This window comes from uncultured Microbacterium sp. (assembly GCF_945952435.1).
In the GTDB taxonomy this organism is placed as follows: Bacteria; Actinomycetota; Actinomycetes; order Actinomycetales; family Microbacteriaceae; genus Microbacterium.
Genome location: NZ_CAMFHZ010000004.1, coordinates 1 through 53,883, shown reverse-complemented (window position 1 = coordinate 53,883; position 53,883 = coordinate 1). Strand labels below are relative to the sequence as shown.

At 70.2% G+C, this 53,883-nt stretch carries 58 protein-coding genes, 1 tRNA gene and 1 other RNA gene (1 of these 60 only partly in view); 19 read left to right on the top strand and 41 right to left on the bottom strand.

The annotated features are described in order from the left end of the window. The 7 genes from gltX to Q0P88_RS02920 all read right to left on the bottom strand — a co-directional run. A protein-coding gene (gene gltX / locus Q0P88_RS02950; RefSeq protein ID WP_295010908.1) for a glutamate--tRNA ligase crosses the window boundary here: on the bottom strand, positions 1-1,069 show its 5' portion. The gene continues 440 nt to the left of window position 1, outside the view; the window shows 1,069 of its 1,509 coding nt (coding positions 1-1,069); its start codon is at positions 1,067-1,069; its stop codon lies off the left edge, out of view. A 41-nt stretch (positions 1,070-1,110) separates the two neighbouring features. After that, the gene (locus tag Q0P88_RS02945) at positions 1,111-2,370 is read right to left on the bottom strand and encodes an MFS transporter (RefSeq protein WP_295011090.1); all 1,260 of its coding nucleotides are present in this window, start codon (positions 2,368-2,370) and stop codon (positions 1,111-1,113) included. A gap of 2 nt (positions 2,371-2,372) precedes the next feature. After that, positions 2,373-3,152: a fumarylacetoacetate hydrolase family protein gene (locus tag Q0P88_RS02940; protein WP_295010906.1), complete on the bottom strand. Its 780-nt coding sequence runs from the start codon at positions 3,150-3,152 to the stop codon at positions 2,373-2,375. A gap of 77 nt (positions 3,153-3,229) precedes the next feature. Then, a complete protein-coding gene (gnd, locus tag Q0P88_RS02935) occupies positions 3,230-4,285 on the bottom strand; it encodes a phosphogluconate dehydrogenase (NAD(+)-dependent, decarboxylating) (RefSeq protein WP_295010904.1) in 1,056 nt (351 codons plus the stop codon). A 70-nt stretch (positions 4,286-4,355) separates the two neighbouring features. After that, positions 4,356-5,474 (bottom strand): branched-chain amino acid aminotransferase, encoded by a 1,119-nt coding sequence (locus Q0P88_RS02930; RefSeq protein ID WP_295010902.1) that lies wholly within the window; start codon positions 5,472-5,474, stop codon positions 4,356-4,358. A 50-nt stretch (positions 5,475-5,524) separates the two neighbouring features. Beyond that, positions 5,525-6,574 carry a 3-isopropylmalate dehydrogenase gene (locus Q0P88_RS02925; RefSeq protein ID WP_295010900.1) on the bottom strand — a complete coding sequence of 350 codons (1,050 nt, stop codon included), beginning with the start codon at positions 6,572-6,574 and terminating at the stop codon, positions 5,525-5,527. 104 nt (positions 6,575-6,678) lie between these two features. Continuing rightward, positions 6,679-8,214, bottom strand: coding sequence for an MFS transporter (locus tag Q0P88_RS02920; protein ID WP_295010897.1), 1,536 nt, complete (start codon positions 8,212-8,214; stop codon positions 6,679-6,681). Between the two features lie 74 nt (positions 8,215-8,288). Here Q0P88_RS02920 and Q0P88_RS02915 point away from each other — a divergent pair, with 74 nt between their 5' ends. Continuing rightward, on the top strand, positions 8,289-8,834 hold the full coding sequence (locus tag Q0P88_RS02915; protein WP_295010895.1) for a TetR/AcrR family transcriptional regulator: 546 nt from the start codon (positions 8,289-8,291) through the stop codon (positions 8,832-8,834). A gap of 60 nt (positions 8,835-8,894) precedes the next feature. Here the strand turns inward: Q0P88_RS02915 and serA are convergent, their stop codons facing one another. The 3 genes from serA to Q0P88_RS02900 form a co-directional block, all read right to left on the bottom strand. Beyond that, positions 8,895-10,526, bottom strand: coding sequence for a phosphoglycerate dehydrogenase (gene serA / locus Q0P88_RS02910; protein WP_295010893.1), 1,632 nt, complete (start codon positions 10,524-10,526; stop codon positions 8,895-8,897). A 178-nt stretch (positions 10,527-10,704) separates the two neighbouring features. Next, positions 10,705-11,040 (bottom strand): hypothetical protein, encoded by a 336-nt coding sequence (locus Q0P88_RS02905; protein WP_295010891.1) that lies wholly within the window; start codon positions 11,038-11,040, stop codon positions 10,705-10,707. Beyond that, positions 11,037-11,531, bottom strand: coding sequence for a hypothetical protein (locus Q0P88_RS02900; protein ID WP_295010889.1), 495 nt, complete (start codon positions 11,529-11,531; stop codon positions 11,037-11,039). The genes Q0P88_RS02905 and Q0P88_RS02900 overlap by 4 nt, the downstream gene beginning before the upstream one ends. A 92-nt stretch (positions 11,532-11,623) precedes the next feature. On the opposite strand from Q0P88_RS02900, the gene Q0P88_RS02895 reads away from it, so the two are divergent. Further along, the gene (locus Q0P88_RS02895; protein WP_295010887.1) at positions 11,624-12,616 is read left to right on the top strand and encodes a hypothetical protein; all 993 of its coding nucleotides are present in this window, start codon (positions 11,624-11,626) and stop codon (positions 12,614-12,616) included. A gap of 100 nt (positions 12,617-12,716) precedes the next feature. Here the strand turns inward: Q0P88_RS02895 and Q0P88_RS02890 are convergent, their stop codons facing one another. Next, on the bottom strand, positions 12,717-12,911 hold the full coding sequence (locus Q0P88_RS02890) for a hypothetical protein (protein WP_295010885.1): 195 nt from the start codon (positions 12,909-12,911) through the stop codon (positions 12,717-12,719). 44 nt (positions 12,912-12,955) lie between these two features. Between Q0P88_RS02890 and Q0P88_RS02885 the strand changes: the two genes are divergently transcribed. Further along, on the top strand, positions 12,956-13,123 hold the full coding sequence (locus tag Q0P88_RS02885; RefSeq protein ID WP_295010883.1) for a hypothetical protein: 168 nt from the start codon (positions 12,956-12,958) through the stop codon (positions 13,121-13,123). A gap of 35 nt (positions 13,124-13,158) precedes the next feature. On the opposite strand, the gene Q0P88_RS02880 is transcribed toward Q0P88_RS02885, so the two are convergent. The 4 genes from Q0P88_RS02880 to Q0P88_RS02865 form a co-directional block, all read right to left on the bottom strand. Beyond that, positions 13,159-14,427 carry an alpha-L-fucosidase gene (locus tag Q0P88_RS02880; RefSeq protein WP_295010881.1) on the bottom strand — a complete coding sequence of 423 codons (1,269 nt, stop codon included), beginning with the start codon at positions 14,425-14,427 and terminating at the stop codon, positions 13,159-13,161. A 44-nt stretch (positions 14,428-14,471) separates the two neighbouring features. Beyond that, positions 14,472-14,891: an RbsD/FucU family protein gene (locus Q0P88_RS02875; RefSeq protein ID WP_295010879.1), complete on the bottom strand. Its 420-nt coding sequence runs from the start codon at positions 14,889-14,891 to the stop codon at positions 14,472-14,474. A gap of 111 nt (positions 14,892-15,002) precedes the next feature. Next, the gene (locus tag Q0P88_RS02870; RefSeq protein ID WP_295010877.1) at positions 15,003-15,983 is read right to left on the bottom strand and encodes an aldo/keto reductase; all 981 of its coding nucleotides are present in this window, start codon (positions 15,981-15,983) and stop codon (positions 15,003-15,005) included. Next, the gene (locus Q0P88_RS02865; RefSeq protein ID WP_295010875.1) at positions 15,976-17,283 is read right to left on the bottom strand and encodes an L-fuconate dehydratase; all 1,308 of its coding nucleotides are present in this window, start codon (positions 17,281-17,283) and stop codon (positions 15,976-15,978) included. The genes Q0P88_RS02870 and Q0P88_RS02865 overlap by 8 nt, the downstream gene beginning before the upstream one ends. A gap of 213 nt (positions 17,284-17,496) precedes the next feature. Between Q0P88_RS02865 and Q0P88_RS02860 the strand changes: the two genes are divergently transcribed. The 3 genes from Q0P88_RS02860 to Q0P88_RS02850 all read left to right on the top strand — a co-directional run bounded on the left by Q0P88_RS02860 (position 17,497) and on the right by Q0P88_RS02850 (position 20,424). Beyond that, positions 17,497-18,357 carry a fumarylacetoacetate hydrolase family protein gene (locus tag Q0P88_RS02860; protein ID WP_295010873.1) on the top strand — a complete coding sequence of 287 codons (861 nt, stop codon included), beginning with the start codon at positions 17,497-17,499 and terminating at the stop codon, positions 18,355-18,357. Continuing rightward, the gene (locus Q0P88_RS02855) at positions 18,354-19,106 is read left to right on the top strand and encodes an SDR family NAD(P)-dependent oxidoreductase (protein ID WP_295010871.1); all 753 of its coding nucleotides are present in this window, start codon (positions 18,354-18,356) and stop codon (positions 19,104-19,106) included. The genes Q0P88_RS02860 and Q0P88_RS02855 overlap by 4 nt, the downstream gene beginning before the upstream one ends. Positions 19,107-19,692: 586 nt before the next feature. After that, positions 19,693-20,424 (top strand): DUF559 domain-containing protein, encoded by a 732-nt coding sequence (locus Q0P88_RS02850; RefSeq protein ID WP_295010869.1) that lies wholly within the window; start codon positions 19,693-19,695, stop codon positions 20,422-20,424. A gap of 276 nt (positions 20,425-20,700) precedes the next feature. On the opposite strand, the gene Q0P88_RS02845 is transcribed toward Q0P88_RS02850, so the two are convergent. Next, the gene (locus tag Q0P88_RS02845) at positions 20,701-21,378 is read right to left on the bottom strand and encodes a FadR/GntR family transcriptional regulator (RefSeq protein WP_295010867.1); all 678 of its coding nucleotides are present in this window, start codon (positions 21,376-21,378) and stop codon (positions 20,701-20,703) included. A 67-nt stretch (positions 21,379-21,445) separates the two neighbouring features. Here Q0P88_RS02845 and Q0P88_RS02840 point away from each other — a divergent pair, with 67 nt between their 5' ends. Further along, positions 21,446-22,321, top strand: coding sequence for an amidohydrolase (locus tag Q0P88_RS02840; RefSeq protein ID WP_295010865.1), 876 nt, complete (start codon positions 21,446-21,448; stop codon positions 22,319-22,321). Positions 22,322-22,388: 67 nt separating this feature from the next. Here Q0P88_RS02840 and ilvC read toward each other — a convergent pair whose 3' ends face one another. The 6 genes from ilvC to Q0P88_RS02810 all read right to left on the bottom strand — a co-directional run bounded on the left by ilvC (position 22,389) and on the right by Q0P88_RS02810 (position 29,824). Continuing rightward, positions 22,389-23,417, bottom strand: a complete 1,029-nt coding sequence (gene ilvC, locus Q0P88_RS02835) for a ketol-acid reductoisomerase (RefSeq protein WP_295010863.1) — start codon at positions 23,415-23,417, stop codon at positions 22,389-22,391. Positions 23,418-23,511: 94 nt separating this feature from the next. Then, a complete protein-coding gene (gene ilvN / locus Q0P88_RS02830) occupies positions 23,512-24,021 on the bottom strand; it encodes an acetolactate synthase small subunit (protein WP_295010861.1) in 510 nt (169 codons plus the stop codon). Positions 24,022-24,024: 3 nt separating this feature from the next. Further along, positions 24,025-25,827 carry an acetolactate synthase large subunit gene (locus Q0P88_RS02825; protein WP_295010859.1) on the bottom strand — a complete coding sequence of 601 codons (1,803 nt, stop codon included), beginning with the start codon at positions 25,825-25,827 and terminating at the stop codon, positions 24,025-24,027. A gap of 449 nt (positions 25,828-26,276) precedes the next feature. Continuing rightward, positions 26,277-27,074, bottom strand: coding sequence for a trehalose-phosphatase (otsB, locus tag Q0P88_RS02820; protein ID WP_295010857.1), 798 nt, complete (start codon positions 27,072-27,074; stop codon positions 26,277-26,279). Next, on the bottom strand, positions 27,071-28,492 hold the full coding sequence (locus Q0P88_RS02815) for a trehalose-6-phosphate synthase (RefSeq protein WP_295010855.1): 1,422 nt from the start codon (positions 28,490-28,492) through the stop codon (positions 27,071-27,073). Before Q0P88_RS02815 ends, otsB begins: the two co-directional genes overlap by 4 nt. A 96-nt stretch (positions 28,493-28,588) precedes the next feature. After that, positions 28,589-29,824 (bottom strand): MFS transporter, encoded by a 1,236-nt coding sequence (locus tag Q0P88_RS02810; RefSeq protein ID WP_295010853.1) that lies wholly within the window; start codon positions 29,822-29,824, stop codon positions 28,589-28,591. 152 nt (positions 29,825-29,976) lie between these two features. On the opposite strand from Q0P88_RS02810, the gene Q0P88_RS02805 reads away from it, so the two are divergent. Continuing rightward, on the top strand, positions 29,977-30,261 hold the full coding sequence (locus Q0P88_RS02805) for a hypothetical protein (protein ID WP_295010851.1): 285 nt from the start codon (positions 29,977-29,979) through the stop codon (positions 30,259-30,261). 36 nt (positions 30,262-30,297) lie between these two features. Here Q0P88_RS02805 and Q0P88_RS02800 read toward each other — a convergent pair whose 3' ends face one another. Genes Q0P88_RS02800 through Q0P88_RS02785 form a run of 4 tightly spaced genes read right to left on the bottom strand, consistent with a single transcriptional unit; the run spans position 30,298 to position 33,418 of the window. Beyond that, complete coding sequence (locus tag Q0P88_RS02800) at positions 30,298-30,744, bottom strand: GNAT family N-acetyltransferase (protein ID WP_295010849.1); 447 nt, start codon at positions 30,742-30,744, stop codon at positions 30,298-30,300. A 31-nt stretch (positions 30,745-30,775) separates the two neighbouring features. Continuing rightward, complete coding sequence (locus tag Q0P88_RS02795) at positions 30,776-31,978, bottom strand: acetyl-CoA C-acetyltransferase (protein WP_295010847.1); 1,203 nt, start codon at positions 31,976-31,978, stop codon at positions 30,776-30,778. Then, a complete protein-coding gene (locus Q0P88_RS02790) occupies positions 31,975-32,628 on the bottom strand; it encodes a 3-oxoacid CoA-transferase subunit B (RefSeq protein ID WP_295010846.1) in 654 nt (217 codons plus the stop codon). Before Q0P88_RS02790 ends, Q0P88_RS02795 begins: the two co-directional genes overlap by 4 nt. Position 32,629: 1 nt before the next feature. Then, positions 32,630-33,418, bottom strand: a complete 789-nt coding sequence (locus Q0P88_RS02785) for a CoA transferase subunit A (RefSeq protein WP_295010844.1) — start codon at positions 33,416-33,418, stop codon at positions 32,630-32,632. A 102-nt stretch (positions 33,419-33,520) separates the two neighbouring features. Between Q0P88_RS02785 and Q0P88_RS02780 the strand changes: the two genes are divergently transcribed. From Q0P88_RS02780 to Q0P88_RS02755, 6 genes are all read left to right on the top strand, one after another. Continuing rightward, positions 33,521-34,315, top strand: coding sequence for an IclR family transcriptional regulator (locus tag Q0P88_RS02780; RefSeq protein ID WP_295010842.1), 795 nt, complete (start codon positions 33,521-33,523; stop codon positions 34,313-34,315). A gap of 52 nt (positions 34,316-34,367) precedes the next feature. Continuing rightward, the gene (locus tag Q0P88_RS02775; RefSeq protein ID WP_295010840.1) at positions 34,368-34,799 is read left to right on the top strand and encodes a MarR family winged helix-turn-helix transcriptional regulator; all 432 of its coding nucleotides are present in this window, start codon (positions 34,368-34,370) and stop codon (positions 34,797-34,799) included. Next, positions 34,796-36,019, top strand: coding sequence for an MFS transporter (locus Q0P88_RS02770; RefSeq protein ID WP_295010838.1), 1,224 nt, complete (start codon positions 34,796-34,798; stop codon positions 36,017-36,019). Before Q0P88_RS02775 ends, Q0P88_RS02770 begins: the two co-directional genes overlap by 4 nt. Positions 36,020-36,160: 141 nt before the next feature. Then, positions 36,161-36,436 (top strand): hypothetical protein, encoded by a 276-nt coding sequence (locus Q0P88_RS02765; RefSeq protein ID WP_295010836.1) that lies wholly within the window; start codon positions 36,161-36,163, stop codon positions 36,434-36,436. Positions 36,437-36,570: 134 nt separating this feature from the next. Continuing rightward, positions 36,571-36,646 (top strand) — tRNA-Lys (locus Q0P88_RS02760). A gap of 130 nt (positions 36,647-36,776) precedes the next feature. Then, a complete protein-coding gene (locus tag Q0P88_RS02755) occupies positions 36,777-37,577 on the top strand; it encodes an inositol monophosphatase family protein (RefSeq protein WP_295010834.1) in 801 nt (266 codons plus the stop codon). An 80-nt stretch (positions 37,578-37,657) separates the two neighbouring features. On the opposite strand, the gene ssrA is transcribed toward Q0P88_RS02755, so the two are convergent. Continuing rightward, positions 37,658-38,027: a transfer-messenger RNA gene (ssrA, locus tag Q0P88_RS02750) on the bottom strand. A 131-nt stretch (positions 38,028-38,158) separates the two neighbouring features. Between ssrA and Q0P88_RS02745 the strand changes: the two genes are divergently transcribed. After that, on the top strand, positions 38,159-38,815 hold the full coding sequence (locus Q0P88_RS02745) for an SIMPL domain-containing protein (protein WP_295010832.1): 657 nt from the start codon (positions 38,159-38,161) through the stop codon (positions 38,813-38,815). A 13-nt stretch (positions 38,816-38,828) separates the two neighbouring features. Here Q0P88_RS02745 and Q0P88_RS02740 read toward each other — a convergent pair whose 3' ends face one another. Together Q0P88_RS02740 and hflX are read right to left on the bottom strand one after the other, a co-directional pair. Continuing rightward, positions 38,829-40,184: a YibE/F family protein gene (locus tag Q0P88_RS02740; RefSeq protein WP_295010830.1), complete on the bottom strand. Its 1,356-nt coding sequence runs from the start codon at positions 40,182-40,184 to the stop codon at positions 38,829-38,831. A 60-nt stretch (positions 40,185-40,244) separates the two neighbouring features. Beyond that, positions 40,245-41,750 (bottom strand): GTPase HflX, encoded by a 1,506-nt coding sequence (gene hflX / locus Q0P88_RS02735; RefSeq protein WP_295010828.1) that lies wholly within the window; start codon positions 41,748-41,750, stop codon positions 40,245-40,247. A 74-nt stretch (positions 41,751-41,824) separates the two neighbouring features. Between hflX and Q0P88_RS02730 the strand changes: the two genes are divergently transcribed. Then, positions 41,825-42,466 (top strand): class I SAM-dependent methyltransferase, encoded by a 642-nt coding sequence (locus Q0P88_RS02730; protein ID WP_295010826.1) that lies wholly within the window; start codon positions 41,825-41,827, stop codon positions 42,464-42,466. Between the two features lie 31 nt (positions 42,467-42,497). Here the strand turns inward: Q0P88_RS02730 and dapF are convergent, their stop codons facing one another. Continuing rightward, positions 42,498-43,370: a diaminopimelate epimerase gene (gene dapF, locus Q0P88_RS02725; protein ID WP_295010824.1), complete on the bottom strand. Its 873-nt coding sequence runs from the start codon at positions 43,368-43,370 to the stop codon at positions 42,498-42,500. A 127-nt stretch (positions 43,371-43,497) separates the two neighbouring features. Between dapF and Q0P88_RS02720 the strand changes: the two genes are divergently transcribed. Continuing rightward, on the top strand, positions 43,498-44,118 hold the full coding sequence (locus Q0P88_RS02720; RefSeq protein ID WP_295010822.1) for a ClpP family protease: 621 nt from the start codon (positions 43,498-43,500) through the stop codon (positions 44,116-44,118). Between the two features lies 1 nt (position 44,119). Further along, positions 44,120-44,758: a ClpP family protease gene (locus Q0P88_RS02715; RefSeq protein ID WP_295010820.1), complete on the top strand. Its 639-nt coding sequence runs from the start codon at positions 44,120-44,122 to the stop codon at positions 44,756-44,758. On the opposite strand, the gene Q0P88_RS02710 is transcribed toward Q0P88_RS02715, so the two are convergent. Further along, positions 44,740-45,114 (bottom strand): helix-turn-helix domain-containing protein, encoded by a 375-nt coding sequence (locus Q0P88_RS02710; protein ID WP_295010818.1) that lies wholly within the window; start codon positions 45,112-45,114, stop codon positions 44,740-44,742. The genes Q0P88_RS02715 and Q0P88_RS02710 overlap by 19 nt on opposite strands. A 127-nt stretch (positions 45,115-45,241) precedes the next feature. Between Q0P88_RS02710 and Q0P88_RS02705 the strand changes: the two genes are divergently transcribed. Continuing rightward, positions 45,242-45,829, top strand: coding sequence for a DUF1992 domain-containing protein (locus Q0P88_RS02705; protein WP_295010816.1), 588 nt, complete (start codon positions 45,242-45,244; stop codon positions 45,827-45,829). 26 nt (positions 45,830-45,855) lie between these two features. On the opposite strand, the gene Q0P88_RS02700 is transcribed toward Q0P88_RS02705, so the two are convergent. The 10 genes from Q0P88_RS02700 to Q0P88_RS02655 form a co-directional block, all read right to left on the bottom strand. Beyond that, a complete protein-coding gene (locus Q0P88_RS02700) occupies positions 45,856-46,293 on the bottom strand; it encodes a GNAT family acetyltransferase (protein ID WP_295010814.1) in 438 nt (145 codons plus the stop codon). Further along, a complete protein-coding gene (miaA, locus tag Q0P88_RS02695; protein ID WP_295010813.1) occupies positions 46,286-47,341 on the bottom strand; it encodes a tRNA (adenosine(37)-N6)-dimethylallyltransferase MiaA in 1,056 nt (351 codons plus the stop codon). Before miaA ends, Q0P88_RS02700 begins: the two co-directional genes overlap by 8 nt. After that, positions 47,338-48,888 carry a tRNA (N6-isopentenyl adenosine(37)-C2)-methylthiotransferase MiaB gene (gene miaB, locus Q0P88_RS02690; RefSeq protein ID WP_295010811.1) on the bottom strand — a complete coding sequence of 517 codons (1,551 nt, stop codon included), beginning with the start codon at positions 48,886-48,888 and terminating at the stop codon, positions 47,338-47,340. The genes miaA and miaB overlap by 4 nt, the downstream gene beginning before the upstream one ends. Positions 48,889-48,958: 70 nt before the next feature. Beyond that, a complete protein-coding gene (locus Q0P88_RS02685; RefSeq protein WP_295010809.1) occupies positions 48,959-49,690 on the bottom strand; it encodes a regulatory protein RecX in 732 nt (243 codons plus the stop codon). 35 nt (positions 49,691-49,725) lie between these two features. Beyond that, positions 49,726-50,778: a recombinase RecA gene (recA, locus tag Q0P88_RS02680; protein ID WP_295010807.1), complete on the bottom strand. Its 1,053-nt coding sequence runs from the start codon at positions 50,776-50,778 to the stop codon at positions 49,726-49,728. A gap of 280 nt (positions 50,779-51,058) precedes the next feature. Beyond that, positions 51,059-51,283, bottom strand: a complete 225-nt coding sequence (locus tag Q0P88_RS02675; RefSeq protein ID WP_295010805.1) for a DUF3046 domain-containing protein — start codon at positions 51,281-51,283, stop codon at positions 51,059-51,061. A gap of 4 nt (positions 51,284-51,287) precedes the next feature. Next, positions 51,288-51,596, bottom strand: coding sequence for a helix-turn-helix domain-containing protein (locus tag Q0P88_RS02670; protein WP_295010803.1), 309 nt, complete (start codon positions 51,594-51,596; stop codon positions 51,288-51,290). A 155-nt stretch (positions 51,597-51,751) separates the two neighbouring features. Next, positions 51,752-52,249, bottom strand: coding sequence for a CinA family protein (locus Q0P88_RS02665; RefSeq protein WP_295010801.1), 498 nt, complete (start codon positions 52,247-52,249; stop codon positions 51,752-51,754). Then, positions 52,246-52,833 carry a CDP-diacylglycerol--glycerol-3-phosphate 3-phosphatidyltransferase gene (gene pgsA, locus Q0P88_RS02660; RefSeq protein ID WP_295010799.1) on the bottom strand — a complete coding sequence of 196 codons (588 nt, stop codon included), beginning with the start codon at positions 52,831-52,833 and terminating at the stop codon, positions 52,246-52,248. The genes Q0P88_RS02665 and pgsA overlap by 4 nt, the downstream gene beginning before the upstream one ends. A 13-nt stretch (positions 52,834-52,846) precedes the next feature. After that, positions 52,847-53,883 (bottom strand): FtsK/SpoIIIE domain-containing protein (locus Q0P88_RS02655; RefSeq protein ID WP_295010797.1); only part of this gene is annotated, 1,037 nt, incomplete at its 5' end.

Here is a 53,883-nt window from a genome sequence, read left to right as displayed (position 1 = left end):
ACGGCAGGATCCGCTCCGCGAAGTCCCGCTCCCCCAGCAGACGGATGTGGTCGCCGTTGATGGACTCGGCCTTCTTCTGGTCGAAGCGCGCCGGGTTCGGGTTGACGTTCACGATGTCGAACGCGGCGGTGAACTCCTCCAGCGAGAACACGTCGCGGTCGGGCCCGATCGACCAGCCCAGCAGCGCCAGGTAGTTCAGCAGGCCCTCGTGGATGAAGCCGCGCTCGCGGTGCAGGAAGAGGTCTGCCTGCGGATCGCGCTTGCTCAGCTTCTTGTTGCCCGTCTCCCCCAGCACGAGCGGCATGTGCGCGAAGCGCGGCACGAACGTGGTGATCCCGGCATCGATGAGCGCCGAGTAGAGGGCGAGCTGACGGGCCGTGGACGGCATGAGGTCTTCCCCGCGGAGCACGTGCGTGATCCCCATGAGAGCGTCGTCCACGGGGTTGACCAGCGTGTACAGCGGTGCGCCGTTGGGACGGACCACCACGAAGTCGGGGAAGGATCCGGCGGGGAAGGTCACCTCGCCACGGATCAGGTCGACGTAGGTGACGTCTTCGTCCGGCACGCGGAGGCGCAACGCCGGCTGACGCCCTTCGGCGCGGAACGCCGCCTTCTGCTCCTCCGTGAGATCCCGGTCGTAGTTGTCGTAGCCGAGTTGCTTGGCCCGACCGTTCGCCTCGTTGCGGGCGTCGATCTCCTCCGCCGTCGAATAGCTCTCGTAGACCGACCCGGCTTCGACGAGCTTCGCGATGACGTCACGATAGATTTCGCCGCGCTCGGACTGGCGGTACGGACCGTGCGGCCCACCGACCTCGACGCCCTCGTCCCAGTCGATCTTGAGCCAGGTGAGCGCGTCGACGAGCTGTCGGAAGCTCTCCTCGCTGTCCCGCGCCGCATCCGTGTCCTCGATGCGGAACACGAGCTTTCCGCCGGTGTGCCGGGCGTACGCCCAGTTGTACAGCGCGGTGCGGACCATGCCGACGTGCGGCAGGCCTGTCGGGGACGGGCAGAAGCGGACGCGGACGTCGGCACCGGACGCGGTCGTGGTGCGGGGATCGGGAGTAGCCATAGCCCTTCGATTCTAGTTCGGGCCGGCCGCTGGTCCTCTCGTCACCGCCTGCCGAGCGGCGACAGCGCGACGATCGCCACGACGACCACGAGAGCGGCGATCGCCAGACCCGCGTAGGAGGACGACTGCAGGATGATCCCCGCGAGCACCGCGCCGCCGGCGGCGCTCAGGCTCATCAGCGAGTCGCTGCGCCCCTGACGGCGCGTGCGCAGCGCGGGAGCGGACGCCTCCGTGAGCAGCGCGGCTCCCGCCACCGTGGCTGCGCTCCAGCCGAGGCCGAGGAGGATCAGCGCGACGATCACGCCCCACGTCGTCTCCCCCGCCAGCATCGCGAAGCAGAGCGACGCGACGAGCAGCCCCTGTCCGAGCAGCACCGTGCGCAGTCGCCCCCACCGGTCCGCGAGGATCCCGAAGACCGGGGACAGCCCGTACATGCCGGCGACGTGCAGCGCGATCGTGAGGCCCACGATCACCGTGACGTCCATCTCCTCCGCTCCGCCGCTCGCCGGGGATCCGGACATCCCGCCCATCGCCATGTGCGAGAGATGCACCGGCGTCATCGCCATGACCGCGGCCATCGTGACGTGCGAACCGGCGATCGCGAAGATTGCGTAACGGGCCGCGACGGGACGATCTGCGCGCTCGACGGCCGCCGCGGTGCCTCCGGTCTCCCCCAGCGCCCGCGCGGTGAGGAGTGGATCCGGACGCAGCGCGATCAGGTAGAGCGCGAACGCCGCGATCTGCGCCACGAGCGAGAACAGGTACGAGCCGGTGTGCGGAGGCATTCCCAGCGTGTGGCCGAGGTGCTCGCCCGAACCGAGCAGGAGCGGACCGGCGACGCCGCCGATCGTCGTCGCCCAGACCACGATCGACAGATCCCGTCCGCGATGCTGCGGCGGGGCGAGATCGGTCGCCGCGAACCGGGACTGGAGGTTGCCCGCATTGCCCATGCCGATCATCACGATCCCGACGAGCAGGAACGGGAACACGCGCACCGCGGCGGCGGCGAGGACGACGACGATCCCCACGAGGGCGAGCAGGTTCCCCAGCGTCAGCGCGAACCGTCGTCCCCGGCGCGCTGCGAAACGGGCGAGAGGGATGGCGGCGAGGGCCGCGCCGAGCGTCACCGACGCGGTCGCGAGCCCGGAGAGCGCGTCGCTTCCGGAGATGTCGGCCGCGAGCAGCGCGCCGAGCGACACCGTCGCCCCGAACGCGATTCCGCCGAGCACCTGCCCCAGGGACAGGATCCGCACGGTGCGTCGCTGGACGCGGGCGCGCTCGTCGAGCGCGACCGTCGTGATGCTCACGCGGCCGGGAGTGCGTCGCGCGCGGGGTTGCGCAGCGTGCCGATGCCGGTGATCTCGACCTCGATCGTGTCCCCGGCCTGGAACTCGCCGACGCCCGCGGGCGTGCCCGTCATGATGACGTCCCCGGGGAGCAGGGTGAACACCGCCGACGCGTACGCGATGATGTCCGCGACGGAATGGATCATGTCGCTGAGCGGGGCGTGCTGGCGGACCTCGCCGTTGACGCGGGTCGTGAGCTCCGCGTCCGCCGGATCGAACTCCGTCTCGATCCACGGCCCCAGCGGGCAAAAGGTGTCGAAGCCCTTGGCCCGCGACCACTGGCCGTCCTTGCGCTGCAGGTCACGGGCGGTCACGTCGTCGCCGATCGTGTAGCCGAAAACGTAGTCGAGGGCGTTCTCGGTGCTCACGTTCTTGGCGATGCGGCCGATCACGGCGACGAGCTCGCCCTCGTAATCGGTGCGCTCCGAGAGAGCGCTCGGCCGCACGATCGTGTCGCCCGGGCCGATCACGGCGGTGTTGGGCTTGAGGAAGAGCATGGGCTCCTCCGGTGCGACGTTGCCGAGCTCCGCCGCATGATCGTGGTAGTTGCGTCCGACGCACACCACCTTCGAGCGCGGGATCACCGGCGCGAGCAGCGCGGCATCGGCGAGCGGCACGCGCTCCCCCGTGGGCTCGTATCCCGCGAACATCGGATCCCCGGCCAGCACCACCAGGTCGCCGTCGTCGAGGATGCCGTACTTGATGCCGTCGTCATGGCTGAACCGCGCGATCTTCACCGCTCCAGCCTAGCCACGCCGCGGGAGGTGCGCGGCCCTTCGACGGCCGGGCGGGCGTCGAAGGGCCGCGAAGGCGATCAGGCGTGCTCCGCCTTGTTGCCACCGGCTTCCAGCACGTCGCCGGCGGGGAGCTCCTGGTGACCGCCGAACTGCAGGCGCATCGCCGAGAGCACCTGATTGGCGAAGCGGTCCTCGTCGCGCGAGGCGAACCGCTCGAACAGCGACGCCGCGAGCACCGGCACGGGCACGCCCACGTCGACGGCCGCCTTGACGGTCCAGCGTCCCTCACCGGAGTCGGAGACCCGACCGGCGAGTCCCTGCAGGGTCGGATTGGCCTCCAGCGCCGCGGCCGTGAGGTCGAGCAGCCAGGAGGAGATGACGGATCCGCGTCGCCACAGCTCCGCGACCTTCGGGGTGTCGATGTCGAACTGGTAGTACTCGGGCTCCTCCAGCGGCGCGACCTCGGCGGAGTGATCCGCCTCGCGGATCCCGGCATCGGCGTTCTCCAGGAGGTTGAGACCCTCCGCGAGCGCCGCCATGACGCCGTACTCGATCCCGTTGTGCACCATCTTGACGAAGTGGCCCGCGCCCGACGGCCCGCAGTGCAGGAAGCCGAGCTCCTCGTCCGTGAGCTCGCCCGTGCGTCCCGGCGTCCGCTCGACCTCCCCCGCCCCCGGCGCGATCGTGCGCAGCAGAGGACGGATGATGTCGAACGCCTCGTCGGGTCCGCCGACCATGAGGCAGTAGCCGCGCTCGAGTCCGAAGACGCCGCCGCTCGTGCCGATGTCGACGTAGCTGATCCCCTTCGGCGTGAGCGCCTTCGCCCGGCGGACGTCGTCGCGGTAGTTCGAGTTGCCGCCGTCGATGATGATGTCGCCCGGCTGCAGGACCTCGGCGAGCTCGTCCACGACCTTGCCGGTCAGGCTCGCGGGGATCATGAGCCAGACGATCCGCGGGCCGTCGAGCTTCGAGGCCAGGTCGGCGTAGCTGGTCGCGCCGACCGCGCCCTCCTTCTCCAGGGTCGCGACGGCATCGGGGTTGACGTCGTAGACGACGCACTCGTGACCGCCGCGCAGCAGACGGCGCACGATGTTGCCGCCCATCCGTCCGAGTCCGACCATGGCGAGCTGCATAGCGATTTCCTCTCCTCCGCGGATGCGCAGTGTGTGGGCCGCCTCGGCGGCCGGTGTCCGTGCGCCCGGGTCAGGCGTCGGCGTCGAGTCGCACGAGCCAGCCGTGGGTGTCCTCCCGGCGGCCGTACTGGATGTCGGTGAGCTCCTCGCGCAGCGACATCGCGAGCGCGGTCGCCTCCGGCCCGTCGTGCACGATCTCGAAGTCCTCGGACTTGAGCGCGCCGATCGGGACGACCACCGCCGCGGTCCCGCACGCGAACGCGCCGACGATCTCGCCGGACGCCGCTCCCTCGCGCCACTCGTCGATCGTGATGCGTCGGTGCTCGACCTCGAGGCCGCGGTCCCGCGCCAGCTGAAGGATCGAGTCGACGGTCACGCCTTCGAGGATCGAATCCGATTTGGGGGTGAGCAGACGCCCGTCGCGCGTGACGAGGACGATGTTCATCCCGCCGAGCTCTTCGAGGTACTCCCCGTCGAGGAAGAGGACCTGCTGGCAGCCCTTCTTGTACGCCTCCTCCTGCGGAAGCAGGCTGGAGGCGTAGTTGCCGCCCGTCTTGGCCGCGCCCGTGCCGCCGTGGCCCGCACGCGCATAGTCCTTCGAGAGCCAGATGTTGACCGGCTGGACGCCGCCCGGGAAATAGGAGCCCGCGGGGCTCGCGATCAGGTAGTAGGCGACCTTCTTCGCCGCCCGGACGCCGAGGAAGGCCTCCTTGGCGAACATGAACGGCCGCAGGTACAGGCTCTCCTCCGCATTGCCCGGGACCCACGCAGAGTCGACCGCGACGAGCTGGCGCAGCGACTCGATGAACAGCTCCGTGGGCAGTTCGGGAAGCGCGAGGCGGCGCGCGGAGCGCTGCAGGCGGGCCGCGTTGCGGTCGGGCCGGAAGGTCCAGATCGAGCCGTCGGCGTGCCGGTAGGCCTTGAGGCCTTCGAAGATCTCCTGCGAGTAGTGCAGCACGGCCGCGGCGGGGTCCAACGCGATCGGGCCATAGGGCGACACGCGCGGGCGGTGCCAGCCGCCCTGCTCGGACCAGCAGAGATCGACCATGTGGTCGGTGAAATGCTGCCCGAAGCCCGGGTTCTCGAGGATCGTCTCTCGCTCGGGGTCGGCGGTCGGCGCGTCGTTGCGGGTGACGCGCCAGATCAGTCCGGCCGGGGACGGAGCCTGGAGGGGAAGGTCGATGGTCATGATTCGTGTCCTGACAGGTCGAGGCGACGGCGGCTGCGCCGGGATCCAGACTACGCCTGGAGGCGGGCGATGATCGCCGTGCCGGTCTGCTGAGTGGTGCGGGCGCCGGTGCGCTCCGCGATGTCCTCCGTGACCGCGCGCTGCACGCGCGCGGACTCCTCGGCGAGCCCCAGGTGATCCAGGAGCAGCGCGACGGAGAGGATCGCCGCGGTGGGGTCGGCCTTCTGCTGACCCGCGATGTCGGGTGCCGAGCCGTGCACGGGCTCGAACATCGACGGGAACGCGCCCTCGGGGTTGATGTTGCCCGAGGCGGCGAGGCCGATGCCACCGGTGACGGCGCCGGCCAGATCCGTGAGGATGTCCCCGAAGAGGTTGTCGGTGACGATCACGTCGAAGCGCGAGGGGTCGGTCACCAGGAAGATCGTGGCCGCGTCGACGTGCAGGTAGTCTACGGCCACGTCGGGATGCTCGGCCGCCACCTCGTCGACGATCCGCTTCCAGATGGCCCCGGCGTGGACGAGCACGTTGGTCTTGTGCACGAGCGTGACCTTCTTGCGGCGCTTCTCGGCCGCGTCGAACGCGTAGCGGACGACCCGCTCCACGCCGAACGCCGTGTTCACGCTGGTCTCGTTGGCCACCTCGTGCGGCGTGCCCCGGCGGATGGCACCGCCGTTGCCCACGTACGGCCCCTCCGTGCCCTCACGGACGACGAGGAAGTCGATCTCCCCGGGCTCGGCCAGCGGCCCCGGCGCGCCGGCGTAGAGCCGGGACGGGCGCAGGTTGACGTAGTGGTCGAGTTCGAAGCGGAGCTTCAGCAGCAGGCCGCGTTCGATGTTGGCGTCCTTGAGGCGCGCGTCGCCGGGGGTGCCGCCGACCGCGCCGAGCAGGATCGCGTCGTGCGCGCGGATCGAGGCGAGATCGTCGTCGGTGAGGGTGTCCCCGGTCGCGAGGAAGCGGTCGGCGCCGAGCGAGAAGCGGGTCTTCTCGAAGGTCACGTCGCTGGACGCGGTGACGGCGTCGAGCACCCGCTCCGCCTCGGCGACGACCTCGGGACCGATGCCGTCACCCGGGATGACGGCCAGCTTCACGACACGGGACATGGACCCTCCTAGCGGATGGATACGAGTGGAGGCCTCCAGGCTATCGGGAGGCCGATGCCGTTCCGTGCTCTGCGTCGGACGCGCGTCGATGCCGCAGCGGGCCGTCAGTTCCCCAGCCGGCGCCCGAGCGTCGTCGCGGCGACCACGCCGGCCGCGACCACGAGAGCGCCGCCGATGAGCGAGGTCACCGTGACCCCCGACCCGAAGGCGTCCGCCGCGGCCGCCCGCAGCGCCTCGCCCATCGCCGCGGGCAGCTTCTCGGCCACCGAGTACGCCCCGGCGAGCGTCTCGCGGGCACGCTCCGCGAGGTCCGCGGGCACGCCGTCGGGGATCGCGATCGCCGTCCGGTAGAACGCGGTGATGATCCCGCCGAGGATCGTCGTCCCGAGCACCGCGCCGAGCTCGTACGCGGTCTCGGAGACGGCGCTCGCCGCGCCTGCCTTCTCCGGCGGGGCGGCCGCCAGGATCAGCTCGTTCGACACGGTCTCAGCCGCACCGATGCCGATCCCGAGCAGCACGAAGGAGACGATCAGCGGGGCGACGCCGTGCGCGTGCGTGGTGAACGCGACGACAAGGTAGCCGCCGAGGGAGAAGACGAGGGCCGACGGCACGAGCACCTGCGGGCGGACACGGCGCGCAATAGGCACGACGACGAGACCGGAGGCGATCATCATCGCCATCCCGGGGATCAGGGCGAGGCCCGACTCGATCGGCGTGAGCCCGAGGACGAGCTGGAGGTTCTGCGAGACGTAGTACAAGAAGCCGACGAGCGCGACGACGCTGAGGAGGTTGACCAAGATCGCCCCGGTGAACATGCCCCGCCGGAACAGGGCCATGTCCAGCATGGGATTCTCCGCCCGCAGCTGACGCCGCACGAAGAGGAAGCCCGCGCCGACACCGATCACGACGAGGACGACCACGAGCGGCGTGAAGCCCTCGCCCGCGAACTCCTTGATCGCGTACACGACCGGGATCATGGTCGCCATCGAGAGCGCGATGCTGAGCAGGTCGATCCGGCCCGGGTGGGGGTCGCGACTCTCCGGCACCAGGAAGGGGGCGAGGATCAGCAGCGGGATCAGCACGGGCACGGCGAGCAGGAACACGGATCCCCAGGCGAAGTGCTCGAGGAGCACTCCCCCGACGATCGGGCCGAGAGCCGATCCCGCGGAGAACATCGCGGCCCAGACCGCGATGGCGAGGCGCCGCTGCTCCCGGTTCTGGAACACGGAGCGCAGCAGAGACAGGGTCGACGGCATGAGCATCGCACCGAACACGCCGAGGGCGGCCCGCGCCGCGATGAGCAGCGCAGCCGAGGGCGCGAACGCGGCCGCCGCGGAGACCAGAGCGAAGCCCGTCGCACCGATGAGCAGGAGCTTCCGACGCCCGAACCGGTCGCCGAGGGTGCCCATCGTGACGAGCAGGCCCGCGAGCACCAGCGGGTACACGTCGATGATCCAGAGCTGCTCCACGCCGCTGGGGCTCAGCGCCGTCGAGATCTCCGGCAGCGCGAAGGAGAGCACCGTGTTGTCGACGGAGACCAGCAGCACGGGCAGCATGAGCACGATCAGCGCCGCCCAGCCGCGCGCTCCCACGCGGGGACCGTCGGCCTCCGACAGGGGGATCGTCGCCGTGGTGGTCATGCTGCACCTCTCGTCTCGCGGGCGGTGAACGAGGCGCCCGATAACTAAACCGTCCAGCTGGTATAGTAACAGACATGGCCAGACCTCCGCACGCCCGTGAGCGCGTCCTCGACGCCTACGAGTCGCTGCTCATCACCGACGGCGAACGAGCGGCGACCCTCGACGCCGTCGCGAGAGCGGCCGGCGTCTCGAAGGGCGGCCTGCTCTACCACTTCGCGTCGAAGGAGGACCTGGCGACCGCGATGCGGGAACGGCTCGAAAGGCTCGTGGACGACGACGTCGATCGCATGCGCAGCGCCGCCGACGGTCCCGTCGAGTACTACCTGCGCACCTCGGTGATGATGAACGACGCCCTCGACCGCGCGATCATCGCGGTGTCGCGGCTCGCGCAGGGAGGCAGCGCGGCGGCGGCCGAGTGCCTGCACCGGATGCGCGAGCGCTCCGCGGCGGAGCTCCGCCCCTCCGTGCGGGACCAGGCGGCCCTCGACCTCGTGCTCCTGCTCAGCGACGGGCTGTTCTTCAACAACGCGGTCGACGCCGGCGCCTCCGACGGGATCGTGCCGTCGGGAGCGGATCTGGACGCCCTTCTCGCGCTCGTCCGGCGCACCGTCGAAGGCTGAGCGACGACGAACCGCCGCCCTTTCTCCGAGGGCGGCGGTTCGTCGGTGATGGTCCGGCGCTCAGGCGTCGACGAGCTCGATCTGCCGGAACAGATCCGCGTCGATGGCTGCGCGCACCTCGTCCAGCAGCGCGTCGGGGATCGGCGAGTCGAGCGTCAGCACCGACAGCGCCTGCCCACCGGCGGTCTCGCGGGCGATCTGCATGCCGGCGATGTTGATGCCGGCCTCCCCGAAGCGCTGTCCGTAGACCGCGACGATGCCAGGGCGGTCGGTGTAGAGCATGACGACGTGGTTCTTCTCGATGGGCAACTCGACGGCGTGGCCGTTGATCGCGACGAGCTTCTCGATCTGCTTCGGGCCGGTCAGCGTGCCGGAGACCGACACCTGGCTGCCGTCCGAGAGCGCACCGCGCAGCGTGATGACGTTGCGGTACTCCTCGCTCACGTCGTCCTGGACGAGGCGGACGGCGACACCGCGCTGCTCCGCGAGCAACGGCGCGTTCACGTAGGAGACCGTCTCGCTCACGATCGGGGTGAAGACGCCCTTGAGCGCGGCGAGGCGCAGCACGCTCACGTCGTAGCCGTTGAGCTCGCCGTGCACCTCCACGTCGAGGCTCGTGAGCGGCGACTGGGCCAGGGCGGAGAGGATCTGGCCGAGCTTCTCGGTCAGCGGGATGCCCGGACGCACATAGGGGTCGATGAGGCCGCCGGCGACGTTCACCGCATCCGGCACGAGGTCGCCGCCGAGAGCGAGACGCACGGAACGGGCGACCGAGACTCCGGCCTTCTCCTGCGCCTCGTCGGTGGAGGCTCCCAGGTGCGGGGTGACCACGACGTTCGGGAGAGCGGTGAGCGCACGGGCCGTGGAGCCCTCGACCGGCGGCTCTGAGGTGAAGACGTCGAGCCCCGCACCCGCGATCTCCCCGTTCTGCAAGGCGACGAGCAGCGCGTCCTCGTCGATGAGGCCGCCGCGCGCGACGTTCACGACGTAGGCCGTCGGCTTCATCGCGCGGAACTGCTCTGCGCCGATCATGCCGGTCGTCTCCGGCGTCTTCGGCATGTGGATCGTGAGGAAGTCGGCCTCGGCGACGAGCTCCTCGAGGGAGACCAGCTGCACGCCGAGCTGCTGGGCCCTCGCGCTCGTCACGTAGGGGTCGTACGCGACGACCCGCATGTCGAACGCGGCCAGCCGCGCGGCGACGAGCGCGCCGATCCGTCCCAGCCCGACGATGCCGACGGTCTTCTCGAAGAGCTCGACGCCGGTGTAGGAGCTGCGCTTCCACTCCCCCGCCGAGAGGGATCCGTGCGCAGCGGGGATGCGGCGGGCGAGGCTGAGCACGTGGCCGACCGTGAGCTCCGCGGCGGACACGATGTTCGAGGTCGGCGCGTTCACCACCATGACGCCCGCGGCGGTCGCCGCCTTGATGTCGACGTTGTCCAGTCCCACACCCGCGCGGGCGACGACCTTGAGCACCGGCGCGTGCGAGAGCGCCTCGGCGTCGATCTTCGTGGCGGAGCGGATCAGCACCGCGTCGGCGTCGGCCAGCGCGGCGAAGAGCGCCGCACGGTCGGTCCCATCGACCGAGCGGACGTCGAAGTCGGGTCCCAGGGCGTCCACCGTGGCGGGCGAGAGCGTCTCCGCGAGCAGGACGACGGGCTTGTGGGCGGACGTGTTCACGGCGTTCTCGGGCACAGAGTTCCTTCGGAAGCTTCGGGAGGGGAACCGTTGCGCCGCACCGATGGGGCGCGTGGTGCGAACACTCTACCCGAGCCGAAGGGAGCGCCCGGCCCGTGTGACGCCCTGCGGCACGGACGACTCAGCGGCACCCTGCGGCACGGACGACTCAGCGACGTCCTGCGGCACCGACGACTCAGTGGGCGCCGCTGAGCGTGTAGCCCACCACGTCCATCCAGAACACCGCGACCAGGGCGAGGCCCGCGAGCAGCACGAGCGCCACGGTGCCCAGGCCCCGTCGGCGCGTGAGCGACAGCGCGAAGGCGAACACGACGGCGGGGAGCACGATCGAGAGGATCAGCGCGACCCAGGCGGTGGTGCCGATGCCGAGGCCCGCGAGCGGGATGGTGTACGCGATCGCGTTCCAGATCGCGTAGGCGTAGAACAGCCCGAAGAGGCCGATCAGCCCGTACAGCAGCCCTCGCGGGCGGGACGCGGCCGGTTCCTTCACCATCGTCTCCTCGGCGCTCATGCTCCCACCGTCCCGAACATCACGAAGGGCCACGGGACGAGCAGCAGGCCACCGCCGATCAGGGCGACGATGCGGATCCAGCTCGCCTTCCCCCGCGTCAGCACCCACGCCGCGGCGAACCAGAGCGGCGCGGCGAGCACGGCGGCCCAGAGCCACGGGAAGTACATCACGTCGGGCAGCAGCAGCGAGGCGCGGGGGCGCAGGCGGAAGCCGCCCACCGCCCAGCCGACGGCGAACAGCAGATAGACCCCGCCGATGATCCCGTAGAACACGAGGGCGACGTTGCCGATCCCGTCGCGTTCCTCGTCCTCCCCGGCATCGTCATGCCCGGCCTCGGTGCGCGGCTCCGCGCTCCCCGTGGAGGACCGCACGTCGGCGTCGGGCTCCGGAGCGGACGCGGCGGACGGGGGCGCGGGTCGGACGGCGGGGGCGGACGCGCGCTCCGGCTCGTCACCGTCCCAGCGCAACGCGTCGTCGGGGTCGGAAGTCATGTCCCCAGCGTACGGCGAGTTCCCAGTATGCTCGGTGCCATCATCCGGGCGCCGTCATCCGGGGGGCCGTCATCCGGGAGGAAAGGACCACCGTGACTCAGAAGAGCACCAGGAAGAACGCCGCCGCGAGGCCGAGACCGTCGGCGGCATCCGCGGCACCCGAGAACGGTCCCGCGGAACCCCCCGCGGGCTGGGTGCCTACGCCGGCCGCCAAGGCCAGCGCGACGCGATTCCGCTGGATCGCGATGGTGCTGTGGATCGTGGCGATCGCGGGCGAGGCGGTCGGCATCTTCTGGTTGCTGCGTCAGCGACAGTTCGTCAACGAGGACGGCGAGCTCGTGCGCGACCCGCAGACCGGTCTGCTCGAGCAGCAGGGAGCGACCGCGCAATTCCCGCAATGGGCCTTCATCACGCTCATCGTCCTGTTCGTCGTCATCGCGGCGCTGTCCATCACCGGCTCCTTCCTGTGGAAGAAGGCGAATCGCCTCGACCCGGCCCGCCGATCGGACACGGTGCGCTTCTTCGTGCAGAACCAGCTGGGCGCGATCATCGCGATCATCGCGTTCGTGCCGCTGATCGTCATGGTCTTCCTGAACAAGGACATGAGCAAGGGCCAGAAGACCACGGCCGGCATCGTCGGCATCGTGCTCGCGGCGCTCGCCGTCGTCCTCGGGATCGACTTCACCCCGCCCTCCGTCGAGCAGTACACGGCCGATCAGTCCACCGTGATCCAGCTCCTCGGCAAGGACCAGGTCGTCTGGGTCGACGGGGGCAAGGTATACCACGTGTGCGAGCAGGTGCCCGCGATCCAGACCGGCAGCGACAAGCGCACGGGGACGACTGCTCAGGCCGTCGAGGCGGGCAAGACCCGCCTCACGCTCGAGTTCGCGTCCGAGTTGCGCACATGCGGGCTGCCCGTGCCCGAGAACTCCAGCGCGATCGCCGACGCGCTGCGGGAGATCCGCGACGGCAAGACGGACACGACCCTTCCGGCGCCCGTGTGGCCGAGCGGGACCGACGCTCCCCTGACGATCCCCGACGCCACGACGAACGGCTCGGAGCCGGCGCCCACCGCGACCCCGTGAGACCACGCCGCGGAGGCGGAGGCGGCCCGTTCCCGGTGCCGTCTCCGCCTCCTTGTGCACCGTCCTTGTGCACCGTCTCCTTGTGCACCGTCGCGCGGCGTCAGCGAACCTCGACGGTGAGCACCGCGACCGGGGCGTCGCGGAGTCGCTCGGGAATCCAGGCGACCGTCGCCCCGTCCGGTCGGCTCTCGGTCTGGGCCGGCGCGCCGTCCGCCCAGCGCGCGACGACCGTTCCGGACAGCTCGGCCGGCAGTTCGAGCACGCCCGCGGCGGGGTCGAGGGCGTGCACGTGCACGGCACCGGCGGAACGCGTGTAGGCCCGTGTTCCTCACCGGAGGCATGAGCGCGAGCGAACCGTTCCTCGCGGCCGTGCGCAGCCGGGTGTACGAGGCGTGCCACCCGCTGGCCACGCAGACGCTGCGGATCGAGTCCGCGCGCACAGGACCGGATGCCGCGCTCTACGGTGCCGCGCGGCTCGCCCGGGAGCTCGTCGATCCGGTCGCCTGAGCCGCGAAGCGGACGACACCGCGGCACCGTCTCGATCAGACCCCCGGTGCGAGGGAGAGCTCGATCACGGGGATCAGCACGTCCGGCCGGCGCACGGGAAGATGCACGGTGAGGGTGCCCGGTGCCTCCCCCGCCGGCGTCATCAGCGTCGCCTGCTGCTCCGGATCCGTCCGGGACGTCTTCAGCCAGGATCCATCGTTCAGCAGCCGCGCGTAGGTCACCGCGTCGCCGAGGCCGTCCAGGTGCACGAAGCCCAGCGGCCAGGTGAAGAGGTGCAGGTAGAGCCGGTCGCCGCGGCGGGTGTAGACGCCCTCACGAGGCGCCGGGAAGCCGGCGTGCCCCGCCCCGACGATCGCGTCCCGATGCAGACGCATCCATTCGCCCAGCTCCGCGAGCAAGGCCTCATCGCGGGGTGCGATGCTCCCCCGCCCGTCCGGGCCGACGTTGAGCAGCATGTTCCCGTCCATCGCGACGGAGTCCGCGAGCATCTGAGCCAGTAGCACCGCGGACTTCTGGTCGTGATTGTCCCGGTGATAGCCCCAGGATCCGTTCGTCGTCTGGCATGCCTCCCATACCTGGGGCACGCCGTCCACGACGATGGGCGCGGTCGGCTGGTACTGCTCCGGAGTGACGAAGTCGGCGGGGATCCCGAGGCGGTCGTTCACGAGCATTTGCGGCTGCAGCTCGCGGCAGAGCGCCAGGAGCGCGTCCGCATCCCAGTCCGTCGGGCCCTTGCCGGCCCATCCGTCCCTCTCCTCGGGGTAGGTGAAGTCGAAGAAGAGGTAGTCGATCTCCCCGTACTGCGTCAGCAGTTCGCGCACCTGTCCGTGCAGATACGCGCGGTAGCGATCCATGTCGCGCTCGCGGTTGCGCTCGTGTTCGATCGCGTCGTCGCGGCGCGGATGGTTGGCGTCGACCGTGAAGTCGGGGTGATGCCAGTCGATGAGCGAGTGGTAGAGGCCCACCCTCAGCCCTTCGGCGCGGAGGGCGTCGACGTACTCGCGCACGAGATCGCGTCCGCAGGCCCGGACCGATGTGTAGTCGGTCAGCGCCGAGTCCCACAGGCAGAACCCGTCGTGGTGCTTCGTGGTCAAAACGACGTAGCCCATCCCCGTCGCCTTCGCGCGGCGGGCGAGCGCCCGCGCATCGAACAGGTCCGGATCGAAGTGCTCGAAGTAGGCCTGGTACTCCTCGTCGCTCAGACGTTCGTAGCTCTTCACCCACTCGTGTCGTGCCGCCGCACTGTACAGGCCGAAGTGCACGAACATTCCGAAGCGCGCCTCGTCGAACCACTGCTGTCGCATGACGCTCGTCTCTTTTCTCTCTCGTGTCGATCGTGTGAGTCCGCTCATGCGGATAGGTGTCCGACCACGCCCTTGCGCAGCAGGGCGTTGCCGTATTTCCGGGTCTCCCCCGTGCGAACCATCAGATAGGCGCTCTTCGCCACGTCGTAGTACGCGAAACGCTCCACGAAGCGCGTCGTCTCCTCCTCCGTGCCGGCGGCGACCATGAGCTCGCGCTGGACGTCGAGAACGGTGCCGTCCGCCGAGGCCATGAGATCGAGCCCCGGGGCGGCGTCGAGCGGCACCACGGATCTGATCGCGGCGAGCACGTCCGGCGTCGTCGTACCCGGCAGGTCGACGACACGTGCACCGAGCGCCCACGCCGGGAAGTGCGCGTCGGCCACGACGACCGCGTCCGAGTGGCCCATGCGATCGAGGTGCAGCAGCAGCTCACCGGTGAGCAAGGGGTCGATTCCTTCCAACATGGGTTTCTCCTCGTCTTCTGATCCATCGTTCCCGTCGCAATCACTTCCGTTTTCCCCGATCCTTTCCGGCACATACTGCGACGGGAGCGGAAGGGGGCGGCGAGATCGGGGCTAGCCCGGGATGAGGGCCTCGGCGGCGAGCTCGCGCCAGAGCTCCGCGGGAATGTCCACCGCCGCGAGTTCTACGTTCTGACGGAGCTGTTCTGGGCGGCTCCCGCCGACCACGACCGACTCGACGGCCGGGGACTGCAGCGGGAACTGTATCGCGGCCGCGGGCAGCGGTACGCCGTGGGCACGGCAGACGTCGGCGATCCGGGTGAGCCGCCGCCACAGGTCTTCGGGCAGGGCGCCGTACTCGTAGCGGCCGGAGCGCTGCGGCTCGCTCTGCGCGAGCAGCCCGGAGTTGAACACGGAGGCGGCCACGACACGCGTGCCCCGCTCCAGGCACGCGGGGATCACGTCAGCCGCGGCAGGTTGTTCGAGCAGCGTGTAGCGCCCCGCGACCATGATCGTGTCGAGGTCGGCGGAGCGGACGGCGGTCGCGAGCGCGTCGGAGGTCATGGATCCGATGCCGATCCGCCCCACCCGCCCCTCCGCACGGAGCGTCTCGAGTGCGGGGAAGGCCTCGGCGAGCGCGAGATCCAGGTCGTGCCGCTCCGGGTCGTGCAGGTAGAGGATGTCGATGCGCTCGATGCCGAGACGCTCGCGCGATTCGTCGAGGCTGGCACGGATCCCCGCCTCCGAGAAGTCCCAGACGCGCTGCACGTCGTCCGGAACGAAGAAGTCGTTGTCGGTGTCGAGACCGTCCTCGACGTGGGCGAGGTTCGGACGAAGAAGCCGGCCGGCCTTGGTGGAGAGCACGTACTCGTCGCGCGGCTTGGTGCGCAGGAACGCTCCCAGCCGCCGTTCCGACAGCCCGAGCCCGTAGTGCGGCGCCGTGTCGTAGAGGCGGATCCCGCTCTCCCACGCCGCATCGAGCACCGCCCAGGCCTCGTCGTCGGTCATGCGGCGGAACAGGTTGCCGACATTCGCGGCGCCGTAGCCGAGAGCGGGGATCGCCGGCCGCGACGCGGCGTCGACCGTCTCAGACATGGGCTCCCGCCTTCCGGTGCTCGCCGGTCCAGGTGAACTCGGCACGGCTCGCCTGCTTCATCTCCATCCCGTTGCCCGGCTCGGTCGGAGCCGTGTAGGAGCCGTCGCGGATGTCGGTCGGCACGACGAAGTGCTCGTGCAGGTGATCCACGTACTCGATCATGCGCCCCTCACGACTGCCGGAGACGGCGACGAAGTCGAACATGGACAGGTGCTGCACGGCCTCGCACAGCCCGACGCCGCCGGCGTGCGGGCACACCGGCACGCCGAACTTCGCGGCGAGCAGCAGGTTCGCGATGTTCTCGTTCACGCCGGCCACGCGCACGGCGTCGATCTGCATGACCTGGATCGCGCCGGCCTGCAGGAGCTGCTTGAAGATCACGCGGTTCTGCGCGTGCTCACCCGTCGCGACCCGGATCGGCGCGACGCCGCGGGCGATCGCCGCGTGCCCGAGCACGTCGTCGGGGCTCGTCGGTTCCTCGATCCACGCCGGGTGGAACTCGGCGAGCGCGTTGACCCAGGCGATCGCCTCGCCGACCTCCCAGCGCTGGTTCGCGTCGATCGCGATGGGGAAGTCCGGCCCGCACACCTCGCGGGCCGTGCGGAATCGGCGGATGTCGTCGTCGAGGTCGGCGCCGACCTTGAGCTTGATCTGCGTGAAGCCGTCGGCCATCGCCTCGCGGGCGAGGCGGGCGAGCTTGTCGTCCGAGTACCCCAGCCAGCCGGGACTCGTCGTGTACGCCGGGTAGCCGGTCGCCCGCAGCTCCTGCTCGCGGGCGGAGCGGCCCGGCTCCGCGGCACGCAGGATCCCGAGCGCCTCGTCCCGGGTGAGCGCGTTGGTGAGATAGCGGAAGTCGACGAGGTCGACGAGCTGCTCCGGCGTCATCCGGGCGAGCAGCTGCCAGAGCGGAAGCTTCGCGCGCTTGGCCCTGATGTCCCACAGCGCGTTGATCACGGCGCCGATCGCCATGTGCATGACACCCTTCTCCGGACCGAGCCAGCGCAGCTGCGAGTCCGCGACGAGCTCCCGGAAGAAGCCGCCCATGTCGTGGAGGATCGGCTCGACCTCCCTGCCGACCACGTGACCGGCGAGGGCGTCGATCGCCGCGACCTGCACGTCATTGCCCCGCCCGATCGTGAACACGAACGCGTGCCCGTCGATGCCGTCGGCCGCGTCGGTGCACACGATCACGTACGCCGCGGAGTAGTCGGGATCGGGGTTCATCGCGTCGGAGCCGTCGAGGCTCAGCGAAGTGGGAAAGCGGATATCGCTGGTCTCCAGCGCCACGATACGGCTCACGGTTCTCCTGTTCTGGGCCGGATGTCAGGGCTGCGACGCAGAAGGCCGTTCTCGTCCCCGACAGTTGGAGTGTCTCGTCCCCGACAGTTGGAGTGTCTCGTCCCCGACAGTTGGAGTGTAAACATCGGATGTCTATACTGTCAACGTGGGATGCCCCCTCGACCTTCCAGGGGTGGCGGAGCCGCACGTCCCCAGTGAGAAGGCAGGAGAGCCATGAAGTTCGCGCGTCTGGGAGAGCCCGGATCCGAGATCCCGGTCGTCATCGTCGAGGATCGCCCGTACGATCTGCGTCCGGTGACCTCCGATGTGAACGGCGACTTCCTCGCCGCAGATCCCGTCGGCCGCACGCGCGCCGCGCTCGACGCCGGCGATCTCGAAGAGGTCCCGGACGCGGACGCGCTGCGGATCGGATCCCCGATCGCCCGCCCCGGCGCGGTGATCTGCGTGGGCCAGAACTACGCCGCACACGCCCGGGAGTCCGGCGCGGAGCCGCCCGCGGTGCCGATCCTGTTCCTGAAGACCCCGAACACCGTCGTCGGTCCCGACGACGCGGTGACGATCCCGCGCGGGAGCGAGAAGACCGATTGGGAGGTCGAGCTCGGCGTCGTGATCGGCCGCCGCACCGCCTACCTCGACTCCCCCGCCGATTCCGCCGCGCACATCGCCGGCTACGTGGTCTGCAACGACGTCTCGGAGCGGGCGTTCCAGATGGACGTCTCGGGTGGGCAGTGGTCCAAGGGCAAGGCGGCCTTCGGCTTCAACCCGACCGGACCGTGGCTCGTGACGCCAGACGAGGTCGACGTGCAGAGTCTCCGCTTGCGCAGCTTCGTGAACGGCGAGCCGCGCCAGGACTCGAACACGAGCGACATGATCTTCTCGGTCGCCGAGATCGTGCACCACATCTCGCAGTACATGACCCTCGAGCCTGGGGACCTGATCCTCACCGGGACTCCGCAGGGCGTCGCGTTCGGCGGGAGGTTCCCGTACCTCCGCGCCGGGGACGTCGTCGAGATCGACATCGAGGGGCTGGGGAGCCAGCGCCAGGAGTTCGTCGCATGGGAGGCACAGGCATGACCGGTCAGGTGGAAGGGCTCGTCGCGATCGTCACGGGCGGCGCATCCGGGATCGGCGCGGCGATCGCCGCGCTCCTGCACGCGCAGGGCGCCAAAGTCGCCGTGCTGGATCGCGACGCGACGGACGCGGATACGCGCTTCGCGGCGTTCACCGCAGACGTGTCGGACCGCGCGAGCGTGCATGCTGCGGTCGACGCGATCGGAGAGCGCTTCGGACGCATCGACATCGTCGTGAACAACGCCGGGATCGGCGCGCAGGGCGATGTGAGCGCTAAAGACGACGACGAATGGGCGCGCGTGCTCTCGATCAACGTCACCGGCATCGCCCGGGTGAGCGCCGCGGCGCTGCCGTGGCTGCGCCGCTCCCCCTCCGCGGCGATCTGTAACACCGCCTCGATCGCCTCGACCACGGGCCTGCCTCAGCGCGCCCTGTACTCCGCGTCGAAGGGCGCCGTGTCGGCCCTGACCCGCGCGATGGCCGCGGACCACCTCCGCGAAGGCATCCGCGTGAACGCGGTCAACCCCGGCACCGCCGACACTCCTTGGGTGGGGCGCCTGCTCGATTCGGCCGCGGATCCGGAGGCCGAGCGCGCTGCGTTGAACGCCCGCCAGCCGCACGGGCGCCTGGTGTCGCCCGACGAGGTCGCGGGAGCCGTGCTGTACCTCGTCAGCCCGGCATCCGGATCCACGACGGGCACGGTCATCGAGGTGGACGGCGGCATGGCCCGCCTTCGTCTGCGCGCCGAGTAGCGCCCGAGGCACCCGGCGCCGGCGGCGACATCGCCGGCACCCGTGCGCCGTGGTGCGGTTGCGCGGAGGTGCGGTCATGCGCCGGCGCGGTGGTGCGGTGGCGCCGTCACTGGGTGGCACCCCTGACGCCGCGGCGCTCACCCCCTCCCGTCGCAAGAACCGCCGCTCACTTCTGCTCCCGTCGCGAAAAGTGCCGCTCTCCGATGCCCAGAGCGGCGTCTTTCGCGACGGGAGCTGAGGATCCGGCACGGCTCCGCACGGCTCCGCAGTGCTCGGCAGGGAGGCGCCTGTGGACAGCTCGCCCGCCCGCGGACGGAAGCTGTCAGAGTGCCCGGATGAGGACTCTTGCTGCACTGCCCGAGAGTCTCGGCCGTGCGTTCGCCGTGAGTGAGGCCATCGCAGCGGGCGTGGGCGCGGGGCGGCTGCGACGATCCGACCTCGACCGCCCCTTCCACGGCATCCGCACCCGACACCTCGCCGACGACCTCATCTCCGCGCACGTAGAGGATGAGGATCCCTTCGATCGGCAGGCACGGGAACGGCGGCCCGCGCCAGGGAGTACGCACCGCGGCTGCGCGACGGGCAATTGCTCTGCGGTGAAACCGCCGCTGCGCTCTGGGGCGGGCCGCTCCCGCTCGCCCTCGCACACGGGCTCGCGATCCACGGCGGTTTGCTCCCCGTGCACGTCGGCGCCTTCGGCACGGCACCGCTCGTGCGTACGGCGGGTGTCGTCGGAAATCGTGCGCGCGTCGAAACGACGTCCGTCCGCATCCTCGACGGGATCCCCGTGGCCTCGCCGGCGAGCACATGGGCATCCCTCGGAGCGTTGACCCTCACGGACCTGGTAGCCCTGGGCGACTCCTTCTGCCGCGTCTGGCGCGAGGGGCCGGGCCGACCTGATCCCGGGCGCGCCCCCGCGTCCACGGTGGAGCAGCTTCGGCTCGCGATCGGGTCCGGCCGCCGCGTCGGCATCGTCCGCCTCCGCGAAGCGGTCGAGCTCGTCCGTGAGGACTCCTGGTCGCCCAGGGAATCCGCGTTGCGATGCCTGATCGTGCACGCGGGTTTGCCGGAGCCCGCGCTGAATCACGACGTCTACGATGCCCGCGGGCGCTTCCTCGGATGCGTCGATCTCGCCTACCCGGCCCGGAAGATCGCCATCGAGTACCACGGCGTCCTGCATCACACCCGGTACGCACGGGACGTGGAACGGGTCGCCGCGCTCCGCGCCGCGGGGTGGACCGTGATCGAGGTGACCGCAGCGCTCTTCGCGGACGAGGTCGAGGTGCTGAGGCGGGTCCGCCGGGCGCTCGCCGGCTGATCCGACGCGCTTCCGCGAAGCACTTGCCCGCCGACCCGATGCGCGCCCGCCCAGCAATCGCCCGCCGACCCGACGCGCGCCCGCGGGAGGCTCCGGTCGCAGAAACCATCACTTCGCCCCGCTCCCGTCGCGAATAGTGCCGCAATTGCGCGCTCAGAACGGCAACGTTTGCGACGAGAACGGGATCAGCGCCGGCGGATCAGCGGCGGGGCCGGAACGGATCGGCGCCGGCTGCTCGGCCGGAACGGATCGGCGCCGGCGGATCGGCCGGAATGGTCAGGCCTCGGCGGCTTGGCGCAACCAGCGCTCGACGCCCGCGATGTGGGCGGTCGCGAGCGAGGTGGCGAGGGCGGGATCGTGCCGGGCGATCGCGTCGGCGATCGCCCTGTGCTCCGACAACGTGCGTTCGACGGCGCCCTGTTCCGTGAGTCCGCGCCAGATCCGCGCGCGGATGGTCTGGCTCGACAGCCCGTCGATCAGACTGGACAGATAGCCGTTGCCGGCCATCCGCACGATCTCCCGGTGGAAGCGCAGGTCATGGGCGACGAGGTCGTCGATCGAGACCTCCGCGTCGAGGTCGTCGATCCCCTGCGTCAGCGCCGCGATCTCGTCCTCGCGGCCGTGCGTCGCCGCGAGCCCCGTCGCCTGGGATTCCAGCATCCGACGCACCGCGAACAGCTCGAGCAGCGAGTCGTCGTCGTGGAGGTCCACGACGAACCCGATCGCTTCGAGCAGAAGATGCGGCTCGAGGCTCGTGACATAGGTCCCGTCCCCGCGGCGCACGTCCAGCACCCGGATGACCTCGAGCGCCTTGACCGCCTCACGCATCGAGCTGCGCGACAGTCCGAGCCGCTCGGCGAGCTCCTTCTCCGGCGGAAGCCGGTCTCCGGGGCTGAGCTCTCCGGACACGATCATCGCCTTGATCTTCTCGATCGCCTCATCCGTGACTGCCATGGCCTCATCCTAATATTCGTCGGATGTCTCTCCCCGGCATTCCCCGCGACTGCGAGAGGATGTGTCCATGCGCGTCCTCGACTCCCACCTGCACCTGTGGGATCCGTCCCGGCTCGACTACGACTGGCTCGAGGGACCGCTCGCCCGCGCGTACGGCGCGGCCGAGCTCGCGACCGCGGAACGCGGAGACGCCGCAGCCGGAGAGCAGAGCGCGGGGTCGATCTTCGTGCAGGCCGAGTGCGTCGAGGCGCAGTTCCTCGACGAGGTCCGCTGGGTGGCCGCGCATGCGGCCGAGACCGGCGTGCGCGGAATCGTCGCCGGCGCGCGCCTCGACCGCGGCGAGGAGACCCTCGACCACCTCGACGCGCTGGGCGGGTTCCCCGAGGTGGTCGGCGTGCGCCACCTGCTGCAGGACGCCCCCGCCGGCACGGCACTGAGCGAGGAGTTCCTGCGCGGCGCGCGCGCCCTCGCCGGACGCGGTCTGCGCTTCGACGTGTGCGTGCGCGCGCGCCAGCTCCCCGAGATCGTGGCGCTGGCCGACGCCGTGCCCGCGCTCCCCCTCGTGATCGACCATCTGGGCAAGCCCGTGATCGGCAGCTCGCACGAGCCGCGACGGCCCGATCCGGCCTGGCGGCGAGCGCTGCACGAGCTCGCAGGGCACCGGCAGGTCGTCGTCAAGCTGTCCGGCCTCCCTGCGGAGTCGGACGGCGCGTGGACCGACGAGCAGGTTGCACCGTTCCTGGACGCGGCGGCCGAGGAGTTCGGCGAGGACCGGCTGCTCTGGGGCAGCGACTGGCCGGTCTCCGCGATCGCCGCCGGCCGCTACCGCACCGGAGGCCGTGCGGCGTGGCTGTCCACGGTCGCCACCTGGGCCGAACACCGCGGAGTGGACGCCGACGCGGTGCTCTGGCGGAACGCCGCTCGGTTCTACGGCCTGGACTGACGCAGCACGCCGGGAACCACGACGGGCGCCCCTCGAGAGGGACGCCCGTCGTTCGCGGAGGACGGGATCAGCGCGCCGCGCTGCCCTCGACGTAGTCCTCGTCGGTCTGCTTCCAGGCGAACAGGGCACGCAGCTCCTTGCCGGTGGCCTCGATCGGGTGCCCCTGCTCCTTCTCGCGGAGGGCGAGGAACTCGACCGCGCCGTTGTCCTGATCCTCGATGAAGCGCTTCGCGAAGGCACCGGACTGGATGTCCGCGAGGACCTCCTTCATCCGCTCCTTGACCCCGGCGTCGATGATGCGCGGACCGGAGACGTAGTCGCCGAACTCGGCAGTGTCGGAGATCGACCAGCGCTGCTTGGCGATGCCGCCCTCCCACATCAGGTCGACGATGAGCTTGAGCTCGTGCAGCACCTCGAAGTAGGCGATCTGCGGCTGGTAGCCGGCCTCGGTGAGGGTCTCGAACCCGGCCTGCACGAGGTGGCTCATGCCGCCGCAGAGCACGGCCTGCTCGCCGAAGAGGTCGGTCTCGGTCTCCTCGGTGAAGGTGGTCTTGATCACGCCGGCACGGGTGCCGCCGATCGCCTTCGCGTACGAGAGCGCGGTCGCCCAGGCGGTTCCGGATGCATCGCGCTCGACGGCGATGATGTCGGGGATACCGCGGCCGGCGACGAACTCGCGGCGCACCGTGTGGCCCGGCGCCTTCGGGGCGATGAGGATCACGTCGACGCCCTCGGGCGCGTCGATGTAGCCGAAGCGGATGTTGAAACCGTGCGCGAAGGCGAGGGTCTTGCCCGCCGTGAGGTTCGGGGCGATCGACTCGGTGTAGATGCCACGCTGGTGCTGGTCGGGCGCGAGGATCATGATGAGGTCGGCCCACTGGGTGGCGTCGGCCACGGTCTTGACCTCGAACCCGGCCTCCTCGGCCTTGGCGATCGAGTTCGAGCCCTCCTTGAGGGCGATGACGACCTCGACGCCGCTGTCGCGCAGGTTCATCGCATGGGCGTGGCCCTGCGAGCCGTAGCCGACGATGGCGACCTTCTTGTTCTGGATGATCGACAGATCGGCGTCTGCGTCGTAGAAGATCTCGGTGCTCACTTGTGTCTCTCCTTGTTGGGGTTCTTGTTGTCTCTCGCGGCGTCTCGCCTCGCTCCGCCTTCGCGGTGCTCGCTCGACGGCCGAACGGGGGTGCTCAGCCGCGCAGGACGCGCTCGGTGATGCTCTTGCCGCCCCGGCCGATCGCGAGCAGCCCGGACTGGGCGAGCTCCTTGATCCCGAACGGCTCCAGCGCCCTGAGCAGCGCCTCGACCTTGCCCTTGTCTCCGGTGACCTCGACCACCAGAGCCTCGGGGGCGTAGTCCACGACCGAGGCACGGAAGAGGCTGACGACCTCCAGCACGTTCGATCGGGTGTTGTTGTCGGTGCGGACCTTGATGAGCATGTGCTCGCGCTGCACCGAGGCGTTCTGCTCGAGCTCGACGATCTTGATGACGTTGATGAGCTTGTTCAGCTGCTTGGTCACCTGTTCGAGCGGGAACTCGTCGACGTCGACCACGACCGTGATCCGGGAGATCCCCGGCACCTCGGTCACGCCCACGGCGAGCGATTCGATGTTGAAGCCGCGGCGGGCGAACAGCCCCGCCACGCGGGTCAGCAGACCGGGGGTGTCCTCCACGAGGAGGCTCAGGACATGCGTGGACATGGGTCAGTCCTCCTCGTCGAACGCCGGCGCGTGGTCGCGCGCGTACTGGATGTAGCTGTTGCTGACGCCCTGCGGGACCATCGGCCACACCATCGCGTCCGCGCTGACGACGAAGTCGATCACCACGGGACGGTCGTTGGTCTCGAGCGCGAGCCTGATCGCCGCATCGACCTCCTCCGGCTTCTCCACCCGGATGGCGAGGCAGCCGTACGCCTCGGCGAGCTTGACGAAGTCGGGGACGCGGATCGTGCCGTGCCCGGTGTTCAGATCCGTGTTCGAGTGACGTCCGTCGTAGAACAGGGTCTGCCACTGCCGGACCATGCCGAGGGACGAGTTGTTGATGATCGCGACCTTGATCGGGATGTCGTTGATGACGCAGGTGGCGAGCTCCTGGTTCGTCATCTGGAAGCAGCCGTCCCCGTCGATCGCCCACACCACGCGGTCGGGCTCGGCGACCTTGGCCCCCATCGCCGCGGGCACGGAGTAGCCCATCGTGCCCGCGCCGCCGGAGTTCAGCCACGACTTCGGACGCTCGTACTTGATGAACTGCGCGGCCCACATCTGGTGCTGACCGACACCGGCGGCGTACACGGCCTCGGGACCGGTGAGCTCGCCGATGCGCTGGATCACGTGCTGCGGAGAAAGCAGGCCGTCCTCCGGCTCGGCGTAGCCGAGCGGGAACTCGGCGCGCAGACCGTCGAGGTAGGCCCACCACTCGGCGATGTCGCCCTTCGCCCCGCCCGTGACGCCGCGGAATGCAGCCTCCAGGTCGGTGATGACCTCGCGCACGCCGCCCACGATCGGCACGTCCGCCGTGCGGATCTTGGAGATCTCGGCGGGATCGATGTCGACGTGCACCACCTTGGCGTTCGGCGCGAACAGATCCGCCTTGCCCGTGACCCGGTCGTCGAACCGCGTGCCGAGCGCGATGAGCAGATCGGCCTCCTGCAGGGCGAGCACCGCGGGCACCGTGCCGTGCATCCCCGGCATCCCCACGTGCTGCGGGTGGGAGTCGGGGAAGGCGCCGCGTGCCATGAGCGTGGTGACGACGGGCGCGCCGACGAGTTCGGCGAGCGAGAGCAGCTCTTCCGACGCCTCGCCGCGGATCACGCCGCCGCCGACGTAGAACACGGGCTTCTTCGCTTCGGCGATCAGGTGGGCCGCGGCCTGGATCTGCTTGCCGTGCGCCTTGGTGACAGGGCGATAGCCGGGCAGGTCGTACTTCGGTGGCCACACGAACGGGGCCGTGGCCTGCTGCGCGTCCTTCGTGATGTCCACGAGGACGGGACCGGGACGGCCCGTGCGGGCGATCTCGAACGCGGCCGCGATCGCACCGGGGATCTCGGCCGGATCCTTCACGAGGAACGAGTGCTTGGTCACCGGCATCGTGATGCCGACGATGTCGGCCTCCTGGAACGCGTCGGTGCCCATGAGCCGGGAGAACACCTGGCCGGTGATCGCGACGATCGGGATCGAGTCCATGTAGGCGTCCGCGATCGCGGTCACCAGATTGGTGGCGCCGGGCCCGGACGTGGCGATCGTCACGCCGACCTTGCCCGAGGCGGTCGCGTAGCCCTCGGCGGCGTGCCCGCCGCCCTGCTCGTGGCGCACGAGGATGTGACGCAGCTCGGTGGAGGCCATCAGGGGGTCGTAGACCTCCATGATCGCTCCGCCGGGGATCCCGAAGACGTCGGTGACACCGAGCATCTCGAGCGAGCGGACGACGGCCTGGGCGCCGGTGAGAACGGGCGCCGCCGCCGGACGGGCGGGCGGACGCGGGACGGCTGGGGCGGTGTCAGCGGTCATGGCTGTTCCTTGCGGTGGTGGTGAGCGATCGACGGGAGCGGTGGGACAGCGCCCCGTCGCGGAGGACAGTCCTGCGGATGCCGCGGAACGCGGAACCGGCGAAACGGGGAAGCTGGGCGGGAACGCCTCGGGTGCAGCGCGGAGAGGACGGCTCGCGGCGGGGAGTCCCCCGCCGGCAGGAGCCCGGCTCTGGCTCATCGATGAGTGGGTCGAGAGCGCGAGCCGCGATATCGACCCGAATCAGATCACCATCGCGCCCGCTCCCCGGAATGAGGAGCGGAGCTCTGCGTGCGCTCCGGGATCCGGTTGTGCCGATCACGGTGCGAACGTGCGTCAAGCCTAACCCATGATCGGCCGTGCCCGCGTCGCGCGCGGCGCGCACGGATGCCGACGACCCCGGACCCTGCAGCGCGCGCATGCACAGCAGTCTATTGCCCGTCGCGACGCCCTCAGCCCGCGTCCGCGTGCCTCTCCCGGAGGTCTGCAAGGGTGCCGAGAAGCGTCGCGAAGGCAGCGGGATCCGGGACGCGCAGGAGCGCAGCGGTGGCGCCGTCCCCGATGCGCACGCCGAGATCGTGCGGCCCGAGGGTGCGCATGCCGTCCTCGTCGGTCACGTCGTCGCCGGCGAAGACGAGACCGGTGGCCCCGACGTGCGTGCGCAGTCGGGTGAGCGCGGCGTCCTTGCCCTCTGCGCGCCAGGAGAATTCGCGCAGGTGATGCCCGGTGCGACGCCGCCATCCGGGGAGGCGGCGGGCAGCCCAGTCCTCGACGCGGGAGAAGGCGATCTCCTCCGTCTCCGGCGACGCGGTCCTCGTGTGCACGCCGAACCCGAACGTCTTCGGCTCGTGCACGACGCCGTCGAGATCCGCGATGAGGACGCGCATCTCGTCGACGATCTCGTCGAGATCCTCGGGCTGCGCGGACAGGTCGGTCTCCTCGCCCGTGTCGGGGAACCAGTATTGCGCCCCGTGAGATCCGGCCAGCAGGATCGCGGATCCCTCGTCGTGCTCGGTGATCTCCACCAAGTCGGGAAGGCTGCGTCCGGAGACGTACGCGACGAACGTCTCGGGCAGCACCGCGAGTCGTCCCACGGCGGCGACGGCCGCGGGAAGAGCCCGCGCCTCCATCGGCACCGCGGTGTGGGGCGAGACCGTCCCGTCGAAGTCGAGCGCCACGAGCAGCCGAGGGGTGCGGGCGATCTCCTGGAGCGCTTCGTCGGCGGATCCCGGGATCCAGGGTCGGGTCATCGGCTGTTCCTCACCTCGTCGAGGGCCGCGAGGAAGTCCCGCGACCACGCCCGCACGTCGTTCTCCAGGACACGCCGGCGCAGCGCGCGCATCCGGCGGGACTGCTCGGCCGCGGGCATCTCCACGGCGCGCATGATCGCGTCCTTGAGATCCTCGATGTCGTGCGGGTTGACCAGCACAGCCTGGCGCAGCTCGTCGGCCGCTCCGGTGAACTCGCTGAGCACGAGCACGCCGCGATTGTCGGCGCGCGTCGCGACGTACTCCTTCGCGACGAGGTTCATCCCGTCGCGGAGGGCGGTGACGAGCATCGCATCCGCCGCGAGGTACATCGCCACCATCTCCTCGCGCGGGAAGCCCTGGTGGAGATAGCGGATCGCGGTGTGGTCCATCGTGTCGTGATCGCCGTTGATGCGCGCGACCGACAGCTCGATCTCGTCGCGCAGCTGCACGTAGGCGTCGACCCGTTCCCGGCTGGGACTCGCGACCTGGACGAGCGTGACGTCCTCGACCGAGAGCCGGCCCTGATCCAGCAGCTCGCCGAACGCCTTGATCCGGTGCCGGATGCCCTTGGTGTAGTCCAGCCGGTCGACGCCGAGGAGGATCTTCTTGGGATTGCCCAACCCTTCGCGGATCTCCGCGGCCCGCGCGCGCACGTCCGGCCGCGCGGCGAGCTCCGTGTACGGCACCGTGTCGATGGAGATGGGGAATGCCCGTGCGACGACCGTCCGTCGCGCGCCGTCCTCGTCGATCGAGACCGCCGACCCCTTCACGTCGTGCGTGAGCCGGCGCCGGACCGCGGCGAGGAAGTTCGTCGCGTCCTGCGCGCGCTGGAAGCCGACGACGTCGGCGCCGAGCAGACCTTCCAGCACCTGGTTGCGCCACGGCAGCTGGGCGTAGAGGCCGTGCGCCGGGAACGGGATGTGATGGAAGTACCCGATCGTGAGGTCGGGGCGCTGCTCGCGGAGCATCGCGGGGACCAGCTGCAGCTGGTAGTCGTGGACCCACACCGTGCCGCCCTCCGCCACGGCCTCGGCGGCGCGCTCGGCGAAGCGCCGGTTCACCCGCACGTACGCGTCCCACCATTCCCGGTGGTACTGCGGGGGCGCGATGACGTCGTGGTAGAGCGGCCAGATCGTGTCGTTCGCGAAGCCCTCGTAATACTCCTGCACCTCGGACTCGGACAGGGTCACCGGGATCAGGCGCATCCCGTCCTCCGTGAACGGCGCGAGCTCCACGTCGGGCTGCCCGGGCCATCCCACCCAGGCGCCGTCGACGGCATGCATGACCGGCTCCAGCGCGGCCACGAGTCCTCCGGGCGAGGGCCGCCAGGTCTCTTCGCCGTCGGGTCCTTGCACGCGGTCGACGGGCAGGCGGTTCGCGACGATCACGAACGAGGCGAGGGCGGACGCGGCGGGCATGGGACGCTCCAGACTGCAGCGAAGGCGCTGCTCCCTCAGGCTAGTCACCCTCACGGCGCGCTCCGCGCCGCTTGACTTCGCCGAACCGATCTGCGATCACGCGCCGGCGCGGGATCGGCGCGCGAGCAGGGCGTTGACGACGCCGGCGACCAGCACCACGCTCGCGGCGATGACCGGCAGGTCCAGAGCGGCGTTCGCACCCGCGGCGTCCGCGAGCTGCCCGGTGACGGCGGATCCGAGGGACTGCCCGACGATGACCGCGGATCCGAGCATCGTCATCACCGTCGCCGACCGGTCGACCGGGCCGAACGCCGCGCCCAAGCTGTACTGCGTCACCAGGGTGGGGCCGATCCCGAATCCCATCACCCCGAGCGCGACGATCATCGTCGCGACGTCGCCGACCGCGAGCAGGAGGAGGCTCCCCCCGAACAGGATCGCGGCGAACAGCAGCCAGCGCGCCGCGAGGGGGAATCGGGCGGGGAGGATCGCCACTCCGAGTGCGAAGATCGCCGATCCGACGCCCATGACCCCGTACATGAGCCCCGCCTGCTCCGGACGGCCGTGCTCCGTCATGAACGCGGTGAGCGAGGTGAGCATGGTGCCGAAGAAGAGTCCGACGCCGAAGATGCCGAGGACGACGACGAGCAGACGAGGACGGAACAGCTCCGCCGCGCGGGACGCCGCGTGGCCGTCGGCCCGCTGCACGGACACGTGCGCCGCGGTGGGGTGGAGGGCGAAGGCCCCGACGAAGAGGAGCATGAGCCCTGCCCCGACGACGAGCGGCATCCAGGGGGCGATGGCCGAGGCGAGGATCCCCACGAGGAACGGACCGAAGACGAACACGGTCTCGTCGGCGGCCGATTCGTAGGCCATCGTCGACGACGTCGTGCGGGCTCGCCGCTCCGGCGGCAGCCTCTCGGCGATCATCGTGACGAGTCGTGAGCGCGAGAGCGGCGAGACCTGCGGCGCGGTCGCCCCGATCGCGAAAGCGCTGAGCAGGACGAGGGGCTCGGCGGCCGAGGAGTACACGATCGCCGCGAACCCGACGAGAGCCGCCGCGTTCAGCACCGCGAGCGCGAGCAGCACCACCCGCTGCCCCCAGCGGTCGGCGGCCGCGCCGAGGAACGGACCGAAGCACGCGGTCCCGATGCCGACCGCCGCGGAGGTGAGACCGCCGAGCGAGAGCGATCCTCGCGCGGCGACGGCGGCCGTCAGCGTGCCGACCACCATCATCGCGAACGGCAGACGCGCGACGAACGCGATGAGGAAGTACGGGAGGCCCGCGAGGCGGATGAGCCGCGGGGCGGAGGGGACGACGGTCGTCGAGGTCAAGGCGTGTCACGATTCTCGCGCGGGATCGGACGTGGATCGGCGCGGGTTCGGGTGCCGCCGCTGTCCGCCGGAAGAGCCGACGGCCGGTAGGTGCACAGCTGTCCGCCCAGTCTATCGGCCGACCTCCGCACGGTCTCGGCTACGGTGGGGGAATGCGCAACTACGTCTTCGCCAGCGGCCTGTTCAGCGCGGTGAGCAGCGGCATCGCGCTGCTGCGCGGCACCAGGGACGCGCCGATCACCTGGCGCGCCGTGCTCGCCTGGGCCAGCTGGGGCATCACGGTCGCCCTCGCGATCGGGGCGATCGTCGATATGCGCCGCGATGAGCGCGGAGAGCTGGTGGCCGTCGACTCCCCCGTCGCCGCGACGCAGTTCAAGCGCGAGAAGAAGGCGTTGAAGGCGCAGCAGAAGGCCGAGCGCAAGGCCCGCAACCTCTGACCGACCGCCTCCCGGGAGCAGCGGATCCCTCGCGGATCAGCCGAGCTCGCGCTCGTAGTGCAGGAAGCCGGAGCGCCGGGCGACGCGGTCGTAGAGGCGGCGCGCGGTGGTGTTCGTCTCGGCGGTGAGCCAGTACACCTTGTCGCTGCCGACCGCGCGCGCCGAGTCCGAGACGTGGGCGATGAGGGCTTCGCCGACACCGCCTCCACGGGACGCGGGATCGACGAACAGGTCCTCGAGGTAGGTGTAGCCGTTCCGCGACCAGGTCGAGGAGTGCTCGAGCCAGTGCACGAAACCGATCGCACGCCCGTCGTCGTCCCGTGCGATCGCCGCATGCATCGGCACGTCGGGGTCGAGGAAGCGCGCGAAGGTGGTGGCCGTGACGTCGTCCGCCACGCTCGATGCGTAGAACGCGATGTACGCCGCCCACAGCGGCAGCCACTCCTCCCGATCGGTCTCGGCGAGGGCGGAGATGGTCGTCATCCCCGCATCCTATTCATCCTCGGCGTCATCCTCACCGCGTGAGGATCAGCGCTTCGCCCTGACCGCCCCCGCCGCACAGGGCGACGACGCCCGTGCCCGTCCCGCGTCGCACGAGCTCGTGCGCGACGTGCACTGCGAGTCGGTTGCCGCTCGCCCCGATCGGATGCCCGATCGCGATCCCGCCGCCGTGGATGTTCACGATCTCCGGATCCAGCCCGAGCGCGGTCTGGGAGCGCGCGACGACGGCGCCGAACGCCTCGTTGATCTCGACGAGGTCGAGGTCGGCGACGCCGATCCCCTGCTTCTCGAGAGCCCGTGCGATCGCGCGCGCCGGCTGCTCGTGCAGCGAGTTGTCCGGGCCTGCGGTCTGTCCGCTCGCGCCGACCGTCGCGAAGACGGGCCAGCCCTGCTCCTCCGCGTGCGCGCGGGTGGTGAGGATCACGGCAGAGGCGCCGTCGGAGATCTGAGAGGAGTTGCCGGCGGTGATCGACCCGCCCTCCGCGAAGGCGGGGCGCAGCGCGGCGAGCGACTCGACGGTCGTGTCGGGACGAACGCCCTCGTCCGCCGTGAGGATGACCGCCGGCCCCTTGCGCTGCGGCACCGCGACCTCGACGATCTCGCCGTCGAAGACGCCGGCCTCGCGGGCGGCGGCGGCGCGCTGATGGGACGCGGCGGCGACGGTGTCCTGCGCCTCGCGGGTCATGCCGAAGCGCTCGTTGTGACGCTCGGTCGACGCGCCCATGCTCTCCCGGTCGTACGCGTCGGTGAGTCCGTCGTACGCCATGTGGTCGAGCACCTCCACGGATCCGTACGTCCATCCGTCCCGCGATCCCATGAGCAGGTGCGGGGCACGGGTCATCGACTCCATGCCTGCGGCGACGACGGTGCGCGCGTCCCCCGTGCGGATCATCCGCGCGGCGTCGATGATCGCCGTGAGACCGGACAGGCAGACCTTGTTCACCGAGTGGGCGGGCACGTCCCAGCCGATCCCTGCTCCGATCGCGGCCTGTCGGGCCGCGTTCTGTCCGGAACCGGCCGCGAGCACCTGACCGACGATGACCGCGTCGATGTCGTCGGCGGGCACGCCGCTCTGATCGAGTGCCCCGCGGATCGCCAGCGCGCCCAGCTGCGGTGCCGTGAACGACGCCAGCTGCCCCTTCAAGCGGCCCTGCGGCGTGCGGGCCGCGGCCACGATGACGACGTCCTCGCCGTGCTGCTCGGTGTGTGCGCTCATGCGTGCTCCTCCAGGTGCTCGGCGACCCGCAGCGCGGGCTCTGTGGCGTCCTTCACATCCTGCACGCTCACGCCGGGTGCGAGCTCGACCAGCTCCAGACCGGTCGGCGTGACGTCGATGACCGCCAGATCCGTGATGATGCGATGCACCACCCCACGGCCGGTGAGCGGCAGCGTGCAGGAATCCACGATCTTGGGCGATCCGTCGCGCGCGACGTGCTCCATGAGCACGATGACGCGAGCGGCGCCGTGCACGAGGTCCATCGCGCCGCCGGGTCCCTTGACCATCTTCCCGGGGATCATCCAGTTGGCGAGGTCGCCGGTCGCGCTCACCTGCATCGCCCCGAGGATCGCCGCATCGATCTTCCCGCCCCGGATCATCCCGAAGCTCAGTCCTGAGTCGAAGAACGCGGCACCGGGCAGCGTCGTGACCGTCTCCTTCCCCGCGTTGATGAGATCGGGGTCGACGGCGTCCTCGGTCGGATACGGCCCGACCCCGAGGATCCCGTTCTCGGACTGCAGGACGACCGTCACCCCGTCGGGGACGTGGTTCGGCACGAGCGTGGGCAGTCCGATCCCGAGGTTGACGTACGACCCGTCCGCCAGCTCCGCCGCGGCGCGCGCGGCCATCTCGTCGCGTGTCAGCGCCATGTCAGTCCTCCTCCGTCGTCGAGGCGGCCGCACGCACCGTGCGCCGCTCGATGCGCTTCTCGATGTCGGGTCCGACCTCGACGATCCGGTGGACGAAGACACCGGGCAGGTGCACGAGATCGGGATCGAGCTCCCCTGGCTCGACGAGGCGCTCGACCTGCGCGATGCAGACGCGCCCCGCCATCGCGGCCAGCGGGTTGAAATTGCGCGCGGCCTTTCGGAACACGAGGTTCCCGTGGCGGTCGCCGAGAGCGGCGTGCACGAGCGCATAGTCGGTGGTGATCGCCTCTTCGAGCACGAACTCCCGCGGCACCCCGTTCACGTCGAACGTGCGCACGTCCTTCGCCGGTGAGGCGACCGCGACCGATCCGTCGGGCGCGTACCGGCGGGGCAGGCCGCCCTCCGCGACCTGAGTGCCGACGCCCGTCTGCGTGTAGAACGCGGCGATGCCGGATCCTCCGGCACGGAGCTTCTCCGCGAGCGTTCCCTGGGGCGTGAGCTCGAGTTCGAGCTCGCCGGTGAGGAACTGACGTTCGAACTCCTTGTTCTCGCCCACGTAGGACGAGGTCATCTTGCGGATGCGACGGGCGCCGAGCAGTAGCCCGAGACCCCAGTCGTCGACGCCGCAGTTGTTGCTCACCACGCTGAGGCCGCTCGTCCCCTGGGCCAGAATCGCGCCGATGAGCGCGCTCGGGTTCCCGGACAGCCCGAAACCTCCGACCGCCAGTGAGGCGCCGTCCGGGATGTCTGCCACCGCGTCGGCCGCGGACGCCCATTGCTTGTCGATCACTCACCACTCCTTCGTGCAGGACTCCCCACCTTCCACCGGCGGCGCGGCCAAGGCCAAGCCGCGGCTTGCGATGTGGACCGGGGAGTCGATACCGTCCACATCATGGAACAAGCGCCCTCCCCTCGGCGCACCGTGCCGGGTGCGCAGGCGATCGCCCGCGCGGCAGGCCTGCTACGGCTCGTGACCGCCTCGCCCGAGGGGTCGGCACTGCACGCGCTCGCCCATACCGCAGGGCTCAGCCGCTCGACCGCGCACCGCCTGTTGACCGCACTTCGTGCCGAGGGCCTCGTCGACCAGGATCCGCAGACCGCCCGGTGGATGCCCGGCCCCGAGCTGTATTTGATGGGAACCGCCGCCGCGGCACGCTACGACATCACCGCGCTCGCGCGGGACATCGTGCGCTCCCTGGCCGTCAAGACCGAGGAGAGCGCCTTCCTCTCGGTGCGTCGCGCCGACGAGACGGTGTGCCTGCTGCGGGAGGAGGGCGCCTTCCCGATCCGCTCGTTCGTGCTCAGCGAGGGCGTGCGCTTCCCGCTCGGCGTCGCGAGCGCAGGGCTCGCGATCCTCTCGTTCCTGCCCGACCACGATGTGGATGCGTATCTGGCGCGCCACCCCGAGCTCGCGGAGCGCTGGGGCCGCACGCACGCGGAGGCACCCCTGCGACGCCGCCTCGCCGAGACCAAGGCACGGGGGTACGCCGTCAACCCCGGGCTGATCGTCGAGGGCAGCTGGGGCATGGGCGCGGCGGTCTTCGACAGGGACGGGCGGGCCGAATGGGCCCTGAGCCTGACGGGGGTCGAGTTCCGTTTCGGCCCGGATCGCCTGCCGACGCTCGGACGCACGTTGCTCGCGCACGCGCACGAGCTCTCCGCCCGCCTCGCCGGCGCGCGACGGTAGGTCGTGGACCCCGCGCCTTGAATTTACATACCGTTAGATATATACTTTTGGTATGAATCACGGACAGATCCTTCAGTCGATCGTCCTCTCGACCCACGCCCTCACGCGCATGGCGGCTCAGGAAGCCGGGAACGACGCGCCGGCCGCGCAATGGCGGGTGCTCAGCCTGCTGGGAGAACGGGACGGGCAGAGGATCGGCGAACTGGCCAAAGCCTCCCGCACGACCCAGCCGGGGATGACCCGGCTGATCGGACAGCTCGAGCACGAGGGACTCGTGCGGCGCGCGGCCGATCCCGACGACTCTCGCGCCACGGTGGTCACGATCACCGACGCCGGGACGGAGGCCGCAAGGAACTGGCGCCAGCAGATCCAAGAGGTCCTCGCTCCACGATTCTCGGATCTCGACGAGACGGACTGGGAGCACCTGTCCCGCGCCGCCGAGATTCTCCGCACGCACTCCGCCCTCGAAAGGACAGCACGTTGAGTACCACCACCTCCACGATCTGGAGGCAGCCCGCACAGGTCTGGGCGGTCGCCTTCGCCTGCGTCGTCGCCTTCATGGGCATCGGCCTCGTCGACCCGATCCTGCCCGCGATCGCCGAATCGCTGAAGGCGACCCCGGTGCAGACCGAGCTGCTGTTCACGAGCTATCTGCTGGTCACCGGCGTGGCCATGCTGTTCACGAGCTGGATCTCGAGCCGCATCGGCGCCAAGGCCACGCTGCTGATCGGCCTCGCTCTGATCGTCGTGTTCGCCCTCCTGTGCGCGCTCAGCGGCAGCGTCGACGCGATCATCGGTTTCCGTGCGGGCTGGGGACTCGGCAACGCCCTGTTCATCTCGACCGCGCTCGCGACGATCGTCGGTGCGGCCGCCGGAGGATCGAGTTCCGCGATCATCCTGTACGAGGCCGCCCTCGGCCTGGGCATCGCCATCGGGCCGCTCCTCGGCGGACTCCTCGGGGAGGTCGCCTGGCAGGGACCGTTCTTCGGCGTCGTCGTCCTCATGGCCATCGGGTTCATCGCCGTGCTGACCCTGCTCCGCGGCCCCGTCGGCAAGCGCGAGCCCGTCGCCTTCTCCGCCCCGTTCCGCGCCCTCGGACGCCCGGCCCTCGCCGTGCTGGCCGCCGCAGCGCTCTTCTACAACATCGGGTTCTTCGTACTGCTCGCGTTCTCCCCGTTCCCGCTGGGGTTCAGCGCGATCGGCATCGGTCTGACGTTCTTCGGATGGGGCATCGCGCTCGCGGTCACGAGCGTGTGGGTCGCTCCGCTCCTGCTCCGCCGCCTGCCCATCACGCGCATCATCGTGATGGTCCTGCCTCTGCTCGCCGTCGATCTCATCGTCGCCGGCATCCTGGTCGCGATCCCCGCCGCCCTCGTCGTGTGCATCATCATCGGCGGTCTCCTCCTCGGCATCATGAACACGGTGCTCACCGAGGCCGTCATGGAGGCGACGGATCTCCCCCGCGCCGTCGCCTCCTCGGCCTACTCCGCGGTCCGCTTCATCGGCGGCGCCGTGGCTCCGCCGCTCGCGGCGCTCCTCTCCCATCTGTGGGGCGACACGGTGCCGTACGTCTTCGCGGGCGTGTCGGTGCTGATCGCCGCGGCTGTCGTGTTCTTCGGGAGGAGTGCGCTCTCGCACATCGACCGCGGTTCGCACGACGAGGCCGAGGACGCAGAGGCGGTCCTCATCGGAGACGCCGCCTGAGGAGGCGCACGACGAGGATCCGCGCCCTCTCACGAGGGCGCCCCGAGGCCCGTTCCGCACGATGGTGTGCGGAACGGGCCTCGTGCTTCTCCGAGCGCTTCAAGGAGCCGGGGTGTCGGCGCGGCACCGTACGCTGGAGTCATGCTGATCGGTGTCATCCGCCCTGTCGAATCCAAGACCGCCACGGTGCAGGCCGAGGAACTGGACGAGATCCAGGATTTGCTCGCAGCCGAGACACCGGAAGGCTGGCAGCTCGCCTCGGCCCCGGTCGCGATGGCGAAGAAGGACACGATCCTCACGGCGGAGGGGACGATCGTGCGCCGGGACGGCATAGAGGAGATCGAGGCCGAGGACATGACGGCGCTCGAGGCCCAGGTTCCGGAGGGGTATCGTCTGTTGTCGGTCCGGCGCGTGTGAAGGCGCCCGACCCGTCCGCGACGGCGATGCCGTCCGGAGCGACACGCCAGGGATACGCTTCGGAAGCGTCCGGATTTCGCTTCCCTCCCATCCGCTGGTAACGTTATTCCTCGGCCGGGGAACCGGCCCGCCGAGCACCTCTAGCTCAATCGGCAGAGCAACTGACTCTTAATCAGTGGGTTCTGGGTTCGAGTCCCAGGGGGTGCACCACACGAAGGCCCGGTCTCTGCGGAGATCGGGCCTTCGGCGTTCCGTCGATCTCCGCGCCCGCTGTGCACCGTGGGCGGTCTCGGCCTCCCGTCGCTCCCGGCGCGGCCGCGAACGCCCCTATTCTGGAGGCGTGCCTGACACCCGCGCCGACGACTTCCGCAGCGACCTCGACCTCGCTCTCCGCCTCGCCGATGCGGCCGACGCCCAATCACTGCCGCGGTTCGACGCCGCCGACCTCGCCGTGTCGCTGAAGGCCGATCATTCGCATGTGACCGACGCGGACCTCGCGACCGAACGGGCGATCCGGGAGATCCTGCAGACCGAGCGTGCCGCCGACGGAATCCTCGGCGAGGAGTACGGCACGTCGGGTGACACGCATCGGCAGTGGATCGTCGACCCTATCGACGGCACCGCCAACTTCCTGCGCGGCGTGCCGTTGTGGGGCACCATGATCAGCCTCGCCGTCGACGGCGTGGCACGGGTGGGCGTGGTGAGCATGCCGGCCTTGAACCGGCGCTGGTGGGCGGCCCCCGGCCTCGGCGCCTGGACGACGACGCACGCCGGTCCGCGACGGATCCACGTCTCGGACGTCTCCTCGCTCGACGATGCGAGCGTCAGCTTCCAGAGCATCGCCCAGTGGGACGAGAGCGGACACCTCGACCCTCTGCTCGCCCTATCCCGACGCGTGTGGCGCGACCGCGCGTACGGCGACGTGTTCTCGTACATGCTGCTCGCGGAAGGCAGGCTCGACATGGTCGCGGAGTTCGGTGTCAAGGAATACGACATCGCCGCGGCGTTCGCGATCGTCGCCGAGGCCGGCGGTCTCGCCACGGCCTTCGACGGATCCCCGTCGTTGTCCGCGCGCTCCGCGCTCGCGACGAACGGCCGCCTGCACGAGGAGTTCCTGCGGTTCTTCCAGTCCGCGATCTGATCCCGGTTCCTAGGACGAAAAACCCCGTGGGTCCTGACTCTCGTCAGGGCCCACGGGGTTCATCCCGTGCGACAGCGGCATGGTGGAGCTGGGGGGAATCGAACCCCCGTCCAACGCTGAGTCTCCACGCCTTCTCCGGGCGCAGTCTGTGCAGACGTTCTGCTCGGCTCCGACCTTTGTCACAGACACCTAAGTCGACAAGCCCAGCCTGGGAAGAGTCCCGTACGACGTCCAGACGCCGTCGCACAGCAAGATTCCTAGATGACGCCAGGATCCGTATCGGAATCACATACGGCCTGACGGACTATCGGGCTCGCTTACGCAGCGAGGGCGAAGTCAGTGCGCTTTGCATTGGCACTTATTGTTTTGCAGGGAGCGTTCACGAGATAACCCTGCATCCTCGGCCCGCTTCTCGTGGATTCACAGGCGCTGTCGAAACCGATCAGCCCCGTGGTCCTTCTCTCGAAGGAGCCGCTGTCGCACTGTGGAATTACCAGCGGGTGCCGAAGCACCCGAGCATTACAGCTTACAACGGTTCGCAGCGCCGCGCCATTCCGCTCCCGCTGACGTAGAGTCGCGGCATGAGCGAGGTCATGATCACCGTCCGCGGGACGCACGAGGAGCGCGTGGCCCCGGAACGCGCCACCGTCACGCTCGCCGTCTCGCTGGACGGCGCAGAGCACGCCGAGGTCGTGACGCGGACGCTCGCGCTCGCCGAACCGGTCCGCCGTTCGATCGAGGCCCGTGTGGCGACGGGGACGATCAAGACGTGGTCGAGCGGACGCCTCGCGGTGCGCGCCGAGCGGCCGTGGACCAACGACGGGAGCCGCCCGCCGCTCGTGCATCACGCCTCTCTCGACTTCACGGCGACGTTCTCCGATCCGGACGAGGTGTCCTCCTGGGTGCACGAGATGTCGGTGCTCGAAGGCGTCGGGATCTCCGCGACCGAGTGGACGCTGACATCGCCCACCCGGGACATGGTCTCCCAGCGCGTCGCCGCGGGGGCCGTGCGCGACGCCGTGGCGCGAGCCTCCGCGTACGCCCAGGCGCTGGGGCTCAGCACGGTCGTGGCGCTCGACGTCGCCGACGCCGGCCTGCTCGGCCAGGGCGGATCCGCGGACTCCGCTCCCCGAGCGATGCGCGCCTTCGCGTCCGCGCCGTCCGCGGACGCCGTGGAACTGCGTGGAGAGGACATCGTCGTGTCCGCCACGGTCGATGCGCGCTTCGTCGCGCGCTGACCACGAAGAAGCGTCAGGCCGTCCCGTTCATCGTCTTCAGCCACGCGATGGTCTCGGCGTCCCGCTCCGCCAACGGTTCCGGAGTCGTCGGCCCGGACGAGGCGGCCGGCAGCAGGATCACGGCGATCGCGGTCGTGAGCGGCACCGCGAGGACGAGTCCGATCCCGCTCACCAGAGTGCGGATGATCTCTGTCGCGATCTCCTCGTATCCGAGAACACTGATGACCGGCTGGTCGTAGACGTAGAGCAGCAGGACGACGCTCAGCGAGGCACCGACGTAGGCGAACACGATCGTGTAGATCGTGGAGGCGATGTGATCGCGGCCGATCCGCATCGCACGCCGGAACAGCTGGCGTCGGGACATCGCCGGGGCTGCGGCGCGCAGCTCCCACACCGCCGAGCTCTGCGTGATCGTCACGTCGTTCAGCACGCCGAGACCGGCGATGACGATCGCGCACGTGAGCAGTCCCTGGAAGTCGAGGTTCGAGGTCATCCCGCTGAGGAACCCGGCGCTCTCGTCGATGCCGCTCAGCCGCGTCGTCGACACGGCGGACAGCGCGATGACCGCGGTGATGAGCACTCCGCCGAGCGTTCCGGCGAGCGCCGCGCTCGTGCGGACCGAGACGCCGTGCGCAAGATAGAGCACGACGTAGAGGATCGCCGAGGCGCCGACGAGCGCGATCGCGGTCGCCGGCCCCCCGCCGAGCAGCGCCGGGAGCACGAAGAGCACGATCATGCCGCCGGCGAAGACCAGTCCCACGATCGCGAGCAGGCCTCGATGCAGGCCCACGGCGACGACGACGATGAGGAACAGGGCCGCCCAAAGCATCAGCGGCACCGTCCTCACGACCCCGAAGACCGAGATCCCCGGATCGGCGCCTCCGTTCGCCCCGGCCGGCGCGGAGAAGCTCGGATCGAGCGGGATGTCCATGAGCTCGAGCGTGTCCCCCGCCCGCAGCCCCGCACTCGCGAACGGCCCCCGCAGGGCCACGGTGACGGTCTTCCCCTTCCGCGGTCCGGATTCGAGTCGTACCTCCGCGAGCCGACAGGCCGACGCGGCGCTCCTCGCACCGGATGCCGTCCCTCCGACGCCCGACGCCGCGTCACCGGCGGACGTGTTCGCTCCGGCGGCGTCGGGGCACTCCTCGCCGATCCGCACGATCTCCCCCGTCGGGAACGTGGTCCCCTTCACGGCATAGGACGCGGATCCGCTGCGCGTCGCGGACGCGCCGGACGGCCACAGCACGACCAGACCGGCCACCGTCGCCACGGCGAGGACGGCGAGGACGGTGAGCAGGATCGTGCGCGGCCGACGCGCCACCGGAACGCGATCGAGGGCGCCGTGGTCGTGCGCGTGCCCGTGGCCCATCGGCGTCTCCCTCGCATCGTGCGATGCATCCCACTCGATGCGAGGGCTACGCTACGGGTCTCAGACCGCGAAAGGCGCGAGCTCGGCGGCGAGCCGCTCTCCCACGTGCGCATGCACCCTGGTGCCCGCTTCCTCGTGGGCGACGTCGAGCAGCAGACCGCTCTCGTGCACGGCCGCGACGAGATCGCCCCGGTCGTACGGCACGACCGCGGTGATCTCCACGGCGGGCTTGGGCAGGATCGCGTCGATCGCGGCACGGAGCTCCTCGACCCCCTCGCCGCTGCGGGAGGAGACGAAGTGCGCCCCCGGCACGAGTCCGCGCAGGACGAGCCGCTCGTCCTCGTCGAGCAGGTCCGCCTTGTTGAACACCACGATCTCGGGGATGTCGCGCCCGCCCACGTCTCCGATCACATCGCGCACCGTCTTGATCTGTCCCGCCGGGTCCGGGTGGGATCCGTCGACGACGTGCACGAGCACGTCCGCGTCGCCGACCTCTTCGAGCGTGGACCGGAAGGCCTCCACCAGCTGGTGCGGGAGGTTGCGCACGAAACCGACCGTGTCGGTGAGCGTGTAGACGCGGCCGTCCGCGGTCGTCGAGCGGCGCACGGTCGCATCCAGCGTGGCGAACAACGCGTTCTCCACCAGCACCCCCGCGCTCGTGAGCGCGTTGAGCAGACTGGACTTACCGGCGTTGGTGTAGCCGGCGATCGCGACGGACGGGATCGTGTGCCGTCTGCGCTCCGCACGCTTCGCCTCGCGCGCCGGGGCGAACTCGCGGATCTGCTTGCGCAGCATCGCCATGCGCGTGCGGATGCGGCGGCGGTCGAGCTCGATCTTGGTCTCACCCGGTCCGCGCGAGCCCATGCCCGCGCCGCCCGCGCCGACCTGCCCACCGGCCTGACGGCTCATCGACTCGCCCCACCCGCGCAGGCGAGGCAGGAGGTACTCGAGCTGCGCGAGCTCGACCTGCGCACGACCCTCGCGGCTCTTGGCGTGCTGGCTGAAGATGTCGAGGATCACGGTGGTGCGGTCGATGACCTTCACCTTGACGACGTCTTCGAGGGCGCGCCGTTGCGAGGCCGCCAGCTCCGTGTCGGCGATCACCGTGTCCGCGCCGACCGACGCGACGATGTCCTTGAGCTCCTCGGCCTTGCCCCGCCCGAGGTACGTCGCAGGGTCAGGGTGGGGGCGGCGCTGCAGCAGACCGTCGAGCACGACCGCGCCGGCCGTCTCGGCGAGGGCGGCGAGCTCGCGCAGCGAGTTCTCCGCGTCGTCCTGGGCGCCCTGGGGGTACACGCCGACGAGGACGACGTTCTCCAGGCGGAGCTGGCGGTACTCGACCTCCGTGACGTCCTGGAGCTCGGTCGACAGACCGCCCACCCGGCGCAGCGCGTGCCGTTCCTCGAGGTCCCATTGCTCGCCATCGGCCGACCCGTGCCCCGCCGTGGCCGCATCCTGCAGCGCCTGCGCCGAGCCGAAGACGTGCGACTGCGCACGCCGCTCCGCGGCCTGAAGGACGCGCTCGACCGCGTCGCCGTGCTCGTCATGTGTTGTGGACTGCGTCATCCGCACCTTTCTCGGGCCCGTCGAATCGATCAGGCACCTTAACTTTAGCTGTGAGTGTCCGCTACGCTCGCAGGATGGGGTCGGACCACTACTTCACTGCGGCTCCCGCCAGCCCCGAGAACCTCCGCAGAATCCGGGTCACGCTCGCGGGCAGGGAGGTCGAACTCACCACCGCAGCCGGGGTCTTCAGCCCCGATCACGTGGACGTCGGCACCTCCGTGCTCCTCGCGAACACGCCTCCCCCGCCGCCCGGCGGCAATCTGCTGGATCTCGGGTGCGGCTGGGGACCCATCTCGCTGTCCCTGGCGCTCGCCGCTCCGCACGCGACCGTATGGGCCGTTGACGTCAACGAGCGCGCACTCGATCTCGTACGGCGCAACGCCGCCGAACTCGGTCTCGACAATGTCAACGCGGTGACGCCCGAGGATGTTCCCCCGGATGTCAGCTTCCGCTCGATCCGGTCGAATCCGCCGATCCGCGTCGGAAAGAGCGAGCTGCACGACTTGCTCGAACGATGGATCCCCCGGCTCGATCAGCGCGCCGACGGCTGGTTCGTGGTGAGCCGGAACCTCGGAGCCGACTCCTTGCAGCGCTGGCTGGCGTCCACGTTCTCCGACGGCTACAGCGTGTACCGGGCGACGACGGGACGCGGCTTCCGCGTGCTCAAGGTCCGCCGCCACGGCACCCCGCCCACCCAGGCGATCGATCTGCCCTGATCGCTCCGAGCGACGCGCCCGGCGCTCCTCATCAGGCCAGGTCGATCTCGCCGGAGAAGACGAGCTGAGCGGGACCGGACAGAAGGACGTGCTCGCCGTCCTCTCGCTGCTCCATGCGGACGCCGAGCACGCCGCCCGGGACCTCCACCCGCCACTCGTCCGGCGCGGACGGACCCGCCCAGTGACGCACGGCGAGCGCGGTCGCGACGACGCCGGTGCCGCAGCTGAGCGTCTCCCCCACGCCGCGCTCGAACACGCGCATGCGGACGCGCCCCACCCCGTCCTGGACCAGGGGCTCCGCCGGCACGACGAACTCGACGTTCGCGCCCTGCTCCGGCATCGGTGCAAGCTCCGGTCCTCGCGCGAGGTCGAGCCCGTCGAGCTCCTCGTCGGAGGCCAGCGCGACGACCACGTGAGGGTTGCCGACGTCGATGCCGAGGCCGGGCCGGGGAACACTGAGCCCCGAGACGCGGGCCAGCGGATCGTGACCGGACAAGCGCCAGGTGCCGATATCGACACGGTAGCCGTCCTCGCTGAACGTCACCTCGCGCACACCGGCGCGGGTGCCGATCGCGATCGATCCGCTCTCCGGGAGTGTCGCGAGGCCGCTGCGCAAGAGGTAGTGCACGTACGCACGCACGCCGTTTCCGCACATCTCCGCGACGGATCCGTCGGCGTTGCGGTAGTCCATGAACCACTCTGCCTCCGAGTTCTCGGCGAGCGCGGCATCGCCCTCGGGCAGCGCTGCGGAGCGCACGACGCGAAGCAGCCCGTCGGCGCCGATGCCGAAGTGCCGGTCGCAAAGTGTCGCGACCTGAACGACGTCCAGAGCAAGGTCTCCCTCGGGGTCGGCGATGATGACGAAGTCGTTGCCGGTGCCATGCCCCTTGGTGAATGCGACCATGCGTCGATTGTAAAGGCGCAGATAACGCCCTCCGATCCCGGCGGATCCGCGGCGGCGTCTGCCCTGGGCTTCTCCGCTCCCAGCAGATCCGCTCGCGACGCACCATGCGACGACGCACGCTGGGGACATGACCGATGACACCCCCCGCATGCTCTTCGACAACGATGCCCGACGACAGCTCCTCGCGCGCCGCGTTCTCGTCCTCGACGGACCGCTCGACGAGGACAACGGCGTCCTGCTCATGACGCAGCTCCTGTCGCTCGCCTCGGACGACCCGCACTCCGACATCGCGTTGTGGATCCATTCCCCCGGCGGTTCGGTTCCGGCCATGCTCGCGATCCGCGACCTCATGCGCACGATCCCCTGCGACGTGACGACGATGGCGTTCGGCCTCGCGTGCAGCGCGGGGCAGTTCCTGCTCTCCGCCGGGACGAAGGGCAAGCGCAGGGCGCTGCCTCACAGCCGGATCCTGCTGCACCAGGGTTCGGCCGGGATCGGCGGAACCGCGGTCGACGTCGCGCTCCAGGCGGCCGACCTCCGGCAGACGCGGGACACGGTCCTCGGGCTCATCGCCGACGACACCGGCCAGCCCATCGAGCGCGTATTCGAGGATTCGCTGCACGACCGGTGGTTCAGTGCCGTCGAGGCGCTCGAGTACGGCTTCGTCGATGCGATCGCGGACGACCTCGCGCAGATCCTTCCCGCGCCCACGCGCCGTACGATCGGCCTCACCGCAGAAGGAGCCTGAGATGGCGTCGTTCCTCATCCCCCAGGTCATCGCCACATCACCGCGTGGCGACCGGATCCTCGACGTCTACTCGCACCTCCTCGCGGAGCGGGTCGTCTATCTGGGCACACCGCTCGACGCCGAGGTCGCCAACGTGTTGGTCGCACAGTTGCTGTACCTCGATGCGACAGGATCCGATCGGGACATCCAGCTCTACATCAACTGCTCTGGCGGCGATCCCAGCGCGATGCTCGCGGTCTACGACACGATGCGGTTCATCCGCTCCGAGGTCGCGACGTTCTGCGTCGGTCAGGCGGTGTCCGTGGGAGCCGTGCTGCTCGCGGCAGGGGCGCCGGGCAAGCGCGCGGCGCTGCCGCACGCCCGGGTGGTCCTGCACCAGCCGGCCGCGCAGGGCCAGGGGACGATCCCGGATCTGATCCTGCAGGCGGACGAGGTCGTCCGCGTGCGCGACGATCTCGAGCGTCTCCTCGTCGCACACAGCGGGCAGACCACGGAGCGCCTGCGCACCGACACCGATCGCGACCTCGTACTCACCGCCCAGGGTGCCCGCGACTATGGACTCGTGGACCAGGTCGTCGAGCGGATGTCGGGGACGGGGGACGCAGAAGCGGGCTCCCCCGCTCAGGCCGCCAGGGCGTAGAGGGCGGGGACGCGCGTCGTCGCCCTGACCGACGCGCCGGGGCGCGTCGTCGCGGCGTCTTGGAGCGACCGCGCGGAACCGCGCGCGATACGCTCGGCGACCCCGAGGGTGAGATCCAGGAGGGAGAGCCCGAGCGCTCCCGACACGGCGGCGAGCATCTCGCTCGACGCCTCCTTGCGTCCTCGTTCCATCTCCGAGAGGTACTGCGGGGAGACGCCCGCTCGACGGGCGGTCTCGGCCAGCGTCTCGCCACGGTCGGCGCGGGCGTCGCGAAGCGTCTCCCCGACGACGCTGCGCCAGAGTCGTTCCGGTTCGGCAGGCGTGCGATCGGTGCGGGTCTCTGCAGGCGTCGTCATGGCCACATGCTAGGCACGCGACGGCTGGGGCTGCGAGCGGATCCGCCCTGAGCAGAACCCGGGCGGATCTGCTTCCGCGCTGCCCGCGTCGTTTGCCCGATCACGGCCGCGGGTGTTCGATGGATGCATGGGCGAGGAATCGGATCCGAGAGCTGCCGCCGCTCGCTATCGTGCCGAACGCGCCCGGGAGGCGGCCGGCGAACAGGCCGAGGGCGAGAGCGCGCCGACCTCCGGAGTGGCGTGGCGCTCGGAACTCGAACGCGCCGCGGTGATCGAGACCGCGATCCAGCAGGCGATCCGGCACGGCGCGTTCGACGACCTCCCGGGAGCGGGCAAGCCCATCCCGGGACTCGGCGCCACGCACGATCCGGACTGGTGGATCCGTCGGAAGATCGAGACGGAGCAGCTGCACGGTCTGGGCCCTGCGGCGTTGACTCTGCGCGTCGAGAACCTGGAGCTCGACCAGCGGCTGGATTCGCTGAGCACGGAGCAGGACGTGCGCGACGTGCTGGAGGACTTCAACGCGCGTGTCGTCGAAGCCCGGCGGCAGTTGCTCGGCGGGCCGCCTGTGGTGACGCCGACGCGCGACGTCGATGCCGAGGTCGCTGCCTGGCAGCAGCGTCGCAGCCTGCACCGCGCCGAGGAGCGCGCACGTCGGGATGCGGAGCGGACACCGGCACGCCGAGGACCGCTCCGGCGCCTCTTCGGGCGCTGACCGGCGCGACGGCCGCGCGCGTCCCGTCAGTCGTCGTGGATGAGGCGCTTGCCGCTGTTGTGCACCGTGAAGCGCTCGTAGCCGAGCGCATCGTAGAAGCCGAGCACGCCTTCGTTGCCCTCTCGGACCATGAGCTGCACTTTCGGGCATCCCAGCTCCACGAGCAGCCTCTCTGCCTCGGCGACGAGCGCACGCCCGATGCCGTGTCCACGTCGGGCTGCGGCACTCGCGAGATAGTACAGCCAGCCGCGATGGCCGTCGTATCCCGCCATGACGGTTCCGACGACATCGGCCCTCTGCGCGTCGACGGCCACCAGGAACAGCTCGGGCTGCACGGCGAGCTTGCGGGCGATGTCGGCACGGGGGTCGTTCCACGGTCGTGTGAGGCCGGCGTCGTGCCAGAGCGCGACGACCTGCTCGGTGTCCTCCACGGCGAACGCTCGGATCCGGATGCCGTCAGTCATGGCGGAGCTCCCTCTCGTCGTGCGGCCCGGGCAGCGACTCCCCCGCGATCGCGGCGTCCGTCTCGGAACCGCCCTCGCTCGGGAGCCCCCGGTCCATGCCGTCGTCCGGACCAGCGGCTCCGGCGCGCGCGATGCCGTCCACGTCGAGCGGGGACAGCGCGTCCATCCACTCGGCCTGCGCGTAACGCCGGAACCAGGACACCTGGCGGCGGGCGTAGCGTCGGGTGAGCGCCTGCGTCTCCGCGATCGCCGCCTCCTCAGCGAGGTCGCCGTCGAGCTGAGCGAGCGCCTGCGCGTAGCCGATCGCTCGGCGGGCCGTGCTCCCCTGTTCGAGGCCCTGCGCACGCAGACGTTCGACCTCCTCGACCAGACCCTGCTCCCACATGCGGTGGACACGCTCGTCCAGACGCCCCACGAGTGCGGGACGCTCGACGCCGAGCGCCAGGATCCTGGTGCGCGGATGCCACAGGACGGGCTCATCCGGAAGCGCGGCGCCGTGCGTGCTCTCCCCCTGCGCGAGCACTTCGAGCGCGCGCACGAGGCGCCGGCCGTTCTGCGGGTCGATGCGTGCCGCGGTGACGGGATCCTGTTCCCGGAGCCGTTCGAGCAGTGGTCCCGGCCCGCCCTCGACGAGCTCCGCCTCCAGCCGCGCTCGCAGTCTCTCGTCTCGCGGGGGGAAGCGGAAGTCGTAGAGCACGCTCGACACGTAGAGGCCAGATCCTCCGACGAGAATCGCCTCCGCCTCCCGCCCGTGGATCGCCTCGATCGCGGCGCGGGCGATCGGCTGGTACGCCGCGACCGCGGCCTCCTCGGTCACGTCGAGGATGTCGAAGAGGTGGTGCGGGATACCCCGGCGTTCGTCCTCCCGCAGCTTCGCCGTGCCGATGTCCATCCCCCGGTACAGCTGCATCGCATCGGCGTTCACGATCTCCGCGGAACGACCGAGCCGTCCCAGCGCCTCCGCCAGGTCGAGCGACAGGTCGCTCTTGCCGGTGCCGGTCGCGCCGACGACGGCCCAGAGCCCGGGCCGAGAGCTCGGACCGGTCACACGCCGACGCGGAGCGTGGGCAGTCCGAGCGAGACCGCCCGGGGCGCCCCGTCCGAGGTCGGTGCCGCCGGCACCGCGCACGACTCGGACTGCGCGCGGTCCCAGGCATCGCCTCCGCGGGTGCGCCGGACCTTCAGAGCGGAGCCGTCGGGCGAATCCGCGAGGAGGTGGAACGGCGCGGCGTGCGTGATCGTCACGGACACGACGTCTCCCGGGCGCGGGCGCGGCGATCCCGCGGGAAGCTCGAAGTGCACGAGGCGGTTGTCCTGTGCACGTCCCGTCAGGCGATGCGTCTCGGCGTCCTTCTTGCCCTCGCCGACCGACACGACGACCTCGACCTCGCGCCCGAGCTGCGTGCGGTTCTCTTCGAGCGAGATCCTCTCCTGCAGGGCGATGAGTCGGTCGTAACGCGCCTGAACGATCTCCTTAGGCACCTGGTCCGCCATGGTGGCCGCGGGCGTCCCCTCACGAATCGAGTACTGGAAAGTGAAGGCGCTCGCGAATCGGGCCTGCTCGACGACGCGCATCGTCTCCGCGAAGTCCTCCTCGGTCTCGCCGGGGAAGCCGACGATGATGTCCGTCGAGATCGCGGCGTGCGGGATCTTCGCGCGGACGCGGTCGAGGATGCCGAGGAAGCGCTCGGAACGGTAGGAGCGGCGCATCGCCTTGAGAATCCGGTCGCTGCCGGACTGCAGCGGCATGTGCAGCTGCGGCATGACGGAGGGCGTCTCGGCCATCGCGTCGATGACGTCGTCAGTGAAGGCGGCCGGATGCGGGCTGGTGAAGCGGATCCTCTCGAGGCCGTCGATCTCGCCCGCCGCGCGGAGGAGCTTGCCGAAGGCATGACGGTCGCCGAACTCCACGCCGTAGGAGTTCACGTTCTGTCCGAGCAGGGTGACCTCGATCGCGCCGTCGTCGACCAGGAGCCGGATCTCGTTGAGGATGTCGCCGGGGCGCCGATCCTTCTCCTTGCCGCGCAGGCTGGGCACGATGCAGAACGTGCAGGTGTTGTTGCACCCGACGGAGATCGACACCCAGCCGCTGTGCGCGGAGTCGCGCCGGGTCGGCAACGTCGAGGGGAACACGTCGAGCGCCTCGAGGATCTCCAGCTCCGCCTCGCCGTTGTGACGAGCGCGTTCGAGGAGACCGGGGAGCGAGCCCATGTTGTGCGTGCCGAAGACGACGTCGACCCAGGGCGCCTTGTCGAGCACGGCCTGCTGATCCATCTGCGCCAGGCACCCGCCGACCGCGATCTGCATGCCCTCGTGCTTGTCCTTGCGGCTCTTGAGGTGTCCGAGCGTGCCGTAGAGCTTGCCCGCGGCGTTGTCCCGCACCGCACAGGTGTTGATGATGACGATGTCGGCCTCGTCGCCGGCGTCGACGCGGACGTAGCCGGCGCTCTCCAGCGATCCCGACAGGCGTTCGGAGTCGTGCACGTTCATCTGGCAGCCGAACGTGCGCACCTCGTAGGTGCGCGGCCGCCCGGAGTCGTCCCGCGCCGCGACGGAGGGCGGGATGAGCGTCGGAGTGCTGAGGGGAATGGTCATGGTGACAGCCATTCTACGTTCGGAGCGCCGCGTCCGGACGCGGCGCGGGAACGCCCGGACGCGGATCCGATCACTCCACGTCCTCGAAACGGACGCGCCGCGCAGAGGCTCCGCGGGATGCTTCCCGCCATGCCGTGCGGGCCGCGTTCATCGCGATCCCTCCCGCATACCCGCGCCGAGAGAGCTGCCCCACGAGGCGCCGGATCGCCGTGTCCTCGTCGTAGCGGAGCAGACCCCCGACCTTCCCACGCGCATAGGCGAGCGCGCGCTCCCCGTCGTCGTCCTCGAGCACGGACAGCGCTTCGTCGGCGACCTCGCGCGGAATGCCCCGCTGTGCGAGGACCCTCGCGATCGCCACCCGCCCCTGCCCCCTGCGCTCGGAGCCGGACGTGACCAGGTGCTCGGCCAACGTGACATCGTCCAGGTAGCGGCGATCCTCGAACTCTTGGACGAGGTCGTCCCGCTCCTCCGCGGAGAGCCCGTACTCCCTCAACGCGTCGCGTGCTTCCCTGCTGCTCAGTTGCTTCGAGGCGAGACGCCGCGTCAGGTGCCTGCGCGCGTCGTCGACGGCATCGATGTGGTCGCCGGGGTCGCCGGAGGGCGTGCCCCGGAGGGGTGCGGTGCGGGGAGCTTCGGGCTGCGAACCGCCCGCGTGCCTCCCCCGCGACGACGCGAGCGCCGCAGAGGCGGGGTGCCGCGGTCCGGGCCCCTGTTCGGGGGCAGGCTCCGGCAGACCGTGCCTGGCCCCGAACAGGGGGATCACCGGGGCGAGACGCCCGGACTCGTCCTCATCGCCGGTCATCACGACTGGCCTCGGTCATCGCGCACCGCCGCTCATCAGGCCGGACGTCGCTGCGCCAGCTCGTCTGCCGCAGGAGCGGCCGGTGCCGCGGCACCGCCGATGCCCAGCTTCTGCTTGATCTGGGTCTCGATGGTCCCGGCGATGTCGGGGTTGCGCAGCAGGAAGTTCCGCGCGTTCTCCTTGCCCTGGCCGAGCTGATCACCGTCGTACGTGTACCAGGCGCCCGACTTCTTCACGATGCCGTGCTCGACACCGAAGTCGATCAGGCTCCCCTCGCGGGAGATGCCGATGCCGTACAGGATGTCGAACTCCGCCTGCTTGAACGGCGGCGCCATCTTGTTCTTGACCACCTTCACGCGCGTGCGGTTACCCACCGCGTCAGCGCCGTCCTTCAGAGTCTCGATGCGACGGATGTCGAGGCGGACCGAGGCGTAGAACTTGAGCGCTTTTCCGCCGGCGGTGGTCTCCGGGGATCCGAAGAACACACCGATCTTCTCGCGCAGCTGGTTGATGAAGATCATGGTGGTGTTGGTCTGGTTGAGCCCACCCGTGAGCTTGCGGAGCGCCTGCGACATCAGACGCGCCTGCAGACCGACGTGGGAGTCCCCCATCTCGCCTTCGATCTCCGCACGCGGCACGAGGGCGGCGACGGAGTCGATGACGACGAGGTCGATCGCTCCCGACCGCACGAGCATGTCCGCGATCTCCAGGGCCTGCTCACCGGTGTCGGGCTGCGAGACCAGGAGCGCATCGATGTCGACACCGAGCTTGGCCGCGTAGTCGGGGTCGAGCGCGTGCTCCGCGTCCACGAAGGCGGCGATGCCACCGGCACGCTGCACGTTCGCGATCGCGTGCAGCGTCAGCGTGGTCTTTCCGGAGGACTCCGGGCCGTAGATCTCGATGATGCGGCCGCGCGGGAGACCGCCGACGCCGAGTGCCACGTCGAGGGCGATCGACCCGGTCGAGATCACCTCGACAGGTGCGCGCTCGTCGCTGCCCAGCCGCATGACCGAGCCCTTTCCGAACTGCTTGTCGATCTGGGCGAGTGCCGTTTCGAGGGCCTTCTCGCGGTCTGCGGGTGAGGGCATGACGTGCTCCTTCGTGCTCGTGAACTGCCGCCTGTAGGCTGTCGCGGCGCTCCCCGGTTGGGAGGCTCTCCGACAAGGCGAATGACCTCGTGGTCATGTCCGACACGTTAGGAGGGGCCACCGACACTGCGGCGACGTCCTCCGGATCCGTGGACGGAACGATCACGAAATCATCTGTGCAGGACGCTACCCGCTTCTCGAACAAGTCTTCGACGACACGCCGACAAACACCGTTCAGGCGTCGAACATGGAGAAGGCCCTCTGCGAACCCGGGCGCCCCTCAGGCGCGGCGAGGCTCGATCCTGCCGACGCCATGACGGCGCACCTCTGGCACGTCCGCCTCGACGCAGAGCGCGAGCCAGACCTCGCGCGGCGGAACTCCCGCCTCGATGGCCTGCGCCGCCGTGCGGTCGCCGACCGCGGGGAGGATCAGGTCATCGACCAGGGCACCGCCGCGGACGCCGAACTCAGCCTCCACCGCGCGGAGGAACTCGCTGCGGCGCATCCGATCAGCGCAGCGAGAGCTCGGACTCGACCGACGCCACGAGTTCGTCCGGAAGGACGTCCGGGATGACCTGGAGGCCTTCGAGAACCGCGATGCGGTCCCCGACCTCGCGCATGATCGTCGAGATGGGGACATCGAGCGCCTCGGCGACCGACGCGAGGATCTCGCTGGACGCCTCCTTCTGGCCGCGCTCCACCTCGCTGAGGTAGCCGAGCGCGACGGACGCCTTCCCCGCGACCTGGCGGAGCGTCCGTCCCTTCTGCAGACGGAAGTCCCGCAGCACGTCGCCGATCTCCTGTCGAACCAGAATCATCAGGACCTCCTCTCCCCAGCCGTCCCGGCGTGGGAGCCGGATCGGATGGTCAGTCTAACGCGAGCCATCGGGTGAAAATCTACTGTTTCCAACTGTGCATTGAATGTGAGCACACTCGACTCAACTTCGTGACGGGGCGCGGTATTCCCGTCCGGTCACGGATGCGACAGCGCTTCCTCGAGAAGGCGCAGGGCGGCCGTCACCGACGCACGGCGGATCGCCGACCTGTCCCCGTCGAAGACGAAGGCGCGGCTCGTCGTGGAACCGGGTGTGCTGACACCGATGTGGACCGTTCCCACCGGTTGCCCGGACTGCGGCGTCGGTCCGGCGACCCCGGTGGTCGACAGGCCGACATCGGCGGGCCGGCCGTGCATCGCGAGCGTCCGCCGTACACCGCGGGCCATCTGCTCGGCCACCGTCGCGTCGACGGGACCGCGCTCCGCGAGCAGGGCCTCGTCCACCCCGAGAAGGCTCGCCTTGACCGGCGTCGCATAGGCGACGACCGCACCGGTGAGGACGGCGGAGGCACCGGGCACGTCGACGATCGCCGCGGACAGGGCGCCTCCCGTGAGGGATTCGGCGACAGCGAGCGTCCACCCCCGCGAGCGCAGCAGGTCGAGCACGGCGGCGGCCGCGTCCCGAGCCTGCGTCATCGCGCGCCTTTCCGCTCCGCCCGCGCTCCGCGCACCTGGGCGGCGATGTAATCGATGCCGCTCACGACCGTGAGCACAAGAGCGAGGACCATGAGCACGTCCGTCGTGATCGTCCACGCGGGCATGCCGATCCACACGTGCAGGGGAAGAAGCGCCCAGGACAGAGCGACACCCTGCACCGTGGTCTTGATCTTGCCCATCCACGCCGCGGCCACGATGTGCTCCTTGGCGACCACGAAGCGGTGGATCGTGATCCCCCACTCCCGGACGAGGATGATGAGCACGAGCCACCACCAGACCTCGCCGAGCAGGGCGAGACCGATGAATCCTGCGCCGGTGAGCAGTTTGTCGGCGATCGGATCCCAGAGTTTGCCGAAGTCGCTGACGAGCCCGTACCTGCGTGCGAGGTAGCCGTCGACCCAGTCCGTGCAGATCGCGAGCACGAACAGGGCGCCCGCGACCCAGCGCACCGTCAGGTTCGCGTCGCCCGCCGTGCCGCCGAGGAGCAGCAGGACGAAGAAGACGACGGCGAGCGGGATCCGCGCGATCGTGATCGCGTTGGGCAGCTGCGGGGGGATCGCCATCACGCGCCTTCCGTCACTGGTCGCGCCCGGTCAGGCCCCAGGCGTCCTCGTCGGACTCCGCCTCGACCTCGGGCAGGCCACGGTACGACGCCTCGACCGGATCCTCCCCGTATCGGTCGTCCGCGTATCCGGACGCCTGCGGAGGCGCGGTCGGGACGGCGGCGGGGACGGAGGGCACCGGCGGCGCGGCAGACGGTGCGTGCCCTCCCGGCGGGTCGTCGCCGCGCAGCTTCGCGAGCACACCAGGAAGCTGCTCCGGCGTCACGAGCACGTCGCGTGCCTTGGATCCCTCGGACGGGCCGACGATCTCCCGGGACTCGAGCAGATCCATGAGGCGCCCTGCCTTCGCGAACCCGACGCGGAGCTTGCGCTGCAGCATCGACGTCGATCCGAACTGCGACGAGACGATGAGCTCGGCGGCGGCGAGCAGCAGTTCGAGGTCGTCGCCGATGTCCTCGTCGACCTCCTTCTTCTTGCCCTCCACGGCCTCGGCCACGTCCGGTCGGTACTCTGGACGCGCCTGCCCCGTGACGTGCTTCACGACCGCGTCGATCTCGCTCTCGTCCACCCAGGCGCCCTGCAGGCGGAAAGGCTTGGAGGAGCCCATCGGGGAGAACAGCGCGTCGCCCTGTCCGATCAGCTTGTCGGCGCCCGGGCTGTCCAGGATCACCCGGCTGTCGGTGACGCTGGTCACCGCGAACGCGAGGCGGGACGGCACGTTGGCCTTGATCAGACCCGTGACCACGTCGACGCTCGGGCGCTGCGTCGCGAGCACGAGGTGGATGCCGCTCGCACGGGCGAGCTGAGTGATCCGGACGATCGAGTCCTCCACGTCGCGCGGCGCGACCATCATCAGGTCGGCGAGCTCGTCGACGACGACGAGCAGATACGGATAGGGCTTGAGCACGCGCTCGCTACCGGGGGGCACCTCGACCTCGCCGGCGCGGACCGCCCGGTTGAAGTCGTCGATGTGGCGGAACCCGAACGACGCGAGGTCGTCGTAGCGCATGTCCATCTCCTTCACGACCCACTGCAGCGCCTCGGCCGCCT

What these genes read in the sequence shown, in the direction of transcription:
- gnd (WP_295010904.1), bottom strand. Translation starts at nt 4,285, where the DNA reads ATGCAGCTCGCCATGGTCGGACTCGGACGGATGGGCGGCAACATCGTG.
- Q0P88_RS02930 (WP_295010902.1), bottom strand. Translation starts at nt 5,474, where the DNA reads ATGACCATCGACCTTCCCCTCCAGGCTCCGTCCCCGGCCGGACTGATC.
- Q0P88_RS02925 (WP_295010900.1), bottom strand. Translation starts at nt 6,574, where the DNA reads ATGTCCCGTGTCGTGAAGCTGGCCGTCATCCCGGGTGACGGCATCGGT.
- Q0P88_RS02920 (WP_295010897.1), bottom strand. Translation starts at nt 8,214, where the DNA reads ATGACCACCACGGCGACGATCCCCCTGTCGGAGGCCGACGGTCCCCGC.
- Q0P88_RS02915 (WP_295010895.1), top strand. Translation starts at nt 8,289, where the DNA reads ATGGCCAGACCTCCGCACGCCCGTGAGCGCGTCCTCGACGCCTACGAG.
- Q0P88_RS02905 (WP_295010891.1), bottom strand. Translation starts at nt 11,040, where the DNA reads ATGAGCGCCGAGGAGACGATGGTGAAGGAACCGGCCGCGTCCCGCCCG.
- Q0P88_RS02900 (WP_295010889.1), bottom strand. Translation starts at nt 11,531, where the DNA reads ATGACTTCCGACCCCGACGACGCGTTGCGCTGGGACGGTGACGAGCCG.
- Q0P88_RS02885 (WP_295010883.1), top strand. Translation starts at nt 12,956, where the DNA reads ATGAGCGCGAGCGAACCGTTCCTCGCGGCCGTGCGCAGCCGGGTGTAC.
- Q0P88_RS02880 (WP_295010881.1), bottom strand. Translation starts at nt 14,427, where the DNA reads ATGCGACAGCAGTGGTTCGACGAGGCGCGCTTCGGAATGTTCGTGCAC.
- Q0P88_RS02875 (WP_295010879.1), bottom strand. Translation starts at nt 14,891, where the DNA reads ATGTTGGAAGGAATCGACCCCTTGCTCACCGGTGAGCTGCTGCTGCAC.
- Q0P88_RS02870 (WP_295010877.1), bottom strand. Translation starts at nt 15,983, where the DNA reads ATGTCTGAGACGGTCGACGCCGCGTCGCGGCCGGCGATCCCCGCTCTC.
- Q0P88_RS02860 (WP_295010873.1), top strand. Translation starts at nt 17,497, where the DNA reads ATGAAGTTCGCGCGTCTGGGAGAGCCCGGATCCGAGATCCCGGTCGTC.
- Q0P88_RS02855 (WP_295010871.1), top strand. Translation starts at nt 18,354, where the DNA reads ATGACCGGTCAGGTGGAAGGGCTCGTCGCGATCGTCACGGGCGGCGCA.
- Q0P88_RS02845 (WP_295010867.1), bottom strand. Translation starts at nt 21,378, where the DNA reads ATGGCAGTCACGGATGAGGCGATCGAGAAGATCAAGGCGATGATCGTG.
- Q0P88_RS02840 (WP_295010865.1), top strand. Translation starts at nt 21,446, where the DNA reads ATGCGCGTCCTCGACTCCCACCTGCACCTGTGGGATCCGTCCCGGCTC.
- ilvN (WP_295010861.1), bottom strand. Translation starts at nt 24,021, where the DNA reads ATGTCCACGCATGTCCTGAGCCTCCTCGTGGAGGACACCCCCGGTCTG.
- Q0P88_RS02825 (WP_295010859.1), bottom strand. Translation starts at nt 25,827, where the DNA reads ATGACCGCTGACACCGCCCCAGCCGTCCCGCGTCCGCCCGCCCGTCCG.
- otsB (WP_295010857.1), bottom strand. Translation starts at nt 27,074, where the DNA reads ATGACCCGACCCTGGATCCCGGGATCCGCCGACGAAGCGCTCCAGGAG.
- Q0P88_RS02815 (WP_295010855.1), bottom strand. Translation starts at nt 28,492, where the DNA reads ATGCCCGCCGCGTCCGCCCTCGCCTCGTTCGTGATCGTCGCGAACCGC.
- Q0P88_RS02805 (WP_295010851.1), top strand. Translation starts at nt 29,977, where the DNA reads ATGCGCAACTACGTCTTCGCCAGCGGCCTGTTCAGCGCGGTGAGCAGC.
- Q0P88_RS02800 (WP_295010849.1), bottom strand. Translation starts at nt 30,744, where the DNA reads ATGACGACCATCTCCGCCCTCGCCGAGACCGATCGGGAGGAGTGGCTG.
- Q0P88_RS02795 (WP_295010847.1), bottom strand. Translation starts at nt 31,978, where the DNA reads ATGAGCGCACACACCGAGCAGCACGGCGAGGACGTCGTCATCGTGGCC.
- Q0P88_RS02790 (WP_295010846.1), bottom strand. Translation starts at nt 32,628, where the DNA reads ATGGCGCTGACACGCGACGAGATGGCCGCGCGCGCCGCGGCGGAGCTG.
- Q0P88_RS02780 (WP_295010842.1), top strand. Translation starts at nt 33,521, where the DNA reads ATGGAACAAGCGCCCTCCCCTCGGCGCACCGTGCCGGGTGCGCAGGCG.
- Q0P88_RS02775 (WP_295010840.1), top strand. Translation starts at nt 34,368, where the DNA reads ATGAATCACGGACAGATCCTTCAGTCGATCGTCCTCTCGACCCACGCC.
- Q0P88_RS02765 (WP_295010836.1), top strand. Translation starts at nt 36,161, where the DNA reads ATGCTGATCGGTGTCATCCGCCCTGTCGAATCCAAGACCGCCACGGTG.
- Q0P88_RS02745 (WP_295010832.1), top strand. Translation starts at nt 38,159, where the DNA reads ATGAGCGAGGTCATGATCACCGTCCGCGGGACGCACGAGGAGCGCGTG.
- Q0P88_RS02740 (WP_295010830.1), bottom strand. Translation starts at nt 40,184, where the DNA reads ATGGGCCACGGGCACGCGCACGACCACGGCGCCCTCGATCGCGTTCCG.
- hflX (WP_295010828.1), bottom strand. Translation starts at nt 41,750, where the DNA reads ATGACGCAGTCCACAACACATGACGAGCACGGCGACGCGGTCGAGCGC.
- Q0P88_RS02730 (WP_295010826.1), top strand. Translation starts at nt 41,825, where the DNA reads ATGGGGTCGGACCACTACTTCACTGCGGCTCCCGCCAGCCCCGAGAAC.
- dapF (WP_295010824.1), bottom strand. Translation starts at nt 43,370, where the DNA reads ATGGTCGCATTCACCAAGGGGCATGGCACCGGCAACGACTTCGTCATC.
- Q0P88_RS02720 (WP_295010822.1), top strand. Translation starts at nt 43,498, where the DNA reads ATGACCGATGACACCCCCCGCATGCTCTTCGACAACGATGCCCGACGA.
- Q0P88_RS02715 (WP_295010820.1), top strand. Translation starts at nt 44,120, where the DNA reads ATGGCGTCGTTCCTCATCCCCCAGGTCATCGCCACATCACCGCGTGGC.
- Q0P88_RS02710 (WP_295010818.1), bottom strand. Translation starts at nt 45,114, where the DNA reads ATGACGACGCCTGCAGAGACCCGCACCGATCGCACGCCTGCCGAACCG.
- Q0P88_RS02705 (WP_295010816.1), top strand. Translation starts at nt 45,242, where the DNA reads ATGGGCGAGGAATCGGATCCGAGAGCTGCCGCCGCTCGCTATCGTGCC.
- Q0P88_RS02700 (WP_295010814.1), bottom strand. Translation starts at nt 46,293, where the DNA reads ATGACTGACGGCATCCGGATCCGAGCGTTCGCCGTGGAGGACACCGAG.
- miaB (WP_295010811.1), bottom strand. Translation starts at nt 48,888, where the DNA reads ATGACCATTCCCCTCAGCACTCCGACGCTCATCCCGCCCTCCGTCGCG.
- Q0P88_RS02685 (WP_295010809.1), bottom strand. Translation starts at nt 49,690, where the DNA reads ATGACCGGCGATGAGGACGAGTCCGGGCGTCTCGCCCCGGTGATCCCC.
- recA (WP_295010807.1), bottom strand. Translation starts at nt 50,778, where the DNA reads ATGCCCTCACCCGCAGACCGCGAGAAGGCCCTCGAAACGGCACTCGCC.
- Q0P88_RS02675 (WP_295010805.1), bottom strand. Translation starts at nt 51,283, where the DNA reads ATGCGCCGCAGCGAGTTCCTCCGCGCGGTGGAGGCTGAGTTCGGCGTC.
- Q0P88_RS02670 (WP_295010803.1), bottom strand. Translation starts at nt 51,596, where the DNA reads ATGATTCTGGTTCGACAGGAGATCGGCGACGTGCTGCGGGACTTCCGT.
- Q0P88_RS02665 (WP_295010801.1), bottom strand. Translation starts at nt 52,249, where the DNA reads ATGACGCAGGCTCGGGACGCGGCCGCCGCCGTGCTCGACCTGCTGCGC.
- pgsA (WP_295010799.1), bottom strand. Translation starts at nt 52,833, where the DNA reads ATGGCGATCCCCCCGCAGCTGCCCAACGCGATCACGATCGCGCGGATC.